36 protein-coding genes (1 of these 36 running past the window's edge) are annotated in these 57,671 nt (G+C 36.7%); 22 read left to right on the top strand and 14 right to left on the bottom strand.

The features are described from left to right. The 3 genes in view from IR022_RS05900 to IR022_RS05890 are tightly spaced (at most 60 nt apart) and all read left to right on the top strand, a layout consistent with a single transcriptional unit that may run on beyond the window. Nucleotides 1-301 carry the 3' portion of a hypothetical protein gene (locus IR022_RS05900; RefSeq protein ID WP_194202999.1) on the top strand. It extends 188 nt beyond the left edge of the window, so 301 of the gene's 489 nt are visible here — the last part of the coding sequence; its start codon lies off the left edge, out of view; the stop codon is at nt 299-301. 1 nt (nt 302) lies between these two features. After that, a complete protein-coding gene (locus tag IR022_RS05895; RefSeq protein WP_194202998.1) occupies nt 303-788 on the top strand; it encodes a hypothetical protein in 486 nt (161 codons plus the stop codon). Between the two features lie 60 nt (nt 789-848). Then, on the top strand, nt 849-1,247 hold the full coding sequence (locus IR022_RS05890) for a hypothetical protein (protein ID WP_194202997.1): 399 nt from the start codon (nt 849-851) through the stop codon (nt 1,245-1,247). Nucleotides 1,248-2,513: 1,266 nt separating this feature from the next. On the opposite strand, the gene IR022_RS05885 is transcribed toward IR022_RS05890, so the two are convergent. Continuing rightward, nucleotides 2,514-3,791: a tyrosine-type recombinase/integrase gene (locus tag IR022_RS05885; RefSeq protein WP_194202996.1), complete on the bottom strand. Its 1,278-nt coding sequence runs from the start codon at nt 3,789-3,791 to the stop codon at nt 2,514-2,516. A 583-nt stretch (nt 3,792-4,374) separates the two neighbouring features. Here IR022_RS05885 and IR022_RS05880 point away from each other — a divergent pair. From IR022_RS05880 to IR022_RS05865, 4 genes are all read left to right on the top strand, one after another. Continuing rightward, entirely contained in the window at nt 4,375-5,955 is a 1,581-nt protein-coding gene (locus IR022_RS05880) for a peptide chain release factor 3 (RefSeq protein ID WP_050709531.1), read from the top strand. 254 nt (nt 5,956-6,209) lie between these two features. After that, entirely contained in the window at nt 6,210-6,875 is a 666-nt protein-coding gene (locus IR022_RS05875; protein ID WP_194202995.1) for a DsbA family oxidoreductase, read from the top strand. 20 nt (nt 6,876-6,895) lie between these two features. Next, a complete protein-coding gene (locus tag IR022_RS05870; RefSeq protein ID WP_194202994.1) occupies nt 6,896-7,477 on the top strand; it encodes a Crp/Fnr family transcriptional regulator in 582 nt (193 codons plus the stop codon). Nucleotides 7,478-7,654: 177 nt separating this feature from the next. After that, a complete protein-coding gene (locus IR022_RS05865; protein WP_194202993.1) occupies nt 7,655-8,623 on the top strand; it encodes an ROK family protein in 969 nt (322 codons plus the stop codon). A 138-nt stretch (nt 8,624-8,761) separates the two neighbouring features. Here IR022_RS05865 and IR022_RS05860 read toward each other — a convergent pair whose 3' ends face one another. Continuing rightward, nucleotides 8,762-8,971 carry a hypothetical protein gene (locus tag IR022_RS05860; protein ID WP_050709535.1) on the bottom strand — a complete coding sequence of 70 codons (210 nt, stop codon included), beginning with the start codon at nt 8,969-8,971 and terminating at the stop codon, nt 8,762-8,764. A 198-nt stretch (nt 8,972-9,169) separates the two neighbouring features. On the opposite strand from IR022_RS05860, the gene IR022_RS05855 reads away from it, so the two are divergent. Continuing rightward, on the top strand, nt 9,170-9,352 hold the full coding sequence (locus tag IR022_RS05855; protein WP_050709536.1) for a hypothetical protein: 183 nt from the start codon (nt 9,170-9,172) through the stop codon (nt 9,350-9,352). Between the two features lie 107 nt (nt 9,353-9,459). On the opposite strand, the gene IR022_RS05850 is transcribed toward IR022_RS05855, so the two are convergent. From IR022_RS05850 to xrtK, 4 genes are all read right to left on the bottom strand, one after another. Then, nucleotides 9,460-10,221: a TIGR03915 family putative DNA repair protein gene (locus tag IR022_RS05850; protein WP_194202992.1), complete on the bottom strand. Its 762-nt coding sequence runs from the start codon at nt 10,219-10,221 to the stop codon at nt 9,460-9,462. Nucleotides 10,222-10,339: 118 nt separating this feature from the next. Then, on the bottom strand, nt 10,340-11,608 hold the full coding sequence (locus IR022_RS05845) for a putative DNA modification/repair radical SAM protein (protein ID WP_050709538.1): 1,269 nt from the start codon (nt 11,606-11,608) through the stop codon (nt 10,340-10,342). Nucleotides 11,609-11,709: 101 nt separating this feature from the next. Then, complete coding sequence (locus IR022_RS05840) at nt 11,710-14,529, bottom strand: MSEP-CTERM sorting domain-containing protein (protein WP_194202991.1); 2,820 nt, start codon at nt 14,527-14,529, stop codon at nt 11,710-11,712. Then, nucleotides 14,513-15,040, bottom strand: a complete 528-nt coding sequence (gene xrtK, locus IR022_RS05835; RefSeq protein WP_050709540.1) for an exosortase K — start codon at nt 15,038-15,040, stop codon at nt 14,513-14,515. Before xrtK ends, IR022_RS05840 begins: the two co-directional genes overlap by 17 nt. Before the next feature lie 253 nt (nt 15,041-15,293). Between xrtK and IR022_RS05830 the strand changes: the two genes are divergently transcribed. Beyond that, nucleotides 15,294-18,497, top strand: a complete 3,204-nt coding sequence (locus IR022_RS05830; RefSeq protein ID WP_050709541.1) for a carboxypeptidase regulatory-like domain-containing protein — start codon at nt 15,294-15,296, stop codon at nt 18,495-18,497. A gap of 120 nt (nt 18,498-18,617) precedes the next feature. Further along, nucleotides 18,618-19,829 (top strand): ectonucleotide pyrophosphatase/phosphodiesterase, encoded by a 1,212-nt coding sequence (locus IR022_RS05825; RefSeq protein WP_194202990.1) that lies wholly within the window; start codon nt 18,618-18,620, stop codon nt 19,827-19,829. A gap of 316 nt (nt 19,830-20,145) precedes the next feature. On the opposite strand, the gene IR022_RS05820 is transcribed toward IR022_RS05825, so the two are convergent. Further along, nucleotides 20,146-20,448: an antibiotic biosynthesis monooxygenase family protein gene (locus IR022_RS05820; protein ID WP_194202989.1), complete on the bottom strand. Its 303-nt coding sequence runs from the start codon at nt 20,446-20,448 to the stop codon at nt 20,146-20,148. A gap of 216 nt (nt 20,449-20,664) precedes the next feature. Here IR022_RS05820 and IR022_RS05815 point away from each other — a divergent pair, with 216 nt between their 5' ends. Beyond that, nucleotides 20,665-21,597, top strand: a complete 933-nt coding sequence (locus IR022_RS05815) for a hypothetical protein (RefSeq protein WP_194202988.1) — start codon at nt 20,665-20,667, stop codon at nt 21,595-21,597. On the opposite strand, the gene IR022_RS05810 is transcribed toward IR022_RS05815, so the two are convergent. Both IR022_RS05810 and IR022_RS05805 read right to left on the bottom strand, forming a co-directional pair. Next, nucleotides 21,579-21,962: a DUF3037 domain-containing protein gene (locus IR022_RS05810; protein ID WP_050709545.1), complete on the bottom strand. Its 384-nt coding sequence runs from the start codon at nt 21,960-21,962 to the stop codon at nt 21,579-21,581. The genes IR022_RS05815 and IR022_RS05810 overlap by 19 nt on opposite strands. Next, nucleotides 21,940-22,722, bottom strand: a complete 783-nt coding sequence (locus tag IR022_RS05805) for a HipA family kinase (protein WP_050709546.1) — start codon at nt 22,720-22,722, stop codon at nt 21,940-21,942. The genes IR022_RS05810 and IR022_RS05805 overlap by 23 nt, the downstream gene beginning before the upstream one ends. A 239-nt stretch (nt 22,723-22,961) precedes the next feature. On the opposite strand from IR022_RS05805, the gene IR022_RS05800 reads away from it, so the two are divergent. Further along, on the top strand, nt 22,962-25,358 hold the full coding sequence (locus IR022_RS05800; protein WP_194202987.1) for a transglycosylase domain-containing protein: 2,397 nt from the start codon (nt 22,962-22,964) through the stop codon (nt 25,356-25,358). Nucleotides 25,359-25,429: 71 nt separating this feature from the next. On the opposite strand, the gene IR022_RS05795 is transcribed toward IR022_RS05800, so the two are convergent. From IR022_RS05795 to IR022_RS05775, 5 genes are all read right to left on the bottom strand, one after another. Next, a complete protein-coding gene (locus IR022_RS05795) occupies nt 25,430-26,083 on the bottom strand; it encodes a DUF1349 domain-containing protein (RefSeq protein ID WP_050709548.1) in 654 nt (217 codons plus the stop codon). A gap of 23 nt (nt 26,084-26,106) precedes the next feature. Then, a complete protein-coding gene (locus tag IR022_RS05790; RefSeq protein WP_194202986.1) occupies nt 26,107-26,880 on the bottom strand; it encodes an IclR family transcriptional regulator in 774 nt (257 codons plus the stop codon). A gap of 228 nt (nt 26,881-27,108) precedes the next feature. Then, nucleotides 27,109-30,195 carry an AAA family ATPase gene (locus tag IR022_RS05785; RefSeq protein WP_194202985.1) on the bottom strand — a complete coding sequence of 1,029 codons (3,087 nt, stop codon included), beginning with the start codon at nt 30,193-30,195 and terminating at the stop codon, nt 27,109-27,111. Continuing rightward, nucleotides 30,192-31,403: an exonuclease SbcCD subunit D gene (locus tag IR022_RS05780; protein WP_194202984.1), complete on the bottom strand. Its 1,212-nt coding sequence runs from the start codon at nt 31,401-31,403 to the stop codon at nt 30,192-30,194. The genes IR022_RS05785 and IR022_RS05780 overlap by 4 nt, the downstream gene beginning before the upstream one ends. Before the next feature lie 128 nt (nt 31,404-31,531). Further along, a complete protein-coding gene (locus tag IR022_RS05775) occupies nt 31,532-35,509 on the bottom strand; it encodes a hybrid sensor histidine kinase/response regulator transcription factor (protein ID WP_194202983.1) in 3,978 nt (1,325 codons plus the stop codon). Between the two features lie 398 nt (nt 35,510-35,907). Here IR022_RS05775 and IR022_RS05770 point away from each other — a divergent pair, with 398 nt between their 5' ends. From IR022_RS05770 to IR022_RS05725, 10 genes are all read left to right on the top strand, one after another. Further along, entirely contained in the window at nt 35,908-38,973 is a 3,066-nt protein-coding gene (locus IR022_RS05770) for a SusC/RagA family TonB-linked outer membrane protein (RefSeq protein WP_082204113.1), read from the top strand. 33 nt (nt 38,974-39,006) lie between these two features. Continuing rightward, nucleotides 39,007-40,635, top strand: coding sequence for a RagB/SusD family nutrient uptake outer membrane protein (locus tag IR022_RS05765; protein ID WP_194202982.1), 1,629 nt, complete (start codon nt 39,007-39,009; stop codon nt 40,633-40,635). Nucleotides 40,636-40,647: 12 nt separating this feature from the next. Continuing rightward, nucleotides 40,648-43,032, top strand: a complete 2,385-nt coding sequence (locus IR022_RS05760) for a hypothetical protein (RefSeq protein ID WP_194202981.1) — start codon at nt 40,648-40,650, stop codon at nt 43,030-43,032. Nucleotides 43,033-43,160: 128 nt separating this feature from the next. After that, complete coding sequence (locus tag IR022_RS05755; RefSeq protein WP_194202980.1) at nt 43,161-45,365, top strand: alpha-galactosidase; 2,205 nt, start codon at nt 43,161-43,163, stop codon at nt 45,363-45,365. Nucleotides 45,366-45,455: 90 nt separating this feature from the next. Continuing rightward, nucleotides 45,456-48,038, top strand: a complete 2,583-nt coding sequence (locus IR022_RS05750) for a beta-mannosidase (protein WP_194202979.1) — start codon at nt 45,456-45,458, stop codon at nt 48,036-48,038. 12 nt (nt 48,039-48,050) lie between these two features. Next, the gene (locus IR022_RS05745) at nt 48,051-50,345 is read left to right on the top strand and encodes a GH92 family glycosyl hydrolase (protein ID WP_194202978.1); all 2,295 of its coding nucleotides are present in this window, start codon (nt 48,051-48,053) and stop codon (nt 50,343-50,345) included. A 108-nt stretch (nt 50,346-50,453) separates the two neighbouring features. After that, a complete protein-coding gene (locus tag IR022_RS05740) occupies nt 50,454-52,445 on the top strand; it encodes an alpha-galactosidase (RefSeq protein WP_194202977.1) in 1,992 nt (663 codons plus the stop codon). A 100-nt stretch (nt 52,446-52,545) separates the two neighbouring features. Further along, nucleotides 52,546-54,954 (top strand): glycosyl hydrolase family 95 catalytic domain-containing protein, encoded by a 2,409-nt coding sequence (locus tag IR022_RS05735; protein ID WP_194202976.1) that lies wholly within the window; start codon nt 52,546-52,548, stop codon nt 54,952-54,954. Nucleotides 54,955-55,088: 134 nt separating this feature from the next. Next, complete coding sequence (locus tag IR022_RS05730; RefSeq protein WP_194202975.1) at nt 55,089-57,317, top strand: glycosyl hydrolase family 95 catalytic domain-containing protein; 2,229 nt, start codon at nt 55,089-55,091, stop codon at nt 57,315-57,317. Between the two features lie 61 nt (nt 57,318-57,378). Next, nucleotides 57,379-57,671 (top strand): galactokinase family protein (locus tag IR022_RS05725; protein WP_317174050.1); only part of this gene is annotated, 293 nt, incomplete at its 3' end.

Genomic DNA, 57,671 nt, shown 5'->3' with positions numbered 1-57,671 from the left:
TTTTTTTCATGAACTCAGTGATAATACAGTAGGATACAAGGTTAATGCAGAGGGTAAATGGAGTATATGGACTCGTGATGTATTGGGTAATTTAATACTCTCAGTAGGTATAAGTTATGCTGTGAAAAGTAGTGATTCATTGTTTATTTCAGATCAAAATAGATGGATAATACGTAATTATAGTGAAAGTTTCTATATCAAAGGAGATGGTGGCTTCTTAACAGATAAGGCACCTTGGTTTATTCGAGTAATAGACAACTTTGATAATTATAATACTTATGATTTCCGAAGAGTAGAGTAGTATGGGAAGAAGATATTATAATTTGGTGATAAAGACAGTAATTAGGCTATTTGTAGTGTGTGCATTTTATCAATGCACACCTACACCACCTCAATTTGAAGAAATGATTGGAACTTGGAGAGCAGACGATGGTAGTATAATACAGTTAAAAGCAGACAGTACTTTTAAAATAAAAAATTTCAATTCTTATTTCTTAATAAAGCCACAGGATACCATAGAAACCAAGCTGCATGTAGAGGGTGAATGGAATATATGGGTTGATAATAAGCAAGGACATTTTATGTTATCTCTAAATATTAAACATTGTGTAAGAAGTAATGATTCACTTTCTATATCAGATGAAAAAGAATCAATATTGAGATATACTGGTAGAAATTTTTATATTAAAGGCGAGCAAGGAATTCTCAATAATCAACCACCCTGGTTTATTCGAGCAATAGACAACTTTGATGATTATAATACTTATGATTTTCATCGGGTTAAATAAGTATGGGAAGAGGATATTATAATTTGGTGATAAAGACTATCGGCTACTACATTAGAGAATATGCAAGGCTCATTTCGATTAACAAACGGGCTATATAATGGGAGCCAATTAAGTCCTAAATATTATAAAACGGGATGGACAGGTGGTTCTATAGCAAGAATAAAAACATACAATATTGCAAAATTGGGTAAATTTGCAGGTAAAATGGCAATTGGGGTAGGAGTTGGAATGGATACTATCGGTCTTGTTAATTATTTTAACAATCCAGAATCTTCAAATATAGTAACACCTTGGAATTTTATAATAAACACGAGTATGACCGGAGTTGGGATGTATATACCTATAATTAGTATAACTTATTTTGGTGTTGACTCTTTCTACCCTGGAAGATGGCCTGGTTATTTTCTTGATGAATCAACCTATTATGAAGGTGATCCTTATCACTACCATAAAGATTAAGTTTTATCTAAAAAAATATAAATGAAAGGAATTATGATGAAATTAAAAAGAGCATATGCTTATTTGTTCTATAGACTATATCTTTCTTTAGAAAGATATAGTTGCCCTCCATTTTGGTCTGAATGGAAAGCATCGTTATTACTGAGCATTTTCAATTTCTTGCTAATTTATTCTTTTTTAATTTTTTATGTGGTTATAGTTGATAGATATTCAAAATTAGCAAACAGTGTGCCAATAATGATATCTATTGTAGTAAGTCAAAACATAATAAATTATATGATGTTTTTTTACAAAGATCAATGGAAAGAAATTATATCAGAGTTTAACAAGCTATCCAAAGAGAAAAATAAAAAAGGCTTTGTATTTGCGAATGTTTTCTTCGTCATCTGTATTATTAGTATCATATATTCATTTTATTTGATGAGCCAAGTTGATTGGAGTTTATATAGGTAAATAGAATAGAGAAGGTGGCTTTTAAACCACCTTCTCTTATTAAAAAAATCAATTACACAAAGGACTTATAATAATGTTAAGTTCCCAAAAGTAGCAAGGGTTGAATTTACGATTACGAATGATTCCAAAATAAGTTCAGGAATACGCCCTCCTGTTATTGGATATTTTGATTTTTGGGAGAGAAATATAGGTACAATGCTAAATGAGAGTTTTTCAAGCGGACCATTATCAATAAAAAGACAAACAATAGTATGGGAAGAGGATATTATAATTTGGTAATAAAGACAGTAATTAGCCTATTTGTAGTGTGTGCATTTTGCAGATGCACACCTACAATAATTGAAGACAAGGCATAATCATCACAAATAATTATTTTAAAATTTATATAAAAAAGCACTTATGTCACAAGTGGTCGGAAGAAATTTTGATCACTTTTATCTTTTATTTTTCAATCATTTAGATTTAAAAGTAAAAATTTCTTAACGGATGTTTTGTCGGAAATATTGGCGACAAAACATTCAAAAAAATAATACAAGTATAAATTATTATACTTGCATTATACGAGTTAACAAGAATATTTATTTAAAATACCCTAGCAATTTAAGGGCGTTTTAAGCACTTGTTTGAGTTTCTGGTAACTCATGCTTAGTTCCGTTCGTAAAAGTCATCTTAGAGGCGTAAACGATGATATTAGTAAACGAACCGATCAATTCTAACAAATTCTTCAAAGACCTGAATATTCGGTCAATCTTAATTATCATACTTGTATACCATGACTGAAAAAGCCAGCATCGAAATACAGGCTAGGATATATCATATTATCTTATTGATTTCTTTTCTGGTCTCTTCATTGAAGATGGGTCGATAATAATGCCTGTCAATAGTGGTAGCTGTATTTCCGGCGAATGCTCCGACATCTGAAGTATTATAGCCCTCCTTTAGCATACGTGTAATAAATGTTCCGCGTGCAGAATACCAAGTAATCTTAGTTGGGTACTTCAGTAACTTTCGTACTTTTTCGAGTGTTTTATTTACTTTGTATGATAATCGTTCTACTCTGTCGTGCTGCTGTTGTTCAGATATATGTTTTTGAGTAAATATAGGTAAGACATAATCTTCAAAACATTTGTCTTTATATTTATCAATAATAGCTTTGGCTTTATCAACCACAGGCATTTTAGCTTCCCTCGCAATTTTGATTCTTTCATATTCGAACTGATTGTTTACAATATTATTCCATTTCAGATGTGCCACATCCACATTCGCCATACCTCCGGAATAATAGCTGAAGAGAAATAAGTCGAGATGTAAATTTTCAAGAATAGAAAATTTACATCTATCCAGTTTTTCAATTTTCAGCATAATTTCATGGGATATTGTTTTGGGAACAAATTTCCCGTGTTTCATTTTCAGTTCAACACACCTGAACAATTTAGTATTAACACCGGGCATTTCCTTTTTTTCAGCATGATTAAAAACTGCGTAGAACTTTTTTAGCCTGCCAACCACTGCTCCTTTGTTACCTTTTTCTGCTCCTCTCATTTGAAGATATAAGGCATAGTCAATTAAAAACTTTTCGGTAATATCCCGAAAGAAATAGGAGGAAAATGCTTTACCATATTTTTGTTTAGTAAAAGCAGTTAAAGAACCTTTCAGAAATTTATATTCTCTGGCATTTGAATTACTAGTGACAAGTTTACCGTTTTTGAATCTTTGCTGATTCGAAAATCTATCGATCAGTTGATCGATCATTTGTAAGACTGTTATTACTTTACACTCTTCTTGCTTTAGAGCTTCTTCATCGAAATAACGAGTCCATTCAACAGGAGACCAATTTCGACCTTCATTTTCCCATTCTTCAGCGACATTTTGATACTGTAATCTTAAATCAGAAAGAGATTTGTTTTTCAGGAAGGATTCGCCAGTCTTAGATTTGAAACATTGGGATTTATTATCCCATTCTTTTAACTTTCCGGTAATGCTTAAGACCTTTGTTACTCTGGTATATCCGGTTTTAAACAAAACCATTTCAAGCTTTACTAAGTTTTTGTCTTTGGGATTTGATTTCCCTTTTAAGTTAATAGTAAACATGTTAGATAGTTTTTATGTCCAATATGTAGTGCGTTTCGAAAAACCACACTGATAACTACATAAGACTAGGTAATCCAACATTTTTATGTTTATTATTAATAGTCCGTACTATCTATGTTCTATAATAAACTAACATTTAATGTTTTACAAAGTATTCGTTATATATCTAAAAAAGGAAAGGTTGTCATCCCGACAACCTACTCCTCAATTATTAACCTTAAATCTAATACTATGAAAAACACGGTGCAAATATAGATATGAATTATGAATTTCAAAACTAAATAGAGTAAATTCTGCTTAAAAACACAATTATTTAACTTTGATTAGCAAGAATGCGTTAATTAACACATCTTGTTTTAAAAAAGTATATAATTAATTAACAGAAAAAAATCACTATCGAAAAAGGAGTTATTTAATTGCTTTCTCTCTATTAGTTTATATATTATCTTTGCACATTCAAATTGAGGCGATAAACCTTCATCAAATGCTTTTATCATTGTTATTAGTAAGACTATTGAGTTTCAATCGGATGGCAATATACTAGAGAAAGCATTTTTGACGACGAAAAAGTAGATATCATTATATGAGCGAATTAGAAAAAGAGATACAAAGACGACGTACGTTTGCAATTATTAGTCACCCTGATGCCGGTAAAACAACATTGACCGAAAAACTCCTTTTGTTTGGAGGTGCAATACACGTTGCCGGAGCTGTAAAATCCAATAAGATTAAAAAAACAGCAACCTCCGACTGGATGGAAATCGAAAAACAACGTGGGATTTCGGTGGCAACATCAGTTATGGGTTTTGAATACGACGGATATAAAATAAATATTCTCGACACACCCGGTCACCAGGATTTCGCTGAAGACACCTACCGCACGCTTACCGCAGTAGATAGTGTTATTATAGCTGTGGACGTAGCCAAAGGGGTAGAAGCACAAACACGAAAGCTTATGGAAGTTTGTAGAATGCGTAACACTCCGGTGATGATCTTTATCAATAAGATGGATAGAGATGGGAAAGACCCATTTGATCTTCTTGATGAATTGGAAGAAGAACTTAAAATAAAAGTACGCCCTCTAAGCTGGCCCATAGATAGTGGTCAACAATTTAAGGGTGTTTATAATATTTTCCAAAAGAAGCTCGATCTATATACTCCAAGTAAGCAAACAGTTACAGAGTCTATCGCCTTTAGCGACATCAACAACCCTGCATTGGAGGGTCACATTGGTAACTCTCTAGCTGAAAAACTTCGCGAAGACATAGAGCTAATAGAAGGTGTATATCCTGATTTGGATATGGATCGTTATTTGAAAGGGCAAGTTGCTCCCGTATTCTTCGGTTCAGCATTAAATAACTTTGGAGTAAAAGAGTTGCTAGATTGTTTCGTAAAAATAGCACCCTCACCCCGTCCTATTGAAGCTGTTGAAAGAGAAGTAAATCCGAACGAAGAAGCCTTCACCGGATTTATATTCAAGATACATGCTAATATGGATCCCAATCACAGATCGTGTATAGCTTTCGTTAAAATTTGCTCGGGGAAATTTGAACGTAATGTCAATTACAAGCACATGCGTTTCAACCGCTTGATGCGTTTCTCTTCTCCTACAGCTTTTATGGCTCAGAAGAAAGAAACTGTTGACGAAGCTTATGCAGGTGATATAGTTGGTTTACCTGATACTGGGAACTTCAAGATTGGAGATACTCTTACATCTGGGGAAAATCTACACTTTAAAGGCTTACCAAGCTTCTCGCCTGAGATGTTCAAATACATAGAAAATGCTGATCCAATGAAGACTAAACAGCTTCAAAAAGGTATCGATCAATTGATGGACGAAGGCGTAGCTCAGCTATTTACAAATCAGTTTAATGGACGTAAGATCATAGGTACTGTAGGACAGCTTCAATTTGAGGTTATCCAATACAGATTACTTCATGAGTATGGAGCACAATGTAAATGGGAAGCAATCAACTTACACAAGGCATGTTGGATTGAAAGTGATGATGCTGAAGAAATTGAAAACTTCAAGAAAAGAAAAGCTCAATATATGGCAAAGGATAAAGAAGGTAGAGATGTATTTCTTGCCGACTCTAACTATGTGCTGATGATGGCTCAACAAGATTTCAAAAACATTCGTTTCCATTTCACGTCTGAATTCTGATAATAAATTTCAGACCTGCAATGATTCTGAATTAAGAATATATAGAATTAGAGGAGTTCAGCAGAATTCCTCTTTCTTTTTCTAGGAGAGGCGAGAACAATTTTAGAAAAGATAAGATTAAAAAACACCATATACCCTCATCCAGTAATCTTTTTCAAGAGTTAGTTGTTGTAAGTATATTGTAACAAGAGATCATAAGCATAGATAAATATCTACCTATATTGTATATATTTGATCTCTATAAATTATTTTATATGTCATTTACTCTAGCAAGCAATTTAAAGATAGAAATATGGAGCGACATTGCATGTCCGTTCTGTTATATAGCTAAGCGTCATTTTGAAGAAGCTTTGGCACAATTTCCACACAAGGATAAGGTTGTAGTAGAATGGAAATCGTTTCAACTGAATCCAAATGTACCCGAAGATACGCATGGCGAATCGTTGATAGATTCTTTTGTAAGAGAAAAAGGAATGTCTGCGCAACAAGCCGAAGGTCTATTTACAAATGTTGTAAATATGGCAAAACAAAGTGGACTTGATTTTCATATGGATAAAGTGGTGGTTGCAAATACCATCAATGCCCATCGTCTGAGCCATCTTGCAAAAACAAAAGGAAATCAAACTCAAAACGATATAGAAGAATTACTTTTCAAAGCATATTTCACTGAAGGAAAGAATGTAAATGATAAAAACATTCTAACCGAAATAGGTTTAAGCGTAGGATTAGGAAAAGATGAACTCGAGAATCTTTTCAATAGCCACGACTTTGCCGACAAGGTTAGCTATGATATTCAAGAGGCTGGTGTATTCGGGATAACAAGTGTTCCTTACTTTGTTCTCAATCGTAAATATGCAATTTCGGGAGCACAACCCAGTTCAGCATTTCTCGATATCCTAAACCAAGCCTATAACAATTAAGTATCGAGTAACGAAAATCTATGCAAGACAAAATAAAGATAGCCGAAAAAATATCCTTAAAGTATAAGCATCCACTTTCTCCACAGGATTTGGAAAGCTTTGCTTCGATACTCGAACGTAAAGAGTTATCGAAAGGAGAGCTATTTTTAAATAACAGCCAAGTAAGCAAGTACATTCAATATGTAGATAAAGGACTGGTTAGGCAATTCTATTACAAGAATGGTCGTGATGTAACCGAGCATTTTACATGTGAAAACAACGTTGCCGTATGTATAGAAAGCTTCTTTCGTCAAGAACCAACACGTTTGCTTATAGAAGCTTTAGAAACTACCATTTTATACTGTATTCCTTATAGCGAAATAGAAATACTGGCTTACCATAAACCCGAGATAAGCATTTTATACCGTCGCTTTTTAGAAGCAACTCTTATTTTATCCCAACAGAAAGCCGACTCATGGCGTTTTGAAACCGTTCGCGAACGCTATGAACGGTTTATGAAAGAATATCCGCAAGCAGCTAAACGAGCACCCATAGCTCACATAGCATCTTACTTATTGATGACGCCTGAGTCACTAAGTCGTGTACGATCAGGACAATGGTAACTTATTTTTCAGACTTTTAAGAGTCTCAGAATCATTACTTGATATATATCATTTTTTATTTCCGGACTATTCTTGATCTTTGACCGTTATTTTTTCGAGGCTCGTTAATCTTAATAAGCTCTCTAAAAATTACAAACCTGAATACCGGAAATAAGTACCAACTTTTATATTTCAACCATGACTAAAACATACGCCATAGGTATTGATATGGGCAATAGCATCACTTCGATAGGTATTGTAGATACACAAGGTAATATCATCAATAAGAGTTCTGTTAATTCTAACCATCAGCACATCACCGAATATATAGACTCAATATATAATCATCTCTCTATTTTAATTGAACAACAAGGAGGCATCGACAACATAAAAGGTGTAGGCATAAGCTCGCCCGACGGTAATTACTTTACCGGATGTGTAGAGTTTGCACCCGAACACTCATGGAGAGGCAACACACCTATTGCTCAAATATTAGCAGACAAGTTACAAGTACCCGTTACTTTAACCAATAGTGCAAATGCTGCCGCAATGGGAGAAATGGAATATGGTATAGCACAGGGAATGAAAGACTTCATCCTTATATCTCTTGACGATGAAGTATGCAGAGGCGCTGTTGCCAATGGTGAAATAATATACGGTCACAATATTTTCTCAGGAAAATCGGGACATATAAACGTACATAACGACAGAGGTAGAGTCTGCAAATGTGGTAGAAAAGATTGTTTAGAAGCATATTGCTCCGCAGATGGGATAATTACTACCGCTTTAGAACTTCTGACATCAAGCAAAGAAACCAGTACATTACGAAACATACCTCAAAACGAATTAACGTTTGAAAATATATACGAGGCATCTATACAAGGAGATTCTCTTGCTAAAGAAGCTTTTCGTTTTACGGGCGATATATTAGGACAGTTATTATCTGATCTTATTGCTTATTCGAGCCCAAAAGCATTTATACTTTCAGGAAAAGTGGCAAAATCAAATGAACACTTCATACAAGCTATTGAGAAATCATTTAAAGATAATTTGTTGCAGATATACGCTGGAAAAACAAAAATACTGACATCTGACATTGAAAATTCAGAAGCCATCATCCTTGGAACAAGCTTATTGGCTTGCAACTCCAACCTAGTCGACGCATAATTAGTATTCCATAATATTCAACGCCGCAAAAGTCCTGTAAATGAAAATTTCGGGGCTTTTCCTTTTTATAGAAACAGCTCTAACTATTTTCATTTACACATATACTATAACCTGAAAATTACAATAGAACTTATTCAATCAGATACTATCCAGAAAATCTTTATAAGCTTGTATTTGCCTTTCTGTTAACGGTGTTGCAGGATTATTTTCTGAGTTTTCTTTAAATAAAATACTATAGAAGTTCGGATCCTTATCAGCTTGCAACTCTACAAATTCTCTGAAAGTTATATCGTCTTCTATCTCAGTATATTTGTCTCTTAATATTTGTAATGCATTCCCTTTAATCATAGCAGTAAGTTTTAAGTTCGTATTTTTCTTTATCTATATAAGTAAGATACTATCTTAATGAAGGTTCGCTTTTTACATATTTCCGACTAGTAAATTCTATTTACTCATTACTTATTAAACAATTCACTATTCTATATTGTTCTAATTTATAGTCCGATCAATAAGAATGAGGCATTTATACCCTAAAACAATACGATTATGGCACAAGAGAATGATAATACATCAAAAGCTGACTTGGATCGCAGATTAGGAGCTCCCATGAAAAAAAGTGAAGGTCTGTGTAGTGATAAAAAAAGATCTGAATCTGAACATTTGCACGCTTATCGCGAAGATGTCAATATCAGTAATCTTGATGAGAAAGTAAAAACTGAAGACTTATAATCAGTTTACACCTATATGTCAGAACCGCTCTATTTTTCAAAGAATAGAACGGTTCTGATATTTTTCAAACATAGCATTGAGAAACAACACTAAACTTTAAACTATAACTATTGCTTTTCGGTAAGATATTTCCAAAAACGTTTTGGCATATGCTGGCGGTGCAGCTTCGGATTGATTCGTTCCTTTATAGTCATCGATTTAAAATAGCCTTTCCATAATTCCTGAAACAGCTTTTCGTCCTCAGCCATGAGCGCATCATTTAGCTTTCCACTTAATAAATGCTCATCATCACTTAATGTTATTTCAACAACGGTTTGAAGATCATAATAATATCCATATTTTCGTTTCAAATCATACACTACCCATCTTTGATCTGAGAATCGATCTTTCAAATGACTTATTGCTAAAGGCAAAGCATTATAAACAGGTGAGACGGGAGCAAAATAAATACCGTCAGCCGCTTTCTGAAAACGAATAAATTGCTTTAGATACTGCTCTTCCTTAGCTACCTTTTTTGCCAGTTGATGAATTTGAAGGACATCATCATCTCCAAAATTCATTTCAATAGAATGAGCATTATCAAATACTTTACGCACATATCGGAACAAAAGATCTTCGCTGCCCTCTTCTTCCGAAAGCCAAACATAATTAAGCATATTGCAAGCCGTCTTCGACAACTTCTTTTGAAGAGAAGCCCATACACGGGCAGACCTGTCTTCTTGTGTAATGACAGTATAGCTTTCCTCCATAAACATAGGGGTGATACTCCCCTCCCCTAATAATTTATCAGGGAAAGTTTTCCTACTGTATGCATCAAAAACAGCAGTAAGAAAGCCTTCGAATGTTTTATCATAAAAGAATACAATCATAAGAGAAACATCTATAAGTTTACAACCTTAAGTAAATAAACGTATTTAATTATATACTTTCAAATAAGAATAGACCACTTCTATTGAACTTAGCAAAACAAAAGAAAGGGTTGCTATCTTAATCGGGGAAGATAATAGAAAGTTGCTGCTGATCTCCCTCTCCTTTTTTCTTTTTAGTTTCAGTCAGAATCTTTCGAAGAAACTCAGGTTTTACCTCGTTTATAGTATTCATGGGTAGCTCGTTACAGGTAATAAAATATTGAGCCTTCTTCATTACTATTCCCATCTTTTTCAACTGATAAGCATTTAATTTGCCATATCTTCGGGAAGTAACAATGAGCTTTGCAGACTTCACACCAATTCCCGGAATACGGAGAATTAACGAGTAATCAGCCTTATTTACATCAACAGGAAACATTTCGGGGTGACGCAATGCCCAAGATAATTTAGGATCAATTTCGAGATCGAGATCAGGATATGCATCATCTACAATTTCATCGGCTCTGAACTCATAAAAACGCATCAGCCAATCTGCTTGATACAGTCTGTTTTCGCGAACCAACGGAGCCTGTTTCAATGCAGGTAAACGTGTATCGTAACTGTTGACGGGAATAAAGCCCGAATAATAGACCCGTTTCATACTAGGACGTCTGTATAATGCCGAAGATAAGGTAAGAATATCTTTATCACTTTCATTCGTTGCACCTACAATCATTTGAGTACTCTGTCCCGCAGGCACAAACCGTGGAGCAGACCGAAACTTCTGACGTTCTTCGATACTTTGAAGCATACCTTGTTGGATATACTTCATGGGTTTGAATACACTTAGATGATCTTTTTCGGGAGCTAGTAATTGGAGATTTTTCTCGGTAGGTATCTCAATATTCACGCTCATACGGTCGGCATATAATCCGGCTGCATTAACTAATTCCTGACTAGCGCCGGGAATACTTTTCATATGAATATACCCATTGTATCGATGAACGGTTCGTAGTTCTTTAACAACTCTCACCATACGCTCCATAGTATAATCGGGATTATTTATTACTCCCGAGCTAAGAAATAGTCCTTCAATATAATTGCGACGATAAAACTCTATCGTTAGATCAACAAGTTCTTGCACCGTGAAAGTGGCACGTCTTATATCGTTGCTCCTGCGATTGATACAATAGGCACAATCGTAAATACAGTTGTTGGTAAGCATTATCTTCAACAACGATACGCACCTTCCATCTTCCGTAAAACTATGACAAATCCCCATACCTCCGACAGTATTTCCTATACCTCCCGCAACATTCTTACGGGGAGCACCACTTGATGAGCAAGACACATCGTATTTTGCAGATTCGGCTAGTGTTTTTAACTTTTCGAGTACGTTTTCGTTCATAGTACTACAAAGAAAATTATTTCAAATGAGAGATTAGCTCAAAAAACATTAAAAGAGTTCTCTTTGTTAAAAACACACACAATACACTAAATAATAACCAATTACATTTTATATTTACTCCTTCGTCTTTTATTGAATAAATAAAGTAAACCCAATAGCAATAACATAACAAAAAGGCTGGGCTCTGACATACGTTGCGTATCATCATTCAAATCTAACGATCTGTTTCCCGACAAAGCTTCTTCTTGCTTCTTTTTCAACATTTCCTTTTGGGCTTCATTTTCTACAACAATATATGCAGTAAGCGGTGTCAATATTTTAGATTTAAAACTATTCTGAATCAATGACAACCACTGCTCATCTGCTGTTTGAGGATACAAAACTTGTAACATCCATTGCCCTTGCATCAATAACCCCGATTCCCAATCTTTTTCTTTAATAGCAGAGAGATCACTCTTCAATACCTTACTCTTAGTATTCAACACTATGGATGGTAAACTATCATTAGGCAAATAAGCTAAAGGTTTAACCATGGAGGGCCAGACTTTAACCTTACATTCGGGAAATGCAGTCAAACCCCTTTCTACAATACTATTCACATCTTCAAATAACGAATAAGAAGATAGACTGTCTTGGTTTAAAACATAAAATTTATCATGCTCCGGATATGTAAATCTTAAATCTGCAAAATCATTATATACAATGGCTTTCTGAATATTATCACTCACCACTACAATTATAGGATAAGTATCTTTTGGATTTATATACGATTCAAACAATATCTTTTTTATCGCCCTATCCAGAAAAAAGCCTCCTTCGGAATGTTGAGACTTCAGATAATCGTCCCATCCCTCAGCCATCATCTTGGTCTTCACATAAGTTCCCGTATAGGATATTTGAGCTTCTTGATTACTTATCAGATTCTTATTAAGCAATCTTTTCATATCAGAAATATATCGCTTTTGCTTATCAACAGTTGAATTAGATATGTCTACAATAAAATGATAATAAGGTTTTCTTGATACTGTTTGTAAATCTTGTTTCTCTTGAGATGAAATGTAGACAACCTTGCGCGCCTCATTCTCTATATCATTTATTATCCGATTTTCGGCAAGTTTACCTTGCCCCACCTCAGAATCGTTCCCCAATACAACGGAATATCCATCAATATCAATCACAACCGGATCTTTATGAATAAACTCAATACCCGTATATCGTACCTCACCGAGCCCAAAGGGAAATACCCGAAAGTCGACTTTATTGCCTGAAAGATAATGCAGCATCCCCGGATCACGATTTTCGTTACGTATTTGAGAGAATATCCATGTTGCAGCTTTTTTCTCAGCCAAGATACCCATCTCTTTCACATCGCCCACATACAAATAGTAATCGCTTATCCAACAACCGTCGGGCAAATCTATTTGTGTTATATATTCGGAACTTTGTAGAGAAGCATTCTTATTTTCTATCGATAAATCAATCCAACTCACCCATGCCGCTTTCTCTTTATCATAGTTGCTCCGATGCTGAATATCTATTATACTTATTTCTTTACTACCCACTTTGGCTAACTCTTTTGCTTGTGGGTAAGGAGATTCATTATAAGAAAAAACGTTCCTTATCAATTCTTTTTTATTAAACGACAGATTCAGGTTATCAAGTACTAGCCACTTAAAGTAGCTTGATAAATAAGGTGTCGAATTATAGAAAAACTGACTCTGTTTGTTTTTGTCAACTACTTTCAGTGTTTTCAGCACCGAACCTGCATTCAAATCATACTCTTTTGTATAATCGGGACTATACAAATACTCCAACGTATCGAATAAGACCGATCTTTCATACTGATAGCTTAGCGAAACACCTATGGGCAGAGTAATAAAGCCAATAATCATTATCGGATACAATAATGCTTTACGGTATATTGTTTTCAGAAGTTTGAAATCTTTGTAAATCAGATCTAAATGAATAATAAACAACAAAAGAGGTGTAAGCATCAAAAAACCAGTACCGATAAGCAATATAGCAAAAACAGATAGAGGAAGAAAAGGCAAAAAGACCAAGAAGAAATAGAAAGTATATAGAAAAGTAGCACATCGACCAAAGAATACAAATAGCCTAACCTTGCGATTCTCGAAAGAAGGCAAACAAATCAAAACCCCATTCAATATAGCTAATATAGGAAATGCGTAACTCGAAAAATCGCCAAATAGATTATCTACAACACTATTAACAAATAGCCCCAGTAAAGGAAAGAGCAAAGCAACAGGTATTTTCCATAACAATTCGTATTCTTCTCTGATTGTTTTATCTGAAATCAGTATATACAGAAACCGAATCAAGAAAAATAAGAAGAAGGTGACCCCTATAATCATCATGCTGATCAATATATGATGCTCACCAGATGACTTTATACTCCACAAAGGAGCTAGTAAAATACCAAATACATAGAATGAGACAGGAATAAATATTGCTGCTAAAATATTAGGCCAAGCTTTCAGTTGTTTTGTATGAGGTGTGAGAATTAATACCAAGCATAATAATGAATGGATGAGTGTAGGCATCAAGAAAGTACCGACATACAAGTAAATATTACCTGAGAAGAGCCAACGAGGCACATTCCAAGAAACAAAATCGTCTGAATAGTTGGCATACACATATAAATATGTAGCATATATAACTAATGATGCAATACTATATAGAATACAGATATGCTTCTTTCTTATACTCTGAATAGTCGCATACACAAACGACAGCACCGACAAGCCTATAAGGCTCAAAGCAAAAACCTTCCACAATGATATTTCATCAGCAGAAAGAAAGCTTTCGATAATATGAAATTCGCCCCAACCTATAAAAATTAAAAGAATTACGGGCAGTGTGTTTACAATAAAAATCCATCTGGGATCAAGCAGTTTTTTCATTATCTTTTATTTTAGTGATAGTATAGTTTAGTGTGAGAAAAAACAATATTAAAAAAGAGAGGTATACAAAAATTCCCTCCATTTGATGCAGCCATGTACCATTGGAGTCGATATACTGTGGTAGTTTACCTTTCATCAAAAGAATATATCCTGCGATTCTGGATACATTAGCCAATATGGTAACCATATAGGATATAACTAGAGTAAGGGGTATCGTCAATAAAAAGTTGATCTTTTGTGATTTGATAAGAACGAAAGAAGCCATAAGAAAACCTATCAGCCAGAAATTATATCCTGAACACGATTTATTTATCACAATATTCAATTGCGAATGAAAGTATCCTACCCCATCTATGTACTCCCCTTTCGATCCAACAATAACCTCTATTAACTTATTTGTTGGCATCAATAAAAATTGCATCATCTCTGTATCCAGAAATGAGAAAGCAAATCTCAGACATGCAAATATCACAAAACAAACTCCTATATATATAATATCTTTCTTAACCATAAAAGAACTTTGAAAAACAAAGTAAACGATTTATTTTATATATATACTACATTTTACAAATAAGAGTCTCTATATTTTTCATTTTTTTTACAGATATTTGTATCACAACTACAACAAAAAAAGATCAAATAAATTCTCATACAGGCAGGTATGACTATAAAGTTAATTAACAGGAACGTAACGTTCTGTTCGCATTAACGAAATAGTTATGCTATTCTTTTGTACTAACAAAATGTATAAATTAAATTAATGTATGAAAAAATTTATTCTTTTACTCATCGTGCTTTTAACAGGTATAAACTCTTTTGTATCTGCACAAGTAACAACAGCTTCATTATCGGGCAGAGTCTCAGATGATTCGGATATTCTTCCGGGAGCTGTAATAACTGCAACTCATACTCCTTCGGGAACTACTTATTACGGTACTGCAAACGAGAGTGGACGCTTCCTTATTCAGGGAATGAGAACAGGGGGGCCATATACTTTAGAGGTTTCGTTATTAGGATTCAATAAGTATGTTCAATCCGGAATTAATTTACGCTTGGGAGAAACTTTTGATGTTCAAATCAAACTTGAGCAAGACAATCAGATGCTCAACGAGGTAGTAATTACCGGAGTCTCTCAATTTAATGCAAGCAAAACAGGAGCTGCAAGCAACTTCAACAGACAACAGATCGAAAATATGCCAACTGTATCGCGAAGTATTTACGATGTGGCAAAACTTACACCTCAGGCAGTAGTATCGGGGTCTGGACTCTCTTTTGCAGGTAGCAACAACCGCTACAATAGCTTTCAAATCGACGGTGCTGTAAATAATGACGTTTTTGGACTAGCTTCAAGCGGAACCAACGGTGGACAATCAGGAGCAAATCCTATTTCTTTGGATGCGATTGAAGAAATTCAAGTAGTTATTGCACCTTTTGATGTACGCCAAAGCGGATTTACTGGTGGAGGTATCAATGCCATTACCAAATCGGGAACAAATACTGTACACGGATCACTTTATGGATATTTCAACAATCAGGATTTAGTTGGTAAAACTGCTGGAAAGGATATTGAAAACAGAACTAAACTTACCAATCAGTCGGAAAAAACATACGGTTTTACAATTGGTGGGCCTATTGTTAAAGATAAATTGTTCTTCTTCGCTAATGCTGAAAAAGTAGAAAAAACTTACCCATCGTCTTATAATGTTGGAGCCGGTTCTAATATAACCAAAGAGCAAGCCGATCAGGTAATTAATAAATTAACCTCACTGACTGGCGGATATAACGGTGGCGGATATGGACAACAAGATATCAACACCGAAGCTACTAAATTATTAGCAAGAATAGACTGGAATATCAACAAAGCGCACAAAGCAACTGTGAGATACAGTTATGTAGAAGCTTCTCAGTTGAACTTCTCGAACTCGGCAAATGCACTCCGCTTGAATGACAACGGATATAATATGAACAATAAAACGAATTCGTTTGTCGGAGAATTGAACTCAAGATTATCTCAAGAATGGTTCAATGAATTCCGCGTAGGCTACACACGAGTACGCGACTTCCGCGAAATTACAGGGCAACCTTTACCATATATCAAAATAAATCTGGAGAATGCTCGCAGTATCGAATTAGGAACTGAACGCTATACACCAGCCAATTCTTTAGACCAAGATGTTTGGACATTAACGAATAATACTACTTGGTACAAAGGCAATCATACCATTACATTTGGTACCCATAACGAATTCTTCAAAATGAAGAACCTCTTCATCAGAGACAATTTTGGTTCTTATATATATGACTCAATGGATGACTTTTTATCGGTAGGCACAGCCAACGAAAAAGCTCCTTACGAGTACAATTATTCATTCTCTCGCGAAGATATAACCGGAAGTAAAAACTGGGCTCCTTCTTTCGGAGCTGCACAATTGGGTTTCTACGGACAAGATGATTGGGCGGTAACAGACAGATTCAACTTAACTTACGGTTTAAGAGTAGACATACCGGTATTTCTCGATAAACCAGGTAAGAATGAAGCATTCAACGCCTCAGCTATTGCACAAGAATATCAAGTAGCAACAGACCAAATGCCCAAAACTCAGATAATGATGTCTCCTCGTGTAGGTTTCAGATGGAACATAGACGAAAAGAAAAACACATTGTTACGAGGTGGACTAGGTATCTTCACCGGACGTGTTCCTTTTGTATGGATATCAAATAGCTTCTCTAATACAGGGGTTGAATATAGCCGCACCAGATTACAAAAAGCAGATATGGCTGCAGCAATGGCAGATGGATTCAAGTTTCAAATTGATCCGAGTAAACAATTTACTCCATCAAGTGCTATGACTTCAGAAATAGATGTAGTGGATAAAAAATTTAAATTCCCACAAGTATTCCGTGTAAATTTGGCAGTAGACCAAAACTTTGGTAATGGCTTTAGAGGGTCAATTGAAGGACTATACTCTAAAACAATGAACAACATAATGTACAAAAATCTTGTAGTACAAGAAAGTGGAAAATACCTGAACAATGGAGGAGACCAACGCCTTCTATATACAAACAGAATAAATCCGGCAACCAACCAAGCATACACCAAAGAATATACAGGTATTGTATACCTTACCAATACAAGCGAAGGATATACATATAGTGTCACTGGAAAATTAGAGAAAGATTTCGATTTCGGATTAAATACCATGGTTGCTTATACTTTCGGACGTTCTAAAGGAATAAATGATGGAACATCAAGCCAAGCTTTCTCTAACTGGTCTTATAACGAAAACTGGCAAGGACCCAATAATCCTGAGTTATCGTACTCAGATTTTGATACTCCTCATCGTATAATAGGAACAATTTCATACAGAAAAGAATATGCAAAAAACTTCGCCACTTCTGTCAGCCTATTTTATAACGGTCAATCAGGTGCTAATTATTCTGTGACTTATAAGAATAATATTAATAATGACGGAGTATCAGGCAATGATGTATTATACATCCCAACAGATACAGAATTGGCAAATATGAAGTTTCAAGACATCACCAACAGCAATAAAGTTGTAACCAGTACTGCTGACCAACAACGTACAGCATTAGGTGAGTGGATCAACAACACTAAGGATATCAGAGAAAAGAAAGGACAATATGTTGAAAGAAATGGTCTTAGAACTCCCTTTGAACATCACTTCGATTTTCATATTGCTCAAGATTTCTACTTAAATGTTTCAGGTAGACGACACACACTTCAAGTAAACTTTGACATTCTAAATGTAGGAAACCTACTGAATAGTGCTTGGGGACTATATAACAGCCCAGGATATTCTTACTCTCCAGTAACTGTAGCAAGTGTTAGCACAGAGGGCGTTCCAACATTCCAATTTACTAAACCTGCCGGAGAAAAATTATATAATATATCAGACTATAATTCACGCTGGCGTTCTCAAATAGGGGTTAAATATATTTTCTAAATAAAGAAACTTACCTATAATTAATTACATAAGACGGATTCCTATTCATCAACTTTGCAATAGGGTATTCATGTAGAGACGTAATCTATTACGTCTCTACTAATAAAAAACAAATCGGTTATGAACAGACTTCATTCCTTATTTATCACTCTTCTGGTTATAGCTTTCGGCTCTAACCTTTATTCTCAGAACAAGGATAGTTATACTATTATAGTTTCTTTAGATGGTTTTAGATGGGATTATCCTCAAATACATGGAACACCCAATTTAGATAAGATGGCTCAAAAAGGAGTAAGTGCGGTTATGAGGCCATCGTACCCTGCATCTACTTTCCCCAACCATTATACATTGATAACAGGGCTTGTTCCCGATCATCATGGTATTGTAAATAATATATTTTGGGATAGAGCAAACCACAGACAATACAGCATGGGAGATTCGTTGACTCGCTACAATCCCGATTATTATAAAGGTGAACCCATCTGGACAACAGCTCAACGACAAGGAGTAAAAGCTGCCAGCATTTACTGGGTAGGATCGGATATAAATATCAAAAATTCATACCCAACCTATTATAAAGAATGGGCAGAACAACCTCGCCTCACTTTTGAGCAACGGGTTGATACTGCACTAGCCATGCTTAATAAAAAGGAAGAAGATCAACCCCGATTAATCACTCTTTATATGGACGAACCCGATGCTTCTGGACATCATTTTGGCCCTAATGGAAAGGAAACCAAAAGAATGGTGAATTACATAGATAGCCTTATAGGTAAACTAATTGATGGCATAGAGTTGCTACCGTTTGCTGACAGAATAAATCTGATAGTAACAGCAGATCATGGAATGACTTATGTTTCGAAAGATCGGTTTATAAATATTAATGATTATTTGAAACCATCGTGGTACGAGCAGGCAGTAGGCAATAACCCTACATCTATATTTGCAAGTAAAGAGAATCAAGATTCTATATATAAAGCATTATCGAACATTGATAACATTAAAGTATATCGAAAAAATAAAGTTCCGAAAAGTCTTAAGTATGGAACAAATCCTAACATTGGAGATATTGTAGTTGTCCCTGCTTGCGGATGGCAATTTGGTTTTAAACCATCACCTAACATAGGTGCACACGGATATGACCCTGCTCATCCCGATATGCAAGTAATCTTTTTTGCAATTGGTCCCGATTTCAAAGAAAATTACAAAGGAAAAACGTTCGATAATACAGCAATATATCCTCTTCTGGCACATTTATTAGGTGTAAAACCAGCTCATAATGATGGGAACTTTAAACAAGTAAAATCATTCTTGAATAAAAAGCAAAAATAAGGTTTCAAACCTTTTCATTACTAGGTAATCACAATAACCACAAATAGTTATATTGACAACATATCGTATTAAATATTTAGAGTTACTTAATTAATCCAATAGTAACAAAATAGAGCGAATACTGTAATAATTAATCTGGACATTTGTAATAGAAGATCACAATTATCTATTCCGTGTTTTAGGTTATCATTTATTCGCTGCTTTTTTTGAAAATAACAAATTACTACTTTTATAAAAAACAAGTGCCTAGTGATTAGTCGCTTGTTTTTGTTTTCTACCATCCATAAAACGGAAGAGCCTATACTCAAAGGGACGATTATCTTTCATTCTCTATCAATAATTCATAATGTTCTACCACCGGAAATGGATCGTAATAAGCATGTAAAAGTCTTTTCCATTCTAAATACTGAGCTGATTGTCTAAAACCAACAGTATGAGCTTCCAAACTTTCCCAATCTACCAGCAAAATATATTTATTATCTTGCTCCAAACATTTCCTTAGAGAATGTCTTATATAACCTTTGATAGCACTAATATATTGCCCGGCAAGCAGAAAGTCTCTTTCAAATTCCTTTTCTCGCCCTTCTTTCACGTTTAATATAGCAACCTCCACTATCATATGTCTCTATTTAAAAGAATAAAGAAATCAATTATGAACTCAAATATACTTAATTCTTCAACTTTCGCTAATTATAATTTCAACCTAACCTCCTGAAACTCTTAAATATCAAGAATTTTACATGAACCAAATTAACTTCATACACTTGCAATAAGAAAGTAACACAAATGTAACTTAAGAGAAGTAATTTTCGGCTGTAAAAAATTAAACATAAATATGGATACAAAACGTTTTGCAGCAATCGATATCGGATCAAATTCCGTACGACTTTTGATTACAGATGTAGTTGACTATAAAGGGAAACCTTACTTTAAAAAAAATCAATTAATCCGCATACCTTTAAAACTAGGGGAAGATACCTTCTCAACCGGATTTATTAGCGATGTAAAAAAAGAGAAACTAACTACATTAATGCAATCCTTACAAGGCTTGATAACAGTAAACGATGTAGAGGTATGGAGAGCTTGTGCAACTTCGGCAATAAGAGAGGCTGAAAATGCAACGGAAATACTTACTCATGTGGAAAACAAAACGGGTATTCACATCGAAATGATAGACCCAATAGAAGAAGCCCATTATATCAGGCTGAATAATATTGACGAATTTCAGGAAGAAGATAGAGCCTATATCTTTACCGATGTAGGCGGTGGAAGTACCGAATTGATTCTATTCTATAAGAACCAAGAGATAGCAACAGGTTCGTTCCGCTTAGGAACACTACGTACATTACCTGCCGAAGAAGAGAAAAATGAATGGGAAGCTATGAAAGACTGGATGGAAGAACATTGTAAGAACTTTCCTAAAGTATCGCTCATAGGATCGGGAGGCAATATCAACAAGCTAGACTCATTGCTTCGCCGATGCGGTCGCATTAAGCGTGAAGAACTTATAGCTTATTATCGTAAGCTTCGAACCATGAGTTACGAGGAACGTGTAATTAATCTAAAAGTAAGCCTCGACAGAGCCGAGGTAATTATGCCAGCCATAAATATCTACCTCAGAATAATGAAGCTATCGAGAGCATTAGTTATAGAAACGCCCATTATAGGAGTAGCAGACGGTATAATAAAAGACTTATATATAAAAGACTATCAATACCAATCGGTATTAAGTGAAAAGAATAAAGCCCTTTACAGTACTAACTCTTGAAAAAGGCATTCAATAGTCTGATCTAAATCGGATGAAAAACCCGAGTGAGGTCTTGAAGTCTGAATACACGAACTTCTTACTGCTGTCAACCATCTGAACCGTTCCGGAATATCGAATGTGGCAATAACTCCGCCATCCTTCGAGCCGGAGCTAATTTTCGCAAAAGCTTCCAGAATAGAATTGATCTCTTCTACATCAGCCTCATCAGAGAATAACTTCAACTTGTTTTCGTCCACCTTATAAAGTACTTTTATATACTTAGCCCGTTTCGAGAACAAGATAATGCCCACATTAATAAACTCTTCGCGCTCAACCCTTGGCAAAACACGAATTACCGCATATTCATATAAGTGTTTTCCTTGCATCTTGAGCTTCTTTTACAAATATCTGAGAATTATTTACTCTTTCAATTAAAAATTGACGGTATATATTTTTTATATCACTTGGTGTTTCATCTTCATCTCCCCACTCTAACCATTCATCAGGGATAAGATCAACAATCTCACTGATCTTTTCAGGAGTCAGTATCTTTTTGAATTCAATATCAGCCTCATCTAACATACTTGCATTTGGCAATAAAACATGATCTTTTATCTGAGTAAACGGACTTACTGCATACTTCTCCCAATTGACCCACGAATGATGAAAATACAAGGTAGCACCATGATCTATAAGCCACAGCTCCTTGTGCCACATAAGCATATTCGTATTTCGTACAGTTCTATCAACATTAGTTAAGAAAGCATCCATCCAAACAATTTGAGAAGATAGCTTTGCATCAACCTGATTTACTACGGGATCGAATGTAAATGCACCCGACAGAAAATGCAATCCAAGATTTAGTCCTTTACTATTCTGTAATAAATCCTGAATTTCCTCATCTCCTTCCGTACGTCCAAAGGCCTCATCCAGATTTACAAATACAAGTTCAGGAATCCGAAATCCCAAGGTTTGAGCAACCACCCCTCCTATCAGTTCCGAAATCAAGGCTTTAGTACCATGCCCCGAACCTCTGAATTTAACAACATATTTAAACCCATCATCCGCATCGGCAAGAGCAGGCAAAGAGCCGCCTTCTCGCAAAGGAGCAATATATCGTGTAACATTAACCGTCCGTAATTCCATAATTATAAAATATTTACTGCTGTATTTCTAATGATAACAGACTATTGCTATAATACTCACCAAAGCAATAAAAAAGTCTACAACCTTAAATAGTAAGTAAAGATACAACAAGTACAACATATCACGCTTATAAGTGTTTATCTAAAAACAGTTCATGTAATCAAGAAAATAAAAAAGCATGATTGTGACGAACTAAATTTTATTACATTTACACTCTCATTACTACGATCAAAAAATTCATGAAGAAAATTGATTTTCAAGAACTTACCAACAAAACGAAAGATATTCTTTCATCCACAAAAGACAAACTAAAAAAATGGGCAACAAATTACAAAGCCTATTACAAAAAATCGCGCTGGTATAAAAGAATAGCTATTCTTCTAGCGACATTTATTGCCGCCCTTTTCGGTTTTTTATTTTTAGTGGATATCAACTTCCTATGGCTGTTTGGTAAATCGCCCGGACTATCGGAGGTGAATGCCCCTATACAAAACGTAGCCTCTGAACTGTATAGTTCGGATGGTAAAATACTTGGTAAATATTTCAGAGAAAACAGAACTCCTGTGAAATTCGAAGAAATATCTCCCATTCTGAGAGAATCTTTAATTTCAACAGAAGATGAACGTTTTTATAGACACTTCGGTATTGACGTACAAGGCTTATTTGCTGCTGTAAAAGACATGTTCAAAGGCAATGCCCGAGGAGCAAGTACCATTACTCAACAGTTAGCTAAAAATATGTTCAAAGTGAGATCGCAATACTCTACCGGATTATTAGGATATATACCGGGAGTAAAGATGATAATCATGAAATCCAAAGAATGGATTTTAGCAGTAAAGCTAGAAGCTTTTTATAGTAAAGACGAGATACTTACCATGTATTTCAACACCGTTGACTTTGGAAGTAATACATATGGTATAAAAACTGCGAGCAAAAGTTATTTCAACACTACGCCACAAGACATAACCATAGAGCAAGCTGCCACCTTAGTAGGTTTACTAAAGGCTACCACCACATACAATCCTCGCATTAATCCCGAGAATAGTATGGAACGTAGGAATGTGGTACTTAGCAATCTTTTGAAGAAAGACTATATCACCAAAGCCGAATTCGATTCATTAAAACAACTCCCTATTATTCTGGCAAATAATACAGAGACAAACACCAATGGAATGGCTCTTTATTTTAAAGATGCCGTTGCTAGTTTTTTGAGTGATTGGTGCAAAGAAAATGATATTGACTTATACGGTGATGGACTAAAAATATACACCACAGTTGATTATCAGATGCAGCAATATGCAGAAGAAGCCGTAGATAAGCAAATGCGTATTATACAACGTAATTTCAATAGTCATTGGGGAAATGAAAACCCATGGCAGGATGAGAATCATAAAGAGATTCCTAACTTCATCGAGAATATAGCCAAGAAGACTCCTGCTTATAAAGACTTGAAACTAAAATTTCCTGATCAGCCCGACTCTATTGACTATTATCTGAATAAACCTCACCGCCTCAAAGTATTCGATTACGACACAGGCACACGAGATACTACCATCAGTATAATGGATTCTATCCGTTATATGGAACATTTTATGCACACGGGATTTGTTGCGATGGAACCTCAAACAGGTTTTGTAAAAGCATGGGTGGGCGACATTAATTTCGGATCGTGGAAGTATGATAAGGTTACCTCTGAACGTCAGCCCGGTTCTACATTTAAGTTATTTGTATATGCAGCCGCATTCAATAACGGGCTTTCGCCCTGTGATACCCGTGTAGATCAATATACCGATTGGGATGTTATCGACAAAGGTAAACCAACCAAGTGGGTTCCTCACAATGCAGATGCAACTTATACAGGTGACACTATGTATCTGAAAGCCGCTTTTGCCCGATCAATAAATACAATAGCGGTACAACTTGCCAAAGAGGTAGGGATAGATGCGGTAATTAAAACTGCTCATGCAATGGGGATAAAAACGCCATTGAACGAAACTCCGTCCGTATCGTTGGGAGCATCGGATGTTTCACTATTAGAATTAGTAAATTCTTATTGTACTGTTATAAACGATGGTATGACACACGATCCGGTATTGATTACCCGCATTGAAGACAGAAACGGAAAAGTAATATATAGTTACGACCCTAAACAAACTCAGGCAATACCTTACGAAACAGCTTTCTTAATGACTGAAATGTTACGGTCGGGACTTTCCGAACCGGGAGGAACATCGCAAGCTTTATGGGGTTTTAACCTCTTTAATTTCGATACCGATTTTGGAGGTAAAACAGGAACTTCGTCCAATCACTCCGATGCGTGGTTTATAGGAGTTACCCCCAAATTAGTGGGTGGTGCATGGGTCGGTGGCGAACACCGAAGCATCCATTTCAGAACAGGAGCTTTGGGGCAAGGCAGTAGAACGGCTCTTCCTATATTCGGTTACTTTATGGAAAAAGTTCTTGCTGACAAAAACCTGGCGGCTTACAGAGGTCATTTCCCTAAACCGAAACAGCCTATTAGTCGCAATTACCAATGTCAGACTCCTAAGCGAATAGAAGTAGATTCGACTGCCATTGACAGTCTAGCCATAGAGGGCGTAGATATTGATAATCTGATATTACCCGTAGAAGAGTAAATCAACAATCTATATAAAACAAAAAAAGGTAGAGCTCTAAATGCTCTACCTTTTTTTATATCAATGAATAATTATTGGTTATTTTTCAACCATTCCTGACGACGCATGTCGGGTAATTGGGTCACTTTGAAATTCTCAAACTTCGCATTGAAACCATCGCCATCGGGGCTTGCAGCCATTAAACCGATCATCACAGGAATATTGTCCTGAAAGGGTGCATTACGTATCATAATATAATTTTTATCATCCAATGAATAGAAAAACTCTACTGCATCGAGTCTTCTTACAGCTTTAATCCAAACAAACGAAGGGGTTTTATCCAATTGAAGAACGCTCCAGTCACTTTTCTTATCGGTAACCACTGCACTTATATTGAATTTATTGTCTACAAATTCAACACCTGCTTTAATCCATCTCTCACTGTCGATACGAAGCATTAAGCCCATCTGATCGAATCGAGTTTTATAATTTCCCGTAATTTTCACTTTCACCTCAAATTCTCCACCATACGTTGCATAATAAAACGGAGCATCGTCTACCGTAAACCCATAATGCGAAACTCTCCAGTAATCCGATTTGGGAGTTACCTGCATATTGAGAGTATTATTTTTAACCTCCCATTTCTCAGGCTCATTAAACCATTGCATTTTGTCTAAACTTTGAGCCAAAACCGATTGACCTGCTAATGCTACTAAGCATCCCAAAAGTGCGATTTTCTTTTTCATATTTTACGTGTTATATTTATTTATTATACTTTTCTATATCCAATGTTATGCGATATCAACAATCCACATTCTATGATTTGCTGAGCTATCGTTTCTATACTTTTCTTTGGCAAACGCCCCGCAGGACCCGATGTCCACACACAGGCAATAGCATTCTTGGTTTCATCCCAGATGGGAGCTGCAATACAATGCACACCTTCTACCGTTTCGTTGATATCTGCAGCATATCCTTGTTGACGAATAATCTCAAGTTCTTGCTTTAATAACGTCTTATCTGTGATTGTATATTCATTTATTGCTTCGAGTTGCAAATTATCTACGATCTCATTTTGCTTGCTTTTATCTAAAAAAGCCAATATTACCTTACCGGGTGCTGTTGAATAAAGATTGAATTTCATTCCTTGCTTCAATGTAAATACAAAGTCCAGCGATCCTGTTATTTGCTCCAACAACACAACCTCGTCATCAATAAGAGTGCCTATCATTACCGACTCGCCCACCTCATCACGTAAGAGTTTCATGTATTCTTTGGAACGTTCAATAATATTACTGCTATTGAAAGCAGTTACCCCCAAAGTCAGTAGTTTACGAGACAAAAAATAACGAGAGCTATCCATCTCCCTCCCCAGATAACCGAGTTCCTGAAGATTAGATACAATTTTGTAAAGTGACGACTTTGGATATTGTAATTGTGTAACAATCTCCTGCAAAGTCAGTCCATACGGATTCTTTGATAGTAATTCCAAGACTTCAAATGATTTTGTAATCATCGAAATTTGCTTTTCCTCTTCACGCATAAAATAGATTTTTCATGTTTCTATATGTGAACAAAACATCAATAAATTCACATATAAAAACCTAGTTCCCATACATAAACAAATATAAGATTAATTTTATATTTGTCAAATCAACACGAAGTATATAAATAAGATTTCAGATACGAGACACTACAAAAAAAGATGCAAACATCTAATATAGATCATTTTGCATCTCGATTTTATTATATAATACCTTTAGATTTTTTTTTACCCTACCACACTTATTTTACTTCTGCCGTTAGCCGATTTTATAACTTGTACACGTGTAGTAATTCGTTCGGTCATTTCTGCAACGTGCGAAATTACCCCAATTTTCCGTCCCTGTGTTTGTAAATTTTCCAAAGCATCCATAGCAATACTCAAAGTATCTATATCTAATGAGCCAAAGCCTTCATCAATAAATAGGGATTCTATTTTCATCCGATTAGACGATAAGGACGACAAACCTAGTGCCAACGATAAAGAAATCAGAAACGATTCTCCTCCCGACAAAGAATGCACCGTGCGAATTTCGCCCAACATATCATTGTCTACCACCTGTAAAGCCAAAGTATCCGGAATGCGTTGCAACTTATACCGCTTGCTCAATTCCTCCAGATGCTTATTGGCATATACCAATAGAATATCTAGAGTATAACCCTGTGCAATGGCTTTAAATTTGCCTCCGTCAGCAGAACCGAGCAAAACATTCAGCTTTTTCCAGTTTTCACAGAGTACAACTTTTTCATTTAGCTCCTTCTCAAAAGCTTTGATACGCTCTTTCCCTGCATTGTGGGTAGCAAATGCCACCTCAATTTCAGTAAGGCGTTTGTTTATTGCAACTGATTTATTTTCAATCTCGGACAACTTTTCTGTCAGAGTTTCTTTATTTTGCCCCTCTTCGGGTTTATCTTTTTCCTCCCCATGTTTAGTTTGTCGGGTATTCCTTTCTTTTAGAGTTGCATTAAGCGTCAGTTCTTGATTTTTAAGATCAGAAAGAGATGCTTTTTCTAGTGCAATCCACTCTCTTGATTTAGCCATCAAGTCATTTAGAATTTCAGATGATATCTGATAGTCATTATGATTAATCCAATCCTGCACCGATTCCTGTAAACTCAGTACTTGTTCCGATTCGGTATGTATCTCGCCTTTTATTTGAGATATAAATCCTCCGATCTTGGCGCTATCCGATTCCAGTTTATCTTTTTGAGTTCTCAGCTCCTCATATTTGGAGGAGAATTGTTTCTGTAAAGTTTCAAAAAGTGTTTCAACTTCCTCTACACTTTTTCCTTCCAAGAGTGTGCTTCGTTCTTTAATTAATTCTTCTTGAAGCAAAGTGACATTTTTAAATAGCTCTTCCCTTCGACTAAACTCTTCAACAATAGTCACCAGATTCTTATTTTCAGATTCTAACTTTAATGTGGTAGATTCGATGTATTTAGTGCCCTTATCTAATCTTTCCTTGCTTTGATTCCATTGATTGGCTATCTCCGAAAGTTCCGATTGAAAACTATTTTGCTCTAATTTAATTTCCCAATCCGATACATGCTGCAAATACCCACTCAATTTAGAAACCGCCTCATCGTATTGAGACTTGTAATTTTTGATTAAAGTTTCTAACTGAGTTATTTCTTTTTGTATGGCTTCTATCTGTTCTTTATCCGCTAAGATAGCTTCCGAATGTAGCTTCTTGGCTTGCTCTAATTCTTTCTCTTGAAGATTTCCTTCGTTCTCAGAATCTGTATTTTGTATCGGATGATGAATGCTTCCGCATACGGGACAGGGTGCATTATCTTCCAGTTTTAGGCGTAAAGCCAAAATCTCACTAGGCAAAAGATTATTTAGTCTTTCGTATTCTTTTTCCGATTTCTCTAGCTTTTCTTTTCGGGTCTTTAGTATGGATAGGTTCGTCTCCAAACTATTAGATGCTTTTACTGATTGTGATTTCGAGGCTTGTGCATCATTCAACAGATTCACAATCAGATCTATTCGAGGTACAATTTCTTTGTATGAATCGTGTTTCTCGAACCATTCAATGAGAGTATTCAAAATTTGCTCGCCTGTTTTCAAATCCTTTTGAAAAGTCTGAACATGCGTCTCGACCTGCTTTTTCAGTTCCGATTGTGTCGCAAACTCTTTCTGCGTTTCAACTACTTTTTCCTTTCCCGACTGAATTTTAATATCCAATTCCTTTGCTTTTGCTATATCAGGCTTAGTGGTTGTATATTTCTGCTCATGCTCCTCTAAAGCTATTTTCGAAGTTGTCAGATTCTGTTCGGCTTGCTTCAGTTGATCCGAAATAACAGCCTGTTCTTTTTCTCTTTCAAAAAGATTTGACTTTTGCAATACCAGATGTTTCTGCTTATTCGAAAGTTCAATATAAGTATCTCTGATTTCCTGAGAAAGATCAATCTTCGAAATATACTCGTAACGAGGCTTAGCTTCTTCGATAAGGCTATGCACTTTTTTCAATTCGTTCTCTGCTTGCAGCACTTCTTGCCTGATCTGCTCATCCAGCTTAATCCATGCCAGCTTTTTATCAATATCTGACGATTGACTTTTTAGAGGAATTAAATCTTTATCGAGTATTATTTTCTCCTGAATTAATGCTTCCAATTCTTCATCAGTCAATAAGCGTACATCTTTAATTCGCTCATTCAGCAGATTAAGAGCCTGTTCGGCTTCTTTCGTCCGTTGATAGATCTGGGATGATATTTTAGAATAGATTTCTGTTCCTGTAAGTTTCTCTAAAAGCTCAGCCTTATCGCTTTGCTTAGCTTTCAGGAAAGTGGCAAAATCGCCCTGAGCCAATAATACGGCACGGGTAAACTGATCGAAACTCAGTCCGATAAGTTCCACTATTTTCAAAAGAATTTCGGTTTTTGTTCCTTGTTCTTCTACACCTGTAGATAGATTTTCGAGTCGCACTTCTGTCTTTTGCAAAGCACCGTCAGCCCGCCCACGAGCACGGCGCACCATCCACCTCGAACGATACTTATCGCCACTGAGAGCCATGAAATCAACTTCGGCATACCCTTCTATGGTTCCTCTACGCAAAATATTACGGCTGTCTTTCTGATTAATGGTATTATCCTGAACATCTTTAATCTGAATATTTTCGCCGGCATTATTGGTACGTGGGGTATCGTCAAAGAGCGAGAGGCAAAGAGCATCCAGAATAGTTGACTTTCCTGCCCCTGTACTTCCTGTTATGGCAAATATCCCTGCTGATTTTAGGGGATCGGATGCAAAGTCTATTTCGAATTCGCCTTCCAACGACGCCAGATTTTTTCCTCGTATAGCCAGTATTTTCATGATTGCACCTCCCTTATTACCGATTGCAAAAGTTTTGCCATTTCTTCGGGCATCTCATTATCATATCGACTGCGAAAAACTTCTTGTGCCATTTCTAAAGGATTAACGGCTTGTAATTCTTCATAAGTCATTATTTGGCTTTCCCGCTCTCTCCGTGTGGTGATGGCGGCAATACGAGTCAAACGAACCGATTTTCCTTTCAATGATTCTTCTATCTGATGACGCATCGAGGGTTCGGGTTCTGTGATCGACACTTTTATTTCGAGATAAGGAGATTGTAATGTAATCTCACCATCGGGCAGAAGTTCCAATTCATCCAATACTTCCGATAAAGATTTAGGTTCTTTAGGTAAACTAAGCAGTTTCACTGGGGGAATAAATTCTATCCTTTCTATATTTTCGAGTATTCCATTATTCAATTCCAACAAGTTAACTCCTTGTTTGTAATTCTTTTCAGCAAAAGACATGGGCAACGGACTGCCTGCATAACGTACATTCTCACGACCCGAAACCCGTTGAGATTTATGCAAATGCCCCAAAGCTGTATAAACAATATCCTGTTTATCAAAAACTTCGGGCGATATACATTCCAAGCCACCTATAATAGTCCGTTCCGAACGATCATTATCTGATAGCTCCGATCCTGTCGCCTGCAAGTGTCCCATAGCAATCACAGGATGAGCGGGTTCTTTAACTTTCACCAATTCATCATAAAGTGAGGCATACATAGCAGCCACTCCTTTGCTGTAAGTCTCCGAAGGCGGATAATCTCCCTGCCGCAAGTAAGGCACAGCAATACACCAAGCCTCGGTAATACCGTTTTTCTTTAATGGAACTAACAGATTATTATAATCTATTTCACCTTCGGGTGTTCGTTTTACGATTCCTTTAATGGAAACGTTCATCTCTTCCAATAATGGGCTGGGAGCTTCGAGGCGTCCTGCGGAATCGTGATTACCTGCCACAATTACAATTTGCAAATGTGGATTTGCCAGCGAAACCTGATGGAGGAATTTATAGTATATCTTTTGAGATTCAGCCGAAGGATTAGGGCTATCAAAAACATCACCCGACACCAAAAGCACATCTGCCTGAGTTTGCTTAACCTGATCTTTGAGCCAGTTAAGGAAGAATATATGCTCTTCTTTGCGATCGTAACCGAAGAAGTTTTGTCCTATATGCCAGTCTGCCGTATGAAGAAGTTTCATTGCTTTATTTTTTGTGTAATTACACTGGTGGAAGAGGGGAACCTATCTGCTCGCCAATATTAGGCAGACACATAGGTCTACCCCTACGAATTACTTCTTACAAATTTAGCAAATTTACTTCCAAACTATTATTTATTTTGCTTCTCAAATTCTTTAGGAGTCATACCGTATTGAGTCTGAAACAATTTAATAAAATAAGACGGTGAATTAATTCCCACCAGATAACAAATTTCATTAATTCGGTATTTACCCTCTTGTATCAATTCGGCTGCTTTTTGGAGACGTACAAATCGTATAAAATCGGTGGGAGTAGAATCCATTGTACCCTTTATTTTCCGATGCAGACTCGATCGGCTCATATAGATTAAATCGGCTAGCCGCTCGACATTAAAGTTAGGATCGGTTATATTTTCATTGATTATATCAATAATCTTATTCAAAAAATGCTCGTCGGCTTTACTCATTCCTGTTTGCTGAATCGGTAAGAACGGTTTCCTTAAGAACAATTCTATCTCCCGTTTCCTGTTGTTCAACAACGAGGTCAACAAGGTTTGCAGGTAATGAAACGAGAACGGTTTTTCTACATACGCATCCGCACCCAGTTCAAGCCCTTGTATTTTGCTCGGAAGATCGTTTCGGGCAGTTAACAAAACAACAATTATATGGCTGTATTCTATTTCTGATTTTATAAAACGGCACAATTCAAACCCATCCATTTGGGGCATCATCACATCCGTTATCACAATATCAATACTTTTCTGGCTTAATATCTTCTGAGCCTCTACACCATTGGTTGCACGCTCTACAATAAATTTATCTCTCAATTTATCGGCAACAAAATTGAGCATCTCCATATTATCTTCTACAATAAGAATAGTTTTCGTGTTCTTTATTTCATGGAATTGTCTGCCATTATCATATTCAAGCGGAATAAGATTTACTTCGCTATCAGTTTCCTCCATCTCGAAATCTATATCGTGATAAAGCGGAATTTTAAGCGTAAATGTATTCAATCCCGATTGCGAACTATAGAACAAATATCCACTGTGAAGTTCTGCCAACGAACGAGCCAAAGACAAACCGATACCCGAACCAGAAGTTTCCTTTCGAGCCGTTTTCACTTGAAAGAAAGGCTCAAATATCCGTTCTTTTAAATCATCGGGAACTATTGCTCCATCGTTGCTTACTTCGAGCGTAAAATATTTTTCATCGGTACTAAAACGAATATCGATTGCTTTATCCGAATACTTAATTGCATTTGAAAACAGATTGCTGAATATTTTTGATAAGCCTTCTTTATCGGCTATTACGATTGTATGCTCATCACTTAGTGAATGCAAATGGATAGTCCTTTTTAAAGACAAAGCTTGTTGCTCGAATCGAGATATAATGTCTTTACATAATAGAGTAATATCAACTTCCCTAAAAGTCAATAAGAATTTATTACTATCTACTTTTCTAAAATCGAGCAACTGATTTATTAAGGTTAGCAAGTGCTTAGTGTTTTGTTCTATAATACTAAGATTGTGCTTAATTTCTGTACTCTGAATATCCATTTCGAGAATAGATTCCAAAGGTCCGTTAATAAGAGTAACTGGGGTGCGTATTTCATGAGCAATATCGGTAAAGAAGTCAACCTTAGCCTCATACAACTCTTTTTCTTTCTCTATTTCAAATAATCTTTGTCGCTCGTTATTCCTCTTTTTATATTTTTTCATCGAGAATCTCAAAACTATATAAGACAGCAGAACAAACAAAAGCAGATAAATAAAGTAAGCAATATTTGAAGCCCACCAAGGAGGTAGAATTTCTATTTGAATAGATGCTCCCGTTTCATTCCACACACCATCATTATTCGAACCTTTCACCATAAAGGTGTATTTTCCCGGAGGTAATTTTGCATAAGTTGCACTCCGGTTTTTAGTGGTGTAACTCCAATCCTTGTCTATATCCTCCATCTTATAGGCATATACATTTGCATGAGGGGCCGTATAACTAAGGGAAACAAAATCGAAACTAATATTCGACTGATTATAGTCTAATACTATCTTGTCGGTATGCACTATACTTTTCACCAAAGGCGAATCTCCTGTGCCGGGCACTATCTCTTTATTAAAAACAGATAATCTAGTAATATAAACCGGCGGAACAAATTGATTTTCTTTAAACTCTTCGGGCTTAAAAGCGATCAATCCTTCCAAACTGCCAAAATAAAGTTTCCCCGAACTACTTACAAGTCCCGATTTATAATTGAACTGATTTGATAAAAGCCCATCATTCTGAGTAAATACTTTTACCACTTTGGTTTCAGGATTAAATCTCACTAATCCTTGATTAGTACCAAACCACAGATTATAATATTTATCTTCCAATATTTTGTAAGCAATATCATCGGGGAGCCCGTCTTTGACCGAATAAGTTCTAAATTGTTTATCTTTCTTATTAAAGACACAAATGCCTCCCCTATCTGTTGAAAACCAAATCTGCCCCAAGTGATCTTCGGTTATACTACTTACCGAATTAGAACTCAGGTCGTTCTCTCCTCCAACTTCATAATGATTTAATATGCCCCGATCTTGGTCGTACTGATAAACACCATTTCCCATAGTGGCAACCCAAATATAGCCTTCGGAATCTTCGAGCAAATCATATGTATAATTGAGTCCAAATATATCCATTCGTCTGAACTTCATTTCATTTTTCTCAGCCATAAATATCCCCCAAGCATTTCCCAGCCATATTTTTCCGTACCTGTCTTCGCACAAAGCGTAGATACTTTCTTCATTCAAGCCTAACTCTTTGTCCGAAAAATGGATTACTTTATTTTGATTCTGAATATCTATAATATCGAGATTATGCTTAAAATACCCCACCCATACTTTAGCGTCCTGAACGAGTAAAGCCAACGTCTTTTTATAAAATAGATTATCTATATTTTTAAATTTTCGTTGTTGAGGATTGAACAAGGCAATACCAGCATCTTCTGTCCCAATCCAGATATTACCGCGTGAGTCTTCACGCATCTCACGCACCCTTTTAGACACCAAAGAATTAGATTCGCTTAAAGGGAAATACTTTTCGAACTTGTTATTGCGGTTTGGTAAGTAATTGACTCCTCCGAAGTTTGTACCTATCCAGATACCACCTTCTTTGTCCTTGTAGATTTTTTCGACAATATTATCAGACAATGCATGCGAGTTAAGAGCTTCTTCTTTTGCATGCTCTACTGTTCGTGTTTTCTCATTGAGAACATATAGTCCCGATTGTGTACCTACCCAAATTTCATCATCATTTAAGATCGTAACATGTCTAATTATTTTATAATTCACCTCAGGAAAAGGCAAATCCATCACTATATTTTTACGTTTATCTAATTTAACTAACTTACCCTCATGAATACCCACAATCAGATAGTCTCCCGAGTGACATATCGTATATATATTCTTACCAAGCAACGACTCGCCTCCCTCTTTATCTCCCAGATACTCAATAAAAGAATCGTTCTCTTTATTATACAAGAAAAGTCCCGAGCCATTTGTACCAATCCACACACGACCACTCTTTTCAACAGCAATACATTGCGGATTACTAATACTGGGACGAAGTTCTTTTACTACCGTATATAAAAAAAGCTTATTAGATGCCCTGTTGTATTTAAATACACCTTGATTTGGGACCACAATCCAAATATTATTATCTAAGTCCTGTTGAATATCTGCTATCCATTGAGTTATACCTACGCCCTGCGCAGTCTTAACTTCAAACGAGCTGAACTTTTCGGTGATAGGATCAAAAATAAAGATTCCATTATCAGTTCCCACCCACATTTTTTTATCAACATCTTCGAACAGAGACGAGATATTATTGTTTCTTTTCTTAGTCTTTTGATCATTGCAATCAAAAACCTTCAAAGTTATCCCGTCATATCGGTTTAATTTATTTCTGGTACCAAACCACATAAAGCCATAACTATCTTGAATGATAGATTTGACATTGTTGTGAGACAAGTTCATTTCTCCGTCAATGATCGAGAAATAATAATCAGAAGGAACGACCTTTGTAGGGAAATACAGTAAAAAAATCAGAATTATAAATATGCGATTCATATTGAAGCTATGGTATGAAATAGGATATAGCAAATATAACAAATGTTCCAGTTACAATTGTCGCAATAAATACAACATATGTCCCACAGTAGACTCAGAAAGCTAATTTTGCGACAGATATTACACTTTTTGGATAAATTAAGACCACCTCCTTATTGCTTTAAGGTATACATTTGCTTTTGCCGAAAAATCAATATTTAATAATATACATGAAAGAATTATAATACCTAAAGCTTCGATTTCTAATACCAAAATAAGAAAGCTTCCCGTATTTATCAGGATTCCAAAATTGTATTTAAACGACTTGCTAAGCATAGTGCTTTGAATAAGCATGTCTTATTATCTGGGAACGACTGTTAACTAATTCCATACTATAAAAAAACTTAAACATCTATTTTATGAATAAGAAAACAAGCATTTGTTTTAAACAAAAGATGGCACTATTATGTATGCTATTCTTTATGTCAGCACTCACAGCTTTTGCTCAGAATTTCACAGCAAATGGAGTTATAATTGATAGTTCCACAAAGGAGACTCTGCCTGGAGTTTCTATTACAGTAAGAGGAACCACAATAGGAACAATATCTGATCTGGATGGAAAATTCTCCTTATCAGTACCACAAAACGGAACCTTGGTATTTTCGTATCTGGGTTATAAAACCTTAGAAATAAGAGCAACTAATGGTGTAGGTAATATTAGCCTAGAGCCTTTATCGTTTGCCATTGACGACGTAATCGTAGTAGGTACACGAATGAAAAAAAGCGACCTCACAGGTGCTGTAGGTGGTATAACTAAGGAACAACTACAAGAAATACCTACAACAGATTTAACGACGGCTATGCAAGGTAAAGTTCCGGGACTTAATATCTCACGAACAAACGCTGCTCCGGGTAGTGATATATCAATGAAAATTCGTGGAACAAACTCCATATCATATGGCACTAACCCTGTATTTGTTATTGATGGTATTGTAGCAGAAGAAGGTCTTAGACTTATAAACCCTGATGAAATTGCATCGATCGAAGTATTGAAGGATGCCTCATCAACAGCCCTTTACGGATCTAAGGCTTCTAATGGTGTAGTAGTTATAACTACCAAAAGAGGTCAAAAAGGAGAAGGTAAAGTTTCTTACAGTGGCTTTGTAACCACAAGCAGATTCCAAAACAGATTAAAAACTCTGAACGCTTTCGAGACCATGAATGTCCGTAAAGATGCATATGCCAATGCATATATGGACGCTAATCCAAACGCAGATAGAAATGCATACATTAACGATTTCGTATTTGGTACAGATAAAGTATTCTCTCCTGAAGAACTTGAAAACGGTATGAACAACCGCACATCTGATTGGATTGACGAGCTTACCCGCACAGGTATAGAACAAAATCACTCTCTAAACTTCTCGGGAGGTTCCGAAAATTCTACCTATTTCTTAGGATTCTCTTACTCTAATAACGAGGGTATACTTCAAAACTCATCTTACGAGAGATTTAATGGTAGAATCAATTTCGAAACTCAGGTTAAACCGTGGTTGAAAGTAGGTACAAACACAAGTGTATCAAGAGGTACAAAAAATAGATTGGATGATAATGCTTATGAAACGGCTCTATTAGGAAACAGATTACAAACTATTGATACAGATAGACTTTATATGTACTATCAAGGAATTGCCCAAATGGGAATGTACAATCCAATCCTGACAAAATCTATAGACAGTAAGGAAATACATGATCGTGTACTGACTGCAAACTACATGGAGATAAACCCAATCAAAAATCTATATCTACGTACTACCCTTTCGGCAGATATATATAATAAACAAGACAGCAAATATACACCTAGTTATATCGGACAGTCGATCAGAGATACCAATAACGGAATAGGATGGCAATGGAGAGGTCAGACCAAATATTACCAATGGGATAACTCGGTAAGCTACGAAAAAACTTTTGCTAAGAAACATCGTGTATTCGGTTTACTAAGTTCTAGTATCTCAAAAAGCAGAAGTAATAACATCGAGATGACGGGATACAACTATCCAACTGATGCCCTTAGCTATAAAAACATGGGAATGGCAGCAGATAAAGAAAGAAATAGTATGGGCTCAGATTACAAGACCAATACACTTGTATCTGTAATTGCACGTGCCAACTATTCTTACGAATATAAATATCTACTTACTGCTACCGTAAGACGCGATGGCAGCTCAAAATTTGCAAATGAAAATCAATGGGGAACATTTCCATCCGTATCGGCTGCATGGACTATATCAGAAGAATCGTTTATGGAGAATGCCGATTGGTTGAATTTATTGAAACTAAGAGTAGGTTATGGAGTATTAGGAAATCAGAACATACCTGAATATGGATTCTTAACTATATACTCTCCTAATTATAGTAATGGGGAAATAGGCTTTGTACCCGAGGATGGCAGATTTGGAAATAGTAACATCAAATGGGAAAAACAAAAACAATGGAACTTTGGTATAGATGCAACAGTTTGGAATGACAGAATCTCTATGTCTGCTGATATGTTCTTCATGAAAAACAGCGATCTGCTGATGAGAATGAGCATGTGGCCTTCATTTGGATACAGCTACCAAATTGCGAATATTGCAGAATTAGAAAACAAAGGTGTTGAATTCAGTTTCAATGCACTATTGGTTAAATCAAAAGATTTCAAATGGAATGTAAGCGGTAATATTGCTCATGACCAAAATAAAATAACCAAACTATACGGAGGTGTAGATGTACTTTGGAATGGTGGTAATACTATGTCTCGCGATGGAAACTTATTTGTAGGTAAACCACTAAATACTATTTATGGATTCCAAGTAGACCGATTGGCTCAAGAGTCGGATATGGCAATGGTAAACGGTTGGACATCTATTTACAACAACTTGGTAGTTAGACCAGGCGATTTACTTCCGGTAGATTTGGATGGTGATGGAAAAATCACAGCAGAAAACGACATGAAAGTGCTAGGAAACAGTAACCCTAAATTTTATGGCGGATTTTCAACCAATCTTAATTACAAACAACTTGTTTTAGATGCAGTATTTGTTTATTCGTATGGAGCCAAGAAAACAGACTGGGTATACGAGCGAACAATGGATGGTACAGCCACTATAGGACCAGCCCATGAAGAAATGCTGAAACGCTGGACTCCTGAAAACACCAATACAAGTATTCCTCGTGCGTATCGTGGTGACGGAACAAGTCGATTTGGCTACGGTAACACCAGTTACGGACTTATGGATGCTTCATTCTTACGTTGTGCAGCCTTGACGTTAACCTACAACTTCCCTAAAACATTAGTTGGTAAAGCTTTTGATCACCTCAGTGTCAATGCCTCCGGTAACAACCTGTTTATTGTAACTCCTTACAAAGGTTATGATCCTGAGTCGGGACAAGGATACCCATTGACCAGAAGTTTCACTTTTGGCTTAAATCTAACTTTCTAACTATACCTCTAATACATAAAATACAATAGCAATATGAAAATAAATAAGATACTATCCATATTTATGGTGGGCATAGCTTTATTCACCACCTCATGTTCTGATTTTCTAGATCAAGATCCGGAATCAAAGCTATCGGAGGACAAAATATTCTCTAATGTAAATACAACTAATGCATATGTATTAGGATTATATAACTCGTGGCGCAATGGTCATAAAGGACGTGTAGACACTTACCTCGGAACAGATGAAGCTGTGGTAGGAGGGTTTCAATACGACGATATAGACAGACGCGGGCTCGACACATATTCGGAAGGGATGAATAGTACTAACGGAAGAATCAGGGGCATCTGGACAAATCGTTACGAAGTAATTTCGCGTGCAGCTCCTGCTATCGCCAATCTAAAAAAACGCCAAGATTCAGGCAACGACGAATTAAACAGATTATTAGGAGAAGCTTGTTTTCTTCGTGCTCAAAACAATTGGGAACTAGCTATGCTGTTCGGTCCGATACCTCTTATCGATCATAATAACCTAGACTTTGGCGGATTTCGTCAACCACTCAATGTTGTTTTCGCAAATATAGAAGAAGACCTATTGATCGCAGAAAAATACTTGCCAGAACCGGGTGAGGTTGCAAATCCAGGGCGTGTAAGCAAAGCTTTAGCACAAGCCTTTTTAGGAAAACTATACTTGTATGCACCCGAAAGTTCAGGATATCGCGATTACGCAAAGGCTGCAGAGCATTTCAAAAAAGTAGTAGACAATCCCTATTTTGGAGGAACAGGAGCTACAAACTTCCTTATTATATTTGATGCTTACTCTGAAAGTTCAGCAGATTATAGAAAAGAAATGGTTTATGCATTTCAATACAATGTAGGTTCACCCAACAATTCTGCAACACAATGGGAACTAGGTTCTCGTGCTGTTGCAAATATGACTCCCGATTTAGGCGAAGCAATGGCTCCATGGAGCGGATTTGATGGTATGATGCCATCTAAATATTGCTATAAACCAACCTCCGAAGGTGGTGTTTGGGAAGAAGGAGATGTACGCAAAAACGAAAGTGTACGCTACGATTTCAGATGGAGCAAGTACACTCCTAACTTGAACGGATATGCTTGGGGTGACGAACTTGAGCCTCACATCAAGAAATATGAAGACCCTCGTACCGTAGACAAAGGTTTAAGCACATACCACAGTGGTAAGAGTATACCCTTCGTTCGCTTTGCAGATGTGGTACTTTGCTATGCAGAATGTCTTTATATGACAGGCAAACAAGCGGAAGGAATCAACTTGATCAACAATGTCGTTCGTAAACGTGCATTCGGAGGAACTCTACCTGCTGACAAAGCATGGTCTACAGGAATGGGTAAAGAAGAATTCATCACTAAACTAATGGACGAGCGTATGCGGGAACTGTGTTTTGAAGGATGGCGTAAGTTTGACTTACTTAGAACCGGTCTTGTAAAACAATATGCCGAAAAGAGAAACAGATGGCTTGTTGGAGGCACTTTCACTAACAGCTTTGGCGATACCAAAGAGTTAGGCGCACCCAAAACAATACAAGAATATAAGCTTCTTTGGCCTATTCCATTGGATGAGTTAAGACAAAATCCAGACTTGACAGAAAGTGATCAAAACCCCGGATATACCACAAACTAAAACAAATAAGACATGATGGCTAATCATATAAAGAAAAGTCTGATATTATTTATTTGCACGAGTTGCCTATGCCTTTCGGCATGGGCTTCTCCTGCCTCCGAAAATAAAGATATTAGTTATGGAAAGTGGAAAATTGCCTACAAAGGTGATACCCGAAAAGTAAATTTTGTTCGTGACGGAAACAACGTGCTTACAGATGTATATGTAAAAGCCAAAGCTGGAAATGATACTATTAATAGTTTCGAATACTCTGATGTCACATTATCAAAAGAAACGGTTTCAGATGTTTTCGGATCTGGCGAAAAATATACCCTAAGTTACTCAGGTCTTGCAGGGAAACCATCATTGCTTCAGATATTTTATTTTTACAGTGGTCGTGATTACTTTCTAACCGAAGCACGAATTATTTCTGATACCGAAACATCTAGTAATTATATAGCTCCTGTATATACAACAGCAGAGAATACTTTTTTACCTGCTGACAACAGTAACAGAGCACTACGTGTGCCCTTCGATAATGATGGCTTTGTACATTATTTGTCGTCACCTTTAACTCTATCAGATGTATCTTTTGAAGTAACATCGATATTCAATGGAAGAAACCGCAAAGGGTTAGTAATAGGATCAGTAGAGCATGATACTTGGAAAACAGGTATAAAATATACAGGAAAGGACAACAAGTCTATAACTAAACTCGAATGTTATGGAGGTATTACTCATGAATTAACTAGAGATATAAGTTCCGATGTAAACAAACCTTCGAAAGAACACGGTAGTATAAAAGGAAAAGACCTTAAGTCGCCTAAAATACTTATCGGACTGTTTGACGACTGGCGTAGAGGTATGGAACAATTTGGAGAAGCAAATGCTTTGATAGCACCTCCCCGCAAATGGGATGGAGGAACACCTTTTGGTTGGAATAGTTGGGCAGGAATGGTTCAATATGTAAATCCGGAGGGAGTAAATGATGTTTCGAACTTCATCAAAACTCAGTTACAACCAAACAATTTTGAGAATGACAATACAGTCTATATAGGATTAGACTCGTGGTGGAACGAAAATTTCACAGAAAACGAGCTCCGTCTTTTTGTAGAACACTGCAAAGCTAACGGACAAAAAGCAGGAATATACTGGGGGCCTTTCTCTGAATGGGGAGGAAACGGAGAGCGTTATGTAGAAGGAACAAGTGGAGAATATCAATACAAAGACATATATCTGTATGCAGATGGTCGTCCTCGTAAAATCGAATCATGGGCTTTAGACCCAACCCATCCGGGAACAAAGATTCTGATTGATTTTTATGTAAAGAAGTTTAAGTCTTTTGGTTTCACTTACATCAAACTCGATTTCATAAACAGTGGTATCCTCGAAGCCGATTCGTTTTACAACCCCAAAGTAACAACGGGAGTACAGGCTTACAATGAAGGTATGAAATATCTTTCCGATGCATGCGGCGACGATATGTTTCTAGCCCTGTCTATTGCACCTACTTTCCCTGCACAATACGGAACATCTAAACGTATAAGTTGCGATACATGGGGGGCGATGACCGAAGGTGAATACGGAACGACGGGCTATATGCTTAATAGCCTTTCTTTCGGTTGGTGGCTCGATAGAGTATATCCTTTCAATGATGCCGATCACATTCTGCTTTATAATCCCGATGAAGCTAATGACTACAAAGATGGTTCTAACAGAGCCCGTGTAACCTCGGCAGTTATTACCGGCATATATATGTTAGGAGATAATCTTAGCCTGAAAGGTAGCCATCAAGGCAATTATAATGCTAGAGTAAAAAATAAAGCATTTGTTACCAATAAAGACATAAACGATATAGCTCGTATGGGCAAATCGTTTTATCCAGTAGAAGGATATACAGCCGCTGCCCCAGGTAAGGCTGAAACTTTATATATGCTAGAAACAGATGCTTATCTCTATTTTGTAGCCTTCAATTTTGATGCTTCTCAGATAAAAAAAGGAGACATCGAATTATCAAGACTAGGAATATCATCTGATGGAATAAATGAAATAAAAGAGCTATGGTCGGGTACCGTTTCTCAAGCAAATGGAGAGAAATTAGCTTATACTGTAGCACCTCAGGATGTTTCTGTTTATCGTATCAAGAAAGGAAGTGGAAATCCTAGCGGAATAGGGCAAAACCAGGTGAAAAAATCGTTGACCAGCTATGTAGAAAACAACTCGAAGTTATACCTCAAGAGTGAGAAAGCCATGAAAAACATACAGATATTATCTGTTGACGGCAGAATTATAACCAAGAGAAGAGTTGACAACGAAACCGATTATCAGTTTGCCGTTAACTCCTTTCCAACCGGTGTATATATCGTTTTGGTTGAAACCATAGATGGCGAGAAACTTCAAGATAGGTTTATCAAATAAAACCTCCAACTATTTATTGCTTTTCTGTAACTTGTAGGTCAAATAATAATTTGCCTTATAGATAGATACCGTAGAGGGTGGATACTATTCACCCCCTATAAATCATTAACTATTTTATAATACTTATTATGAAGATTTCATTAATAACTGCTTTTTTACTCTTCTTAGTATCGGCTAATGTGTTTAGTCAGAAAAAGGAAATCATAGAGGTATCAACTAACGATCAGTCTATGGTTTTCAGTGCAACAGCCAACGATAAGGTTATCTTTATGTATTGGGGCGAAAAGATAAATGACGCTTCATCATTCCTCAATAAGAGATTCAAAGGACAACCCGATACGGATCAAGATTTTGCTCCACAGCTGTATCCTGCTTACGGAGGACGCTACTATCTGAATCCTGCACTAAAGCTGACACATACCGATGGAGTTTTAACCACCGAACTGGTATATACAGGCTCTAAGAAAAAAGTTTTAGATGCAAACAGAACAGAAACTGTTATCAGTCTTAAAGATAAGTTATATCCCATCTTTGTAGATATTCATTTTGTTACCTATGCCAAAGAAAATATCATAAGCCAATCGGTAACTATATCTCACAAAGAAAAAGGCAATATAAAAGTAGAAAATATAGCATCGTCATATATTCCACTTCATGCAGAATCGTATTACCTGACGCATTTTCACGGAACTTGGGCAGCAGAAATGCAAATGGAAGAAGAAAGACTTACACATGGTGTAAAAGTAATAGAATCGAAAAAAGGAGTAAGAGCTACTCAAGCCGAAAATCCATCTTTCCTTCTATCAGTAAATGGTCCTTCTTATGAAGATTTCGGTGAGGTGTATGCTGGATCATTAGCATGGTCGGGCAATTATAAACTGTCTTTCGAATTAGATGAAACAGGAACTCTTAATATTATTAGCGGATTGAATCCTTTTGCTGCAACTCATACTCTAAAACCTCAAGAAGAATTCAAAACACCCGAAATGATATTAGCATATAGTGCCAATGGTAAAGGTCAAATTTCAAGAAACTACCACGATTGGTCTCGTAAATATGCACTTGCACACGGCGATATTGCACGTCCAATTATATTGAATAGTTGGGAGGGTGCCTATTTCAATTTTGATGAGGCAACAATTACCAACATGATTGATGACGCTGCAAAATTCGGTGTAGAAATGTTTGTTCTGGATGATGGATGGTTTGGCAATAAATATCCTCGTAATGGCGACAATGCAGGACTTGGGGACTGGCAAGTAAACAAAACCAAAATACCTAGGGGTATCAATTATTTGGCAGACTATGCAGTAAGCAAAGGTATAAAATTCGGTATATGGATAGAACCTGAAATGGTAAATCCTGATAGTGAATTGGCACACAAGCATCCCGAATGGATTGTAAAAAGCGGCAAACGCGATATTCTGCCTATGCGTAACCAATGGTTATTGGATTTAAGTAATCCTAAAGTACAAGATTTTGTATATAATACATTTGACGAAGTAGTCTCTATGTCTCCAAACATTAGCTATATTAAATGGGATGCTAACAGACATGTGGATAATGTAGGTTCGGAATACTTATCGAAAGACGAACAAACTCATTTCTGGTACGAATACGTAAAAGGATTATACAATGTATATGAAAGAATCAGAGCTAAATATCCAAATATCGAAATACAATTGTGCTCTTCGGGTGGAGGTCGTGTTGAGTTTGGTGCTTTAAAATACCATGACGAATTTTGGGCTAGCGACAATACAAATGCGCTGGATCGTATCTATATTCAGTACGGAACAAACCTGTTCTTCCCATCTATAGCTACTGCTTCTCATGTATCTACAAGTCCTAACCATCAAACGGGTATGATGATTCCTCTGAAATTCCGTTTCGATGTTGCTATGTCAGGACGTTTAGGTATGGAACTTCAACCGAAAGATATTACAGGCGACGAATATGAGTTTGCTAAAAAAGCAATTGAAAGCTACAAACAAGTAAGACCCATTATCCACTTCGGAGATTTGTATCGTTTGATTTCTCCTTACGATGGCAATTCGTGGGCATCTCATATGTATGTATCTAAAGACAAAAAACAATCAGTATTCTTTGCATATAGTCTCAAATATCATGGACGTACTACATTCTTCGAAACTAAATTAAATGGTTTAGATCCGAATAAGAATTATAAGATTACCGAATTGAATATGACTTCCGATCACTCGTCATTCTCTGGAAATGGAGAGGTTTTCAGTGGTGATTATCTGATGAAAGCCGGAATCATTTTAAATATAGGTAATCCGTTTGATAGTACAGTATTGCTGATAAGTGAGCAATAAGATCAACCTTATTACTGCTTTGCTAAGTATGTCAAAATATCTTAGCTCACTGAAAAAAAAGGATGATACCCTATATCAAAAACAGATAACATGAAAAACAATCTAGTAAAACTTTGTATTATTATATTGGTTGCATTATGGTCGGGGCAGTTACAAACTGCCCCCATCATAACAGAACTGAACTCCAACTGGCGATTCAAACAGCATCGCCTCAACAATTGGTATCCTGCCACAGTTCCAGGAACAGTGCATACCGACCTTATAGCAAATGAGATTATCGAAGATCCTTTTTTCAGGCTCAACGAAAGAAGTGTACAATGGGTAGACAAAGAAGACTGGATGTACGAAACTCATTTCGATATGAGTGACGAAATGTTCAACAAAAAAAACATACGTCTCTATTTCAAAGGACTCGACACTTATGTGCATGTTTATCTGAATGGAGAAAGAATACTTGAAGGCGACAACATGTTCCGTGAATGGAAAATAGATATAAAGGATAAGGTTAAAGCAAAGGACAACAAATTAGAAGTGTTCTTTCTTTCGCCCATCAAAGTAGATATTCCTAAATGGGATGCCCTACCCTATCATTATCCAACGGGGCCCGACCAATCTCAGCAAGGAGGTATATTTGACAAAACTGTGAGTATCTTTGCCCGTAAAGCCGGTTATCATTACGGTTGGGATTGGGGGCCTCGTTTAGTTACTTCGGGAATATGGCGACCTGTTTTTATTGAAGCATGGAACGATTTACGTATCGAAGATGTTTTCTTCCAACAAAAAGAAGTAAATAAGCAAAAAGCCGTCATAGCTGTAAATACTGAGATATTAGCCGATAGTGACATAAAAAATGCCAAAGTTACGGTAACCGATAAAACAAGCGGAACAGTTTACGGAACAACAACTGCCGACCTCACAAAAGGAAGCAACAATGTAACGGTAAATTTCACCATCAATAATCCTAAACTTTGGTGGAGTAATGGACTAGGTGAAGCTCATCTGTATGAATTTCAAACTGATGTTACAGTTGATGCTAAAACAATAGACACCAAAGACACCAAAACAGGAATACGCTCAATTAAGGTTATAAACAAGCCCGATAAAGACGGCTCTACTCTTTATTTCGAACTGAATGGAGTACCTGTATTTGCCAAAGGAGCAAACTACATTCCTTCGGATAACTTCCTTCCTCGTGTCACCAAAGATATATACGAAAAAACGATACTAGATGCTGTAGATGCCAACATGAATATGTTACGTGTTTGGGGTGGAGGTACATATGAGAACGATATTTTCTATGATCTATGCGATAAATATGGAATCATGGTTTGGCAAGATTTTATGTTTGCATGTAGTATGTATCCTTCCGAAGGTGCATTGTTAGAAAATATAAAACACGAAGCAATCGACAATATCAAACGCCTTCGTAATCATCCCTCTATTTCAATCTGGTGCGGCAATAACGAAGCCTATGACGGGTGGTTCGGATGGGGACGTAAAGAGGAGTTCACAAAACAAAATCCTGAATATGCTCGTGTAATGTGGAAGCAATATGTCGATTTGTTTCACAAGCTATTGCCCGAAATGATAGAGCAATACGATCCTGAAACATTCTATTGGCCATCGTCTCCTTACGGACTTCCTGGCCAAGGTTGTGACGACAAAAACGGCGACCGCCACTATTGGGATGTATGGCACGGACGTAAACCCATTGCTAAATATAATGTGGAGAGAAGCCGCTTTTTTAGTGAATATGGTTTTCAATCATTCCCTGAATTCGAATCAGTGAAAAAATATGCTCCTCATCCTAAAGACTGGGCAATTACGTCTGAGGTTATGATGGAACACCAACGTGCAGGAGCTTATGCAAATAATCTAATCGAAGAGTACTTATTGAATGAATACCAGAAACCTAAAGATTTTGAATCGTTCCTTTATATGAATCAGGTTTTACAAGGGGATGCTATCAAAATTGCGATGGAAGCACACCGCCGTGATATGCCTTATTGTATGGGAACTTTATTCTGGCAACATAACGATTGCTGGCCTGTAGCATCATGGTCGAGTCGTGACTATTATGGTCGTTGGAAAGCTCAGCATTATTTTGCTCGTGAGGCCTATAAAGATGTATTGGTTTCTCCTATCTCGAAAGATAACAAACTGGATATCTATATTATTTCCGACAGGTTAGATGACTCTAAAGGAACACTTTTAGTAAAAGTCATCAAACTGGATGGAACTGTAGTAGATGAGAAGAAAATCTCTGTAGAAATAGCAGCCAACACCAGTAAAAATGTATTTACAACCGAAATTGATAAACTTCTCAAAGGAACACCCAAAAGCGATGTTGTGGTACACACTCAACTGACCGATAATACAGGTAAAGTATATACTAACAATTACTTCTTGTTACAACAAAAGAATATCAACTTCCCTAAAACAACAATCACTAAAAACATAAAAGCAATTACTGATGGATATGAAGTAAAACTCCAATCGGACAAATTTGCCCGAGCCGTTTTTATGTCAATTGAGGGAATAGATAACTTCTTCGAAAATAATTACTTCGACCTGTTGCCTAAACAATCAGCAGCTATAAAGGTGAAATCTTCGCTTTCTCAGAAAGACTTTGAAGACCAACTGAAAGTGGTTTCATTAAGTGATGGTTATTAATTAAAGACAAATATGAAATATTTATTAATACTGGCTACGATGTTAATGGTTCCGTTAGGAATCTTAAATAGCCAAGATCGTCCTAAATCAAAGTTAACATCGTATGTCAATCCTTTTATTGGTACAGGAGCTGTAGCAGCAAGCCTCTCGGGAAATAATTACCCGGGGGCTACAGTTCCTTTCGGTATGATTCAGCTAAGCCCCGATACCCGAAATGCGCCCGATTGGGCACAAGCATCAGGATACGATTACAATGATAAAAATATCTTCGGGTTCAGCCACACACATTTAAGCGGAACAGGTGTTGCCGAGTTTTTCGATGTCCTGCTTATGCCCGTAACAGGAGATATTGCCATAAACAAAGATGCAACCACCGATTCGATGGAGGGATGGCAATCGACTTTTTCACACGATAACGAGAAAGCTCATCCCGGATATTATCAGGTGAATTTATCCCGTTACAATATCAATGCTGAATTGACTGCAACTACTCATGCAGGTTTTCACCGTTATACTTTTCCGAAAGATCAGCAGTCGAGAGTAATTTTAGATTTAAACCATTCACTCAATAAAAATAGTTGGTCTACACGTATTATTAATTCTCAAATCAAGATAGTCGATCAATATACAATAGAGGGATACCGACTTATAACAGGTTGGGCAAAACTAAGAAAAGTATATTTTTACGCCAGATTCTCAAAGCCTATCGTAGCTAATAAAATGGTGGATGGAAATACTACTTATCCAAATAATTGGGTACTGAATGGTAGTGACATCAGAGCTATTTTTGATTTCGAGAATAAAGACAATAACCCGTTACTTATTAAAGTGGGATTATCTTCAGTAAGTTCTCAAAATGCAAAGCTGAATCTCGATACCGAAATTTCAGACTGGAATTTTGATAAAATAGTAACCGATGCTGATAACGTTTGGGAAAAGGAATTAAGCAAAATAAAAATAGAGGGAACCGATTTACAGAAGGAGATATTCTATACTTCATTGTATCATGTTTCCGTACAGCCTAACACGATGTCGGATGTAAATGGTGAATATACCGATATTGATTATACAAAACAGTCTCTTTCAGAAAAAGGCGGAAAGCAATATTCTACATTCTCGTTGTGGGACACCTATCGTGCTGCACATCCTTTATACACATTGCTTCAACCCGAAAGAACCTCCGATTTTGTCAATAGTATGTTGAGGCAATACGATTCGTACGGCTACCTGCCTATCTGGCAATTATGGGGGCAAGAAAACTATTGTATGATTGGTAACCATTCTATTCCTGTTATTGTAGATGCTGCATTAAAGGGACTAAAAGGTTTTGATGTTGAAAGAGCTTACGAGGCTATTAAAACCTCATCTATGACTCCTCACCTGAACTCACCGTTCGATATTTGGGAAAAGTATGGTTATATGCCTGAGAATTTACAAACTCAATCGGTGTCTATTACTTTGGAAATTGCTTATGACGATTGGTGTGTAGCCCAATTAGCAAAGAAACTAGGCAAAGAGGATGATTATAAACACTTCACCAAACGATCGCTATTTTATAAGAACCTCTACAATAGCCAATCGGGATTTTTTCAGTCAAAAAACGATAAAGGCGATTGGATAGAACCTTTCGATCCGTTTAAGTATGGAGCAAACGGAGGTTATCCATTTACGGAAGGTAACGCATGGCAATATTTCTGGTATGTTCCGCACGATGTAAGTACCCTTGTGAAAATGGTAGGAGGGAATGAGGCTTTCACCAAAAAGCTGGATGACTTCTTTACCTTAGAACATCAAAGTGGGGAGCTGAACGACAATGCTTCGGGATTTATTGGGCAATATGCACATGGTAATGAGCCAAGTCATCACGTAGCTTATTTATACAATTATGCATGTCAGCCTTGGAAGACTCAATACTATGTATCGAAAATTCTCACCGAATTATACAATAATACTTCGGCAGGATATGCCGGAAATGATGACTGTGGCGAAATGTCGGCATGGTATGTTTTAAGTGCAATCGGTTTTTATCCTGTGAACCCTGTTAATGGAGTTTTTGTAATAGGAACACCCCATGTAGAAAGTGCCACTATTGATTTAGCATCAGGAAAAGCATTTAAGATCGTAGCTAAAAAACAGTCTCCAAAGGATATTTACATACAATCGGCTACCTTAAACGGAAAGAAATACGACCAGACGTACATTACATACAATGATATTGTGAATGGCGGAAGTCTGGAATTCAAGATGGGAAGTAAACCTTCTAAGTGGGGAAGCAAACCTCAGAATATACCTCCCGATGGAATCTAAGTAGGGGTGAACCGATGTGTTCACCCACAGAGGACAGACACATAGGTCTGCCCTACAGCAAAACATTAAATAAAAAAATAATACATAAATAAAATACCTGAAAACATTATGAGAATACTAAAACCGTTCTTATTATTTACGTTATCCATATTACTATTATCGTGTAGTAACAATTCGGAATTGAAACAAGGCAAATGGAAAATAAGTTATAATGATGAAAGCAAAACAATAAACATCGAGAAAGAAGGAAAAGCCCTTTTCAAAAACGTTTATCCATCTTACAAGTTAGGCGATAAGCTTATTACTGCTAAAGAATACACAAGTTCGAAAGTTGAACAGAATGCCCTATCCGATCAGTTCGGAAAAGGAACCGTTCTCAGCATTACATACACAAGTAAAGAACTTCCGACTTTAGTACAATCATTTTACGTATATACGAACAGAGACTACATTCTAACCGATTTCACTTTATCGGGAGACAGCAATGTTTCGTCTAACTATATGGCTCCAATAAACGTAGAAAAAATGCTTCCCGTTTTAGAGAAAGGTGATAACAGAGCGTTATTTATTCCTTTTGATAACGATGCTTGGGTTAGATTCCAGTCTCATCCATTAACTTTCGATAAGCTGAGAAGTTACGAAGTAGCTACTGTTTTCAATAACAATACACGTAATGGTATCGTGATTGGCTCTGTAGAACACGATAACTGGAAAACAGCTATCGATATGACTAAAGGCGATGACAGCAATATCGGTTCTTTGGTATGCTACGGAGGTATTGCTGATTCACTGACTCGTGATTCAAAACCTCACGGAACATTATCAGCTAAAACAATCAAATCGCCAAAAGTACTTATCGGAGATTTCGCCGATTGGAGAAACGGAATGGAAGAGTACGGAAAAGCAAATGCAATAATTACACCTCGCAGAGCATGGGATAAAGCAATGCCTTTCGGATGGAACAGTTGGGGAGCATTACAATTCAATCTTACTTACCAAAAAGCATTGGAAGTGTCGGACTTCTTTAAAGAAAACCTGCAAAACAATCATTTTATCAATCCTGACAATACAGTATATATTGGTCTCGATTCGGGTTGGAACAGTTTCACCGAAGACGAACTAAAATCGTTCGTAGCCAAATGTAAAGCAAACGGGCAAGTAGCAGGTATTTATTGGACTCCATTTACCGATTGGGGTAAAAATCCTGACCGTGCAGTAGACGATGTACCCGAATATAAATACAAAGATATATACGTGTATGCCAATGGAAAACCTCAGGAATTTGACGGGGCTTATGCAGTAGATCCTACTCATCCTGCGATTGAACAAAAGATGAAAATAACATCAGAATTGTTTCGCCGTTGCGGTTTCGAATATGTGAAGATGGACTTTATGACTCACGGAGCAATGGAAGGAGACAAATGGTACAAACCTGAAATTCAGACAGGTATACAAGCCTATAATTATGGTATGCAATTACTCGATAAATATTTCGGAGATATGTTTATTAACCTGTCAATTTCACCTATTTTTCCTGCACAATACGCACAATCGCGTCGTATAGCTTGTGATGCGTGGAACAAAATAAAAGATACCGAATATACTATGAATGCCGTTTCATATGGTTGGTGGATTGATAATATTTACCAATTTAACGATGCCGATCATATTGTATTGAGAGATGCTACCGAGGGAGAAAACAGAGCACGTATAACTTCGGCAGCTATCACAGGATTATATATTGCAGGTGACGATTTCAGCAAAGCTGGTCCAACAGATGCAAAAGAAAGAGCCAAAAAATTCCTGACCAATGCAGATGTAAATACAATTGCACAAGGTCGCTCTTTCCGTCCCGTTGAAGGAAACGGTACTAAATCGGAGAATCAATTTATACATACCGATGATAAAGGAAATATGTATTATGTAATCTTCAATTATCAGGAAGAAGACGCTACGGTTAAAGTTCCACTTGAAAGAATAGGACTGGACGCTGCAAAAGAATATACAGCAAAAGAACTTTGGAGCGGAGCAAATGTGGATATGAAAACTCCATTAACCGTTCCTGCCAAAGATGTAAAACTATTTAAGATCAACAAATAGTATACCACTACCATATGGGCGAACACATAAGTTTGCCCATATACATTGAGGGCAGACTCACAGGTCTGCCCCTACCAAACAAAATACAATAAACAAAATTATGAAAAAGATAAAAGGATTAGCACTTACACTCCTACTATTGATATTCATGAATGTACAGGTATCTGCATCGCCCAATAACAATCGCCATAGGCTATGGTACAAACAACCAGCTAAGGTGTGGATGGAATCGAGTCCTTTGGGTAATGGTCGTATAGGAGCAATGGTTTATGGAGGAGTCGAAACCGAAACAGTTGCCCTCAACGAGGTAACTATGTGGTCGGGAGAACGTGACAAATTTCAGGAACGTCTCTGCGGAAAAGATATACTAAATGATATCAGACAACTCTTTTTTGCAGGAGATTATTCGAAAGGTAATAGAATAGCATCAGAATATCTATCAGGAACACCCCATTCTTTTGGCTCACATGTGCCTTTAGGCGACATGAAAATAAACTTCAAATACCCTCAAGGAAATATATCTGATTACAAAAGAGAATTAAATCTGGAAAATGCAATCAACACCGTTACATTCAAGGTTGGAAATGTAAAATATACCAGAGAATATTTTTGTAGTAATCCAGATGAAGCTTTAATTATTAAATTATCGGCAAGTAAAGCAAAAGCTCTAAACTTAAATCTATCCTTTGATCTCTTGCGTGAATCTGAGATGCGGACAACGAATAATGGTCTCGAATTTTCTGGACAAGTTTCTTTTCCCAAACAAGGACCGGGAGGCGTTAACTTTCTCGGAAAAGTAGGAGTAACCATCAAAGATGGAAAAGTTACAACTAAAGATGGAAAAATCGAGATAACAGATGCAACGTCTATTGTAATCGCTTTTGATGTAAGAACAGATTACAGTAATCCCAGATACAAAGAAGATTGCGTAAAAACAGTCGATAATGTTCTGGCTCAAAACTATGATAAAGTTAAGCAAAATCATATTGAAGATTATTCAAATCTTTACAAAAGAGTTGATCTGTTTTTAGGAAACAGCGAAACCGATATTCTCCCTACAGATATAAGATGGAAAAAGGTAAAAGACGGAGCAAACGATGTCGGTCTTGATGCTTTATTCTTCAACTATGCACGCTATCTACTGATTGCTGCATCGCGAGAGAACTCTCCTCTTCCCGCCAATCTACAAGGAATCTGGAACGATAATCTGGCTTGTAACATGGGATGGACTAACGACTATCACTTAGATATTAATACTCAACAAAACTATTGGTTATCTAATATCGGAAATCTAGCCGAATGTAATAAACCATTGTTCAATTATATCAAAGACCTCTCTATTGAAGGTCAAAGAACAGCTAAAAACGTATACGGTGCACGTGGATGGACAGCACATACCGTAGCTAATGTATGGGGCTATACTTCTCCGGGAGCGGGACCCAACTGGGGATTATTTCCTATGGCTAGTGCATGGATTGCTTCGCATCTATGGACACATTATAATTATACATTAGATAAAGATTTCCTCAAAGACAAAGCTTATCCTATATTGAAAAGCAATGCAGAGTTTTTGTTGGATTATATGGTCGTAAATCCCAATAATGGATACCTGATGACGGGACCAAGCACCTCTCCCGAAAACTCATTCATATACAAAGGTGAAGAATTGTCGTTATCTATGATGCCTACCGCCGATAGAGTTTTAGCTTTCGAAGCATTAACTTCGTGTATCGAAATATCCGAAATACTAGGAGTTGATAAAGAGTTTCGTGATAGCCTAAAAAATGCATTAGCAAAACTTCCTCCTCTCAAAATCGGAAAGAATGGAGGAGTACAAGAGTGGTTCGAAGACTTTGATGAAGCTCAACCCAACCACCGCCACACCTCACATCTATTAGCATTATATCCATTCTCTCAAATATCGCCAGTTAAAACTCCTGTTTTGGCAGAAGCCGCTCGTAAGACAATGGAATTGAGACTTGCCGCAGAAGGTTGGGAAGATGTAGAGTGGAGCCGAGCAAATATGATTAGCAACTATGCACGCTTACTAGATGCCGAAAAAGCTTACGAAAGTGTAGTATTATTAGAACGTAATTTCTCCAGAGAAAATTTGCTTACCATATCACCTGAAGGCATAGCAGGAGCACCATACGATATATTTATTTTTGATGGAAACGAGGCAGGTGGAGCAGGTATTGCCGAAATGTTGTTACAAAGTCACGAAGGATATATTCAGTTTCTTCCAGCCTTACCTAAAGAATGGAATACCGGTTCCTTCAAAGGGTTACACACTCAAGGAGGTGCAGAAGTAGACCTAAAATGGGCAAATGGTGAAGTGACAGAAGCTAAACTTAAAGCCATAAGTGCAAATACTTTCAAATTAAAAGTTCCACAAAGAACTAAAAAAGCACAATTCTCTAAGAATGGAAAAGCCTTCAATTTAACTCCTGATGCAAATGGATTTGTTGAAGTTACATTGAGTGCAAATGATTTTATAGAATTAAAATAAGGTTTCAGAACTATTTATGACTTTGGCAGGTATACTTATAAAAGACTCAGAAAGAGAGGGATTAAATACTATCAGTTATATGCATATTTGTCAAAGCAATAAATAGGTTTACAACCTTACTAAAAACATGTATTATGAAAAAATTACTTATCGCTTTTATTGCGATACTTCTCCCATTTTCATCTGTGATATCACAGAAACAACCCGAGCTTAAACTCTGGTACGACAAACCGGCACTTAACTGGATGACTTCGGCACTACCTCTAGGGAACGGTCGTCTCGGAGCTATGATATATGGAACTGTCGAGAAAGAACATATCCAATTCAACGATAAAACTTTATGGACGGGCAGTAAGACCGAAAGAGGTGCATACCAAAACTTTGGAGATGTATATATAGAGTTTGATAATCATGCGAATTATAGCAACTATAGACGTGACCTGAGTATTGATGATGCAATTGCTCATGTAAATTACAAATCAGCCGGGGTACAATATTCACGGGAATATTTTGCCAGTTATCCTGACAATGCTATTGTTATGCACTTTTCAGCAAACAAAAAAGGAAAGGTAAATTTCAAAGTCAACTTACAGGATTCTCATCAAGGAAAAATGAATGTTAATGGTAATTCTATATCCATTGATGGAAAATTAACTCTATTGTCATACGAAGCATCATTAACTGTTGTAAGCGACGGCGGAGAGGTTTCTGCAAATGGAAATTCAATTCAGGTTAGCAATGCTAACAATGCTACTATTATATTGGTAGGAGGTACTGATTATGACCCTGCCAGCCACAACTATCTAACAAAAAAAGATTGGAGAGAATCTATCAAGTCAACAAAGGAAAAAGCCATTTCGAAAGGCTATAAAACACTGAAAAGCAATCATATAAAAGATCACCAGTCACTTTTCAGCCGCGTTTCATTAAACATTGGAAATACTAAGCCTACAATTCCAACTAATGAACTTATCAGAAAATATACAATGGGGGAATATAACCCTGCTTTGGATGTACTGTTTTTTCAATATGGACGCTATCTTGCCATAGCATCATCCAGAGAAGGGCTCGATTTACCATCTAATTTACAAGGTGTTTGGAATGACACCAATACTCCTTCATGGGAATCGGATATACATTCTAACATCAATGTTCAGATGAATTACTGGGCAACAGAAGTTGCTAATCTTGCCGAATGTCATATGCCATTTATCAATTATATCTACAACGAAGCTGTTATACAAGATTCGTGGAAGAATATGGCATCTGAGCTAGAAGCCAGAGGATGGGCTATGAGAACTCAGAATAATATTTTCGGATATTCGGATTGGAACTGGAATCGACCTGCAAATGGTTGGTACTGCTTGCATTTATGGGACAAATACCTATACAATCCTGACAAAGAATATTTGAAAAACGTGGCTTATCCCGTTATGAAATCAGCTTCCGAATTTTGGTTAGACCGCTTATTTTTTGATGATAATGGACAGTTACTAGCTGTGAACGAGTGGTCACCCGAGCAGGGTCCATGGGAAAATGGAGTAGCTTATGCACAACAAATAGTTGCAGACTTATTTAGTAATACCATTCAAGCAGCCAAAATATTAGAAACCGATTCTTCTTTAACAAGCGAACTAGAAGGGAAATTATCTAAAATGGATCATGGTCTCAATATTGGAAGTTGGGGACAATTACGAGAATGGAAGTATACGGATGACGATCCGGAAAACAAGCACAGGCATATCTCACATTTGTTTGCTTTATATCCTGGAAAAGCAATTTCGCCTATTTATACCGACAAATATGCTAATGCAGCCCGAAAAACTTTGGATGCAAGAGGTGATAGCGGAACAGGTTGGAGCCGTGTTTGGAAAATAGCCTTTTGGGCACGAATGCTTGACGGGAACAGAGCATTTAAACTGCTAAACAGTTCGTTGGAATTAACTAGCGATACGGGTACAGATTATATGGCTAAGGGCGGTGTTTATGAGAATTTGTTGTGTGCACACCCACCTTTCCAAATTGATGGGAATCTAGGTGTGACAGCCAGTATGTCAGAATTATTACTACAAAGCCATTTAGGAGAAGTGCATTTGTTACCTGCTTTACCCGACAAATGGCCACAAGGTGAAGTTAAAGGTCTTAGAGCAAGAGGAGGTTTTGAAGTAGATATTAAATGGAAAAACAATCGAATTGAGATGGCAAATATCAAATCTAATCAAGGTGGTATTTGTAAACTAAGAACCAGTACTCCGATAAAGGTTACGGGGCAGGAAGTTAGTTCTCAAAAAGATGATAAAGGATATTACATTACAATCATAAATACTAAACCTAAAACTAGCTATCAGATAAAGGCATCTTAATTAAGGTTTTAGATAATTCTATGCCTTTTTAATATAACAACTCAACATAAGAAAAAACAAAATGGATTTACAACGAATAAAGAACAAATTCCAGTCACTCTTTGGGGAAGGCGGCGCACTTTACACTGCTCCCGGACGTATCAACCTGATCGGCGAACATACCGACTATAACGGCGGATTCGTACTACCCGGCGCCATCGACAAAGCCATGTACTGCATGATCAAACCAAACGGAACAACAGACACCATAAAAGCATACGCTTTAGACCTCGAAGAAATGGACGAATTCCAACTAGACGACGTACCCATCAAACAATGGGCAAAATACATCTTCGGAGTATGCCTTGAAATGAT

Origin of the sequence: Dysgonomonas sp. GY617, assembly GCF_015233815.1 — a bacterium.
Lineage (GTDB): Bacteria > Bacteroidota > Bacteroidia > Bacteroidales > Dysgonomonadaceae > Dysgonomonas_A.
The sequence above is the reverse complement of the archived record's forward strand: the minus strand, read 5'-3'. Positions and strand labels throughout refer to the sequence as shown.

Excerpts from the sequence above, each read along its gene's own strand:
- IR022_RS05830 (WP_050709541.1), top strand. The coding sequence starts at position 15,294 with ATGAAAAAATTTATTCTTTTACTCATCGTGCTTTTAACAGGTATAAAC.
- IR022_RS05735 (WP_194202976.1), top strand. The coding sequence starts at position 52,546 with ATGAAAAAGATAAAAGGATTAGCACTTACACTCCTACTATTGATATTC.
- IR022_RS05895 (WP_194202998.1), top strand. The coding sequence starts at position 303 with ATGGGAAGAAGATATTATAATTTGGTGATAAAGACAGTAATTAGGCTA.
- IR022_RS05805 (WP_050709546.1), bottom strand. The coding sequence starts at position 22,722 with ATGGAATTACGGACGGTTAATGTTACACGATATATTGCTCCTTTGCGA.
- IR022_RS05755 (WP_194202980.1), top strand. The coding sequence starts at position 43,161 with ATGAAGATTTCATTAATAACTGCTTTTTTACTCTTCTTAGTATCGGCT.
- IR022_RS05850 (WP_194202992.1), bottom strand. The coding sequence starts at position 10,221 with ATGATTGTATTCTTTTATGATAAAACATTCGAAGGCTTTCTTACTGCT.
- IR022_RS05865 (WP_194202993.1), top strand. The coding sequence starts at position 7,655 with ATGACTAAAACATACGCCATAGGTATTGATATGGGCAATAGCATCACT.
- IR022_RS05740 (WP_194202977.1), top strand. The coding sequence starts at position 50,454 with ATGAGAATACTAAAACCGTTCTTATTATTTACGTTATCCATATTACTA.
- IR022_RS05815 (WP_194202988.1), top strand. The coding sequence starts at position 20,665 with ATGGATACAAAACGTTTTGCAGCAATCGATATCGGATCAAATTCCGTA.
- IR022_RS05860 (WP_050709535.1), bottom strand. The coding sequence starts at position 8,971 with ATGATTAAAGGGAATGCATTACAAATATTAAGAGACAAATATACTGAG.
- IR022_RS05780 (WP_194202984.1), bottom strand. The coding sequence starts at position 31,403 with ATGAAACTTCTTCATACGGCAGACTGGCATATAGGACAAAACTTCTTC.
- IR022_RS05800 (WP_194202987.1), top strand. The coding sequence starts at position 22,962 with ATGAAGAAAATTGATTTTCAAGAACTTACCAACAAAACGAAAGATATT.
- IR022_RS05810 (WP_050709545.1), bottom strand. The coding sequence starts at position 21,962 with ATGCAAGGAAAACACTTATATGAATATGCGGTAATTCGTGTTTTGCCA.
- IR022_RS05855 (WP_050709536.1), top strand. The coding sequence starts at position 9,170 with ATGGCACAAGAGAATGATAATACATCAAAAGCTGACTTGGATCGCAGA.
- IR022_RS05775 (WP_194202983.1), bottom strand. The coding sequence starts at position 35,509 with ATGAATCGCATATTTATAATTCTGATTTTTTTACTGTATTTCCCTACA.
- IR022_RS05795 (WP_050709548.1), bottom strand. The coding sequence starts at position 26,083 with ATGAAAAAGAAAATCGCACTTTTGGGATGCTTAGTAGCATTAGCAGGT.
- IR022_RS05840 (WP_194202991.1), bottom strand. The coding sequence starts at position 14,529 with ATGAAAAAACTGCTTGATCCCAGATGGATTTTTATTGTAAACACACTG.
- IR022_RS05845 (WP_050709538.1), bottom strand. The coding sequence starts at position 11,608 with ATGAACGAAAACGTACTCGAAAAGTTAAAAACACTAGCCGAATCTGCA.
- IR022_RS05760 (WP_194202981.1), top strand. The coding sequence starts at position 40,648 with ATGATGGCTAATCATATAAAGAAAAGTCTGATATTATTTATTTGCACG.
- IR022_RS05745 (WP_194202978.1), top strand. The coding sequence starts at position 48,051 with ATGAAATATTTATTAATACTGGCTACGATGTTAATGGTTCCGTTAGGA.
- IR022_RS05820 (WP_194202989.1), bottom strand. The coding sequence starts at position 20,448 with ATGATAGTGGAGGTTGCTATATTAAACGTGAAAGAAGGGCGAGAAAAG.
- IR022_RS05875 (WP_194202995.1), top strand. The coding sequence starts at position 6,210 with ATGTCATTTACTCTAGCAAGCAATTTAAAGATAGAAATATGGAGCGAC.
- IR022_RS05890 (WP_194202997.1), top strand. The coding sequence starts at position 849 with ATGCAAGGCTCATTTCGATTAACAAACGGGCTATATAATGGGAGCCAA.
- IR022_RS05785 (WP_194202985.1), bottom strand. The coding sequence starts at position 30,195 with ATGAAAATACTGGCTATACGAGGAAAAAATCTGGCGTCGTTGGAAGGC.
- IR022_RS05730 (WP_194202975.1), top strand. The coding sequence starts at position 55,089 with ATGAAAAAATTACTTATCGCTTTTATTGCGATACTTCTCCCATTTTCA.
- IR022_RS05750 (WP_194202979.1), top strand. The coding sequence starts at position 45,456 with ATGAAAAACAATCTAGTAAAACTTTGTATTATTATATTGGTTGCATTA.
- IR022_RS05880 (WP_050709531.1), top strand. The coding sequence starts at position 4,375 with ATGAGCGAATTAGAAAAAGAGATACAAAGACGACGTACGTTTGCAATT.
- IR022_RS05770 (WP_082204113.1), top strand. The coding sequence starts at position 35,908 with ATGAATAAGAAAACAAGCATTTGTTTTAAACAAAAGATGGCACTATTA.
- IR022_RS05765 (WP_194202982.1), top strand. The coding sequence starts at position 39,007 with ATGAAAATAAATAAGATACTATCCATATTTATGGTGGGCATAGCTTTA.
- IR022_RS05790 (WP_194202986.1), bottom strand. The coding sequence starts at position 26,880 with ATGCGTGAAGAGGAAAAGCAAATTTCGATGATTACAAAATCATTTGAA.
- IR022_RS05885 (WP_194202996.1), bottom strand. The coding sequence starts at position 3,791 with ATGTTTACTATTAACTTAAAAGGGAAATCAAATCCCAAAGACAAAAAC.
- IR022_RS05825 (WP_194202990.1), top strand. The coding sequence starts at position 18,618 with ATGAACAGACTTCATTCCTTATTTATCACTCTTCTGGTTATAGCTTTC.
- xrtK (WP_050709540.1), bottom strand. The coding sequence starts at position 15,040 with ATGGTTAAGAAAGATATTATATATATAGGAGTTTGTTTTGTGATATTT.
- IR022_RS05870 (WP_194202994.1), top strand. The coding sequence starts at position 6,896 with ATGCAAGACAAAATAAAGATAGCCGAAAAAATATCCTTAAAGTATAAG.